Genomic DNA, 57272 nt, shown 5'->3' with positions numbered 1-57272 from the left:
ATTCTAAAATTCAATCAACCGTGGGCTTGCAGGGCTTTTTTGTCAACAGGCAACAGATGATTTTTATGCAATCTACTTTTTACGTATATTCACTATGAAACCTACAAAAGAAATTCGTGTTGGCAACATTATTATGATTGATGGCAAGCCTATGATCGTTTTGCGCTCTGACGTCAACGGTTCCAGCCGCACGGGCTTCACCTACAAGTGGAAGATGAAAAATCTTTTGACTAACAGCCCGCAAGAAAACGTCTTCCGTGGCGACGACAAGTTTGAAGTTGTTGTACTCGACAAAAAACCGGTTACTTATTCTTATTTCGCTGATCCTTTGTTTGTATTCATGGATGCTGACTACGAACAGTATGAAATTGAAGAAGAAAACCTGGGCGATGCCCTCCATTACCTGAAAGACGGTATGGAATGCGAAGCAGTTTTCTATGATGGCAAAGCGATCTCCGTTGAATTGCCAACGACCATCGTTCGTCAGGTTGTGTACTCTGAGCCAGCGGTCAAGGGCAATACTTCAGGCAACGTCCTGAAAGAAGCCAAGATCGAAAATGCGATCGAAGCACATAGCCATATCGTTCAGGTACCACTGTTCGTGAGCCAGGACGACAAGATTGAAATTGATACCCGTACCAACGAGTACAAACGCGTTATCCGTAACTAAAAACGCGGGCGATATATAAAAACGCTGCATATAGAAATATATGCAGCGTTTTTTTTATCTGTATTGCTGGAATGCGGCCAGATCAGAATGCAGGAACAACAGCCCCCTTATATTTGTCTTCAATAAATTTTTTCACTTCAGGTGAATTCAGTGCAATCACCAGCTTTTTGAATGCCGGGCTGTTCTTGTTATCTTCACGTGCCACCAGCAAATTGGCATAGGGTGAATTGGCATCTTCAATGAACAGGGAATCTTTTACCGGATTCAGTTTCGCTTCTATCGCGTAGTTGGTATTGATCAGTGCCAGATCGACCTGGTTCAGCACGCGTGGCAAGGTAGCAGCTTCCAGCTCCTTGAATTTCAGTTTTTTAGGATTTTCAATAATATCTTTTTGCGTGGCAGAGATATTTTTTGGGTCTTTCAATTTCAGCAAACCCTGTTTTGCCAGCAGCAATAAAGCACGGCCTGAATTGGATGGGTCATTCGGAATGGCGACTGTCGCCCCATCTGGCAAATCGGCCAGTTTCTTGTATTTGCTGGAGTAAGCAGCAAATGGCTCTACATGCACCTTGGCGATAGGCACTTCAATATCGTTCTTGTGACTTTTCTTGAATTCATTCAGGTAAGGCTGGTGCAAGAAGAAGTTACCGTCGAGGTGTTTTTCGTTAACCTGTACTGCCGGTTGTATGTAATCGGTAAATACCTTGATTTTCAAATCAACACCTTCTTTTGCCAGTTGCGGTTTGATGAATTCCAGGATTTCTGCATGTGGCACCGGGCTGGCTGCAATATTCAGGGTTTCCACAGCTTGCGCAGCACCGCTGGCAAGTATGCTGGCTGCACTGACTGACGCAAGCACGAGTTGATTGAATTGACGTTTGAAATTGACTAGCATGATGAGACCTTTATGAAAAATAAAAACAAAAACAAATATTAAAAATTACTTGCGTGTAAAACGTAAAACCAGCTTGTCGCCGAAAAACTGTATGAGCTGTACCAGCACAATCAGGATGGCTACCGTCACTACCATCACATCTGTCTGGAAGCGCTGGTAACCATAGCGCAGCGCCAGATCACCGAGACCTCCACCACCAATGACGCCCGACATGGCCGCATAAGATACCAGCGCGATGGTCGTTACCGTTCCTGCTGCCAGCAGGCCAGGCAAAGCCTCGGGCAACAAGGCGTGGATGATGATTTGATGGGTCTTCGCGCCCATGGCTTGGCAGGCTTCAATGACGCCACGGTCCACTTCACGCAAGACGTTTTCCACCAGCCGCGCAAAGAAAGGTGTCGTGCCTATCACCAAAGGCGGGATCGTGCCTGGCACGCCCAGTGAAGTGCCCACCATGAACAGCGTGAAAGGAATCAATACGATCAGTAAAATGATGAAAGGCACAGAGCGCAAAACATTCACTACCAGCGACAACACCGCATAGACCTTTGACTGTTCCAGCAATTGTTTTTTTGCAGTCAAGAACAGCAGCACACCCAATGGCAAACCCAGAATGATGGTGAAGAGCAGCGAGCAGCCAGTCATGGTCAGGGTATCGATCGTGGCTTCTGCAATGTCGCTCCAGTTGATTTGAGAAAAATCCATCAATGCAAATCCTCCAGAACATCAATCCTGACCTGTGCCTCATGCAATAAAGCCTGCACCGCCAGCACCTCATCAGGCGTACCGCTCAACTCCACAATCATTTGCCCGTAAGGCGTATTTTTGATACTGGCAATGACACCTTGCAAGATCGTGATTTCTGCCTTTGTTTTCACCGCGATACGACTCAGTATGGGTTCATGCGTAGTGCTGCCTACATAGGTCAGGCGCAGCAGGCGACTGCCGCCCTTGCGCCTGATTTGCGCAAGCATGCTCAAATCAAGTGACTGGTTCTCTGCCACCAGCTTTTGTGTGACCACATGCTGCGGATGCAGGAAGACATCGACCACCTCGCCCGTTTCCACAATCTCACCGGCATCGATGACGGCCACCTGATCGCAAATCGTGCGTATGACCTGCATTTCATGCGTGATCAATACGATGGTCAGCCCCAGCTTTTGGTTGATGTCGAGCAGCAGACGCAAAATCGCCTGCGTGGTTTCCGGGTCGAGTGCCGAAGTTGCCTCGTCGCATAACAGCAGATGCGGATAATTCGCCAGCGCACGTGCGATACCCACCCTTTGTTTTTGACCGCCAGACAGCTGCGCCGGATAGTGATGGCGCTGGGCATCCAGACCTACCAGTTGCAGCAATTCATCCACGCGCTGGCTGATTTGTTCAGGCGTATAGGCACCGGATAATTTGAGCGGGAATGCAATATTGGCCGCAACCGTTTTTGCATTGAGCAAATTAAAGTGCTGGAAAACCATGCCTACGCGCTGGCGCAGGCCATGCAACTGCCTGTGATCGTAGGTAGTGATGTCTTCACCTTCGATGAACAGTTTGCCGCTGGAAGGCCGCTCAAGCAGGTTCAATGCACGCAACAGGGTACTTTTACCTGCGCCAGAACGTCCTATGATGCCGAAAATCTGCCCTTTTCCAATAGTCAAATTGATGTTGTTTAGCGCCGTAATTGAACGACCATGAACGCTATAGTTTTTGCTTAATTGTTCAATACTTATCACTGAATTTCTGACCAGATAAAATAACCATAGTCAGGACTGTAGCGAAAGGAAAAATGCTTTTCCAATCATATAAATGAACTTGTATATACAAGCTCCCTGTATATGAATAGCTGAAAAAGTCATAAACTTGCCTAAAATCAAGTTTATTTAAGGCAATAAGTGTGAATTTATGTGTAAACCGCTTGTAAATTACGGGCGAGACCACTATGTTGAAAACAGGATTCTTTAGCCCGTATCGTCAGGTATTACCCAATATCAGGGTATGTTGCATTCACATAGCAAGAGCACAACGAGAGTTAATATTATGGTCACTTCAGTCACTTCTTCCAGTTCTGCACAGACACAGCAACTCCTTCAGCAGGCTGCTGACGCACGTGCGAAGCAGAATAGCGAAACAATAGGCGCGGCACCTGACCGCGATTCAGGTACTGCGGATGCGATTGCCGATGCGCGCAAAACCGGCGCATCGCAGACCACACAAAGCACACAGGCATCGTCGACGGTCAACAAACAAAATAGCGTGAACTTGCCAGAGCCACCGCAACCACCAGAACAACCGAAACCGGTAGTCAATACCAGTGGACAAGTCACAGGCACGACCATTAATACGACGGCATGATTTACAAAGATAAAAAGCCACCCTGCTCACAGATGCAGGGTGGCTTTTTAACGTTGACCTGCTTTAGAAGCAGGTCAGAGCCAGGTTAGAACCGAACCAAAATCAGGCCCGGTTCTGGAACAGGTTGAAATTTGCCCGCGCAAAAGTTTGCTCAGGAAAAACCTTGACCAGTTGATTGTCAGACAAACCCATATGGCGCTCACAAACCTGCGTCAGCACGGAGCGGAAATCGGTGGTCACTGCCACGTCACGCCCTTCATATAACTGATCATTACCCAGGCCGCGCCAGTCACCGTAGACCTTGCCGCCAGCGACTTTACCACCCAGCACCCACATGACATTGCCATGACCGTGATCGGTACCGCCATTGCCGTTTTGCTTGGCAGTGCGGCCAAACTCTGACATGACGACGATGGTGGTGTCATCAAACATGGGCCCCAGGCGGCGCGCCAGATTGGCCAGCCCCTGTCCCAGTGGTGCCAGACGGTTGGCAAGCTGACCCTTGCCAGCGCCCTGGTTGGCATGCGTATCCCAGCCGCCCAAAGCCATGAAGACCATCTGGATTTTTGGATCATTGCGCATCAGTGTCGCGATACGCGTGCTGTCATCAGGAAAGCCATTTGGCAGGGGTGCGCCACCATCGGCTGCCTGCTGCTCGTTTTCCATCGATGCTCCCATCATTTCCTGGTGTGCTTCTTTGGCATCGGTAAAAGCTTTCGCGTATTTGTCATTGCCTTTGTACATTTCTTCAAAGGCGGCCCCCACTTTGGGCCTGTCCAGCACATTGGCCTTGGTACCGGCAGCACCACTGGCGATATTGCTGGCTGCGATATTGCCTGACAAAATACGCGGCATGACCGCACCCACACTGACAGCGCGGGTAGGCGTCGTGGTACCTGGCAATGTGCCCAGCAGGCGGTTCATCCAGCCATCTGCGGTGCCCTTTCTGCCTGGCGTTGCCGATTCGAGATAATCCTGGGCATCAAAATGCGAACGCGTAAAATCTGGCGAACCACTGGCATGGACAAAAGCCAGTTTCTTTTGTTGCCATAAATCACGCAGATCAGCGAGCGCGGGATGCAGGCCAAAATAGCCATCCAGATCAATCGCACCGTCGGTTTGTCCCGGGCGGGCAAGCGCAATGGTGGGCCGCAATCTTGCATAATTCGCGTCGCCATACGGCGCCACCACATTCAAACCATCTACCGCACCGCGAAGCATGATGACAATCAACTTGTTCTTTGTTGCTGCGTCGTTGGCACCACTACCAGCACTTGCAGCCCAGGCGTTTTGTCCTAGCGGGATCAGCAAACTTGCACCTGCCGCCATTGAATATAAAAAATTTCTGCGTTTCATTTTTGTTCTCTTCGCTGTGAATCATGAGTATGAATCATGACTGTGAATCGTGACTGTGAATCGTGACTGTGAATCGTGAATGAAGATATCTGTGTTCCCATGTTCAATGCTGCATGAAATCCGGGCTACCCAATACCAGGGAAGCACGCAAGGCTTCCTGGTTGCCATTGATAATGTCTCTGGTGCGCGCTGATAAACCTGTGCCCATGGTTTGCATCAGGCTGCTGGCACTGACAGCGGCCATCACTGCGGGCTTGTCGGGTTTATCTTCCGCTTGTTTGGCTAATTGTTTCTTGCCCATTTTTTCGCCGTCATCCACTACGGTATTAAATGGCAGGCGGCCAGTTGCCAGTGCCGTGGCAAAGTTGATGCGACGAGTCAACGCATCAGGGTTCATCCACGCTTCTTCCGTGTTTTTGTAACCATCAGGTGTCTGGCTGCCATACAGCGGCATGCCAAGCTGGGCCAGCGCTCCCAGTATCGGCCTGACGTTTTGTACAGGTATGTCACTGGCACGCACGGCAGAAACGACGAATTGATACGGTGTCTTGTACTTTGCAGCCATATTCTTGGGATCGCGGAATTCAGCGCTGGCAAACAGGGTTTGCAATACAGAACGGATATCACCACGGGTATCGAGATAGCGTTTGGCCAACCTGTCGACCAATGCAGCAGATGGCTTGTCTTCGACAAAATATTGCGCCAGCTGATAGCTCAGGTGATGTGCAGTTGCGGGATGCAAGGCCAATATGTCAAGTGCAAATTCGGCTTCGGCCTGGCCGCGTGGCCCGACAGTTTTACCCAGCCATTGCTTGGTACCCCTGTCGTGGCGATCAGCATCGAAATAGAAATTCTGGTTATTCCTGACCATGGCGCGTGGATCAAACGTCCAGCCCGTCAGCATGCGCGCCAGTTCGGTCACATCTCTCTGCGTATAGCCGCCATCAACACCCAGGGTGTGCAGCTCCATGATTTCCCTGGCATAATTTTCATTCAGACCACTGGATTTTGCCTTTTGCCCTCCTGCCCTGACCTGCCGCCCATTCGCCTGGAAATCTGCTGAAGTGGACAGCCAGTTATCCAGATAAAACAGCATCGCCGGATGCTTGGCCGTTGCGCCCAGCAGATCACGGAAATTACCAAATACATAGGGGCGGATGGCATCACGTTCATAGCTGGCAATCAGCGCCCTGTCCAACCCCTTGCCATTAAACACATTGAAATGATTGAACCAGAAATCCACCATCACTTCTTCGAGCTGGCGCGGGCTTTCTATGGCGCGGTACAACCTCGCCTGTGCAGTTTCTTCACTGATATGGCCGATCACTTCGCGCCGTTTTTTTTGTGCAGCGTCACTGCCGTCATTATTGTCTTTCAGCGCTTTTTGATAATCGAACAACACTGAACCTGCGCTCTGGGTGCTGACATCCAGTGCCTTCAGCTTTCTTTGCAGGCTGTCTGGCAAAGGCAGGGATTGCGGATTCAGTTGCTGTTCAATATAAGCATCAACGCCTATTTTTTTGACACGCTCCAGGTCACCAGGGCGCGGGCCGTAAGCCAGGCGGTTCAGCACATGCAAAGCCTCGGCATCTGTGGACAGATCGGCAGCATACGAGGGGAAATTAAAGGCGCTTGCCGCCATGACCAGCACTGCAAAGCTTGATATTTTCGTCAGGGTTTTCATGTTTTATCGATTTTCTTTTTGGTGAAACCATTGAGAACGTTTTTTGAGTCGGGAGGAAGATTTTTTAGCACATGCATTTCACCCGCCCGATGTCATCAATATAGATTCAGGCAACGGGCTTTCACAAGTAACGATGTGTAAATCAACTTAAGTAAAACTGGTAATTGTTACAGTGCAGACAGCATTGCCCTGTTGTACCTGGAATCGCGCAAAATAGTTTCATGTCCTTATTGCAGAATATGCTTCAAGTTGTAAGTTGGTCTTATCAATTCAACCAGTGCCGATTGCGATACTTGCGACTGGCGGCAGCCCCCCTGATGATTTTTTGCAGTAATGGTAAGCTTGCAATATTCAAGTTTGAAGGCTGCCCATGGTTTCTATTTTCAAAAAACTGTTTTTTCCCACCGTCATCGCACTTTCCGCATTTTCTTTAAGTGCATCCCTGCCCGCTATCAGCCAGGCCGCTGATCTGAAAATAGGCCTGGCTGCTGATGTCAATTCCCTCGACCCGCATTACTTCAATAGCGGACCTAACAATGCGATGGCTTCGCACCTGTTTGATGCACTCGTCAGTATTGATGCGGATGGCCGCGTGGCACCTGGCCTGGCGCTGTCGTGGAAAGCGATCAACCCCACAACCTGGGAATTCAAATTACGTCGTGGCGTCAAGTTTCATGATGGCAGTGAAATGACGGCAGAGGATGTGGTGTTTTCGCTTGAGCGTCCGGCCAGGCTTGTCAACAGCCCGGGGCCATATACCAGCTTTACCAAGCAAATCACCGGCAAGCAGGTCATTGATCCCTATACCCTGCACCTGAAAACGGCGACACCCTATGGCCCCTTGCCTTTGGACATGAGCTCGATTTTCATCGTCTCCAAAAAAGCAGCCGCACAGGCCAGTACAGATGATTTCAATAGCGGCAAGGCGGCGATAGGTACCGGCCCCTATAAATTTAGCCGCTTCAAACGGAGTGAACTGGTCGAACTGGTAAAAAACGATGCCTATTGGGGTGACAAATCAGTCTGGGATAAAGTGACTTTTCGCATCATCACCAGCGGTGCGCCCCGCATGGCCGCCCTGTTGTCTGGGGATGTTGATGCAATAGAAAGCATACCGCCAGCTGACCTGGCAAAGCTGAAAAGCAATCCCAAATTCAGGCTGGAACAAAAAATCTCCTGGCGCACACTGTTCTGGCAACTCGATCACCAGGCCAGGGTATCCCCCTATATTACCGACAAGGCAGGCAAGTCCCTGACGGTCAATCCGCTGAAAGACATACGCGTACGCAAGGCCATTTCCAAAGCCATCAATCGCAAGGCATTGACTGAACGTGTGCTTGAAGGGCTGGCTGTGCCGGCATCGAACCTGATCGCACCAGGTGTGTTTGGCCATAACGATGCGGTAAAAGTGGAAGCCTATGACCCTGAAGGGGCAAAAAAACTGCTGGCCGAAGCCGGTTATCCGAATGGCTTTGCCATCACCCTGCATGGGCCGAATAACCGCTATATCAATGATGAACAGGTGGTGCAAACCGTTGCCCAGTTCCTAAGCCGCATAGGCATACAGGCCAAGGTGGAGACGCAACCGCTGGCAGTCTATTTCCCCAAAGCAGCAAAGGGAGAATACAGCATGGCTTTGCTGGGCTGGGGTTCACTGGCCGGTGATTTCGCCCTGCGTACGGTATTGGGCACGGTTAACGCCGACACGGGCTGGGGTAGCTGGAACTGGGGCAAATACAGCAACCATGCCCTTGACGAACTGCTTGCCTCGTCATTAGGTGCTGTCGAGGCAGACAAGCGCGAAGACTTTGCCAGAAAAGCAGCAGCGGCAGCCTTGCAGGATTATGCCGTCATCCCCCTGCATCATCAATATGCAAGCTGGGCTTTGCGCAAGGGTTTGCGCTACAGGGCCAGGACGGATGAATTCACGTTTGCCCATCAATTCAAACCTGAATAATTCTAAGGCATCAACAAATCAAGAAGCCCGTACCAGCAATAACTGGTACGGGCTTCTTGTTATCTTGTCAGCCAGCCTGTTTTTGTCTTGCCAGATCAGGACTTGGCAAGCACGCCCTGGCACACCGCTTTTTGCGGGTCATTGGCTGGCAGCTTGGCGCAAATGCCATCAAGCTGTCCACGCGCTTTTGTGAAGGCTACCTGGTGTTTGCCATCCTTGTTCCAGCTGACGAGTTTCTTGCCCATTTTTTCCAGATAAGCACGATTACGTTCATAGAAAACATTATCGACCTTGGCAACTTCGGTCAACACGCTTTGCACGGCTTTTTCTATACGCGCATCTGCCTCCGGTGCCAGGTCTACCAGGTTACTGATGTAGCTGGAACCCCATTGCAGGCGCGTAGCCGGGCCTTTGGCAGCATTGTAGGCTTGCTCATACCAGTTTGCCGCGGCGACCTTGTCGCCACGCTTCTTGGCATTGGAGCCCAGGGTAGACATGAAATAATAAGGTGAATGTGAACGTTTCAATTCTGCCTTCAGCAAAGTGTCAGAATCATCCAACAAGCCTACGTCACCCAGAGCATGCGCCGCCGCATTGACCACCGACTGACGCTCGTACGCATCGGTCGTTGCCTGATCAATTTGCGCGACGCGTTTTTGCACATCTTTTTGCAAACCGGCTTCTGGTTTGGCATTGTCCAGTGTCGCCAGGGCGACCTGGGCACCGACTGCACCCAGGCGGTCGGTTTTGGAAATGCTGGCATCATCCGCCAGGGTGACCAGCGCGGCGTTCCAGGTGCGCACCAGTTTGCTGCGCGCGTCAGATTTGGCCGTCGTCAGAAACTCCGTCAGTTCAGCCGCTGCACCTGCCACCAGGTCCATATTGTCACGCGTGGTTTTCGGGTCAGACAAAGCCTTGACGATCTTGTCTGTGGCCTGCGGCTTGTCTATGGCTGGCACGGTTTGTCCTGGCCTGGCCGTTGCCGCCGCAAACAGAGCGCGCATGTACAGACGTGTGGCATTCAAGCCTGGCGGGCTGATGTCAGACAATTTCAGCAGCGTCACGATGACTTCTTTATCGGCAACCAGTTTTTGCTCAGGGTCATCCCATGAGTAATCGGCCAGCAAGCTCCAGTCTTCGTTTTTCAGTGTCTTGCCACCGGCCAGGGCCAGTTTCAAGGTATCTTGCGCCGACATGGTGGTATTCAATGCCAGCGTCAGCACCTGCAAGTAACGCTCAGAATCGACTTCACCGGGCAAACGTGTAATTTCCGTGCCGTCCGGCTTGAACAAAATCATGGTCGGATAACCACGCACCTTGAACTGCGCCGCAAATTTTTGCGCCCCCGGGGTATCACCATCCAGGTAGACGGGGATGAAATGACGTGACTTGTCGATGAATTCCTGACGATTGAAGATGGTGGCCTTCACCTGGTTACAAGGTGGGCACCAGATCGCACCCCAATACAGGAATAAGGGTTTATTGCTGGCCTTGGCCTGGGCAAAAGCAGCATCGACATTATTGTCTTTGCGCCAGTCTATGCCACCCTGCGCGCCCGCATGGGCTGACGCTGCCTGTGCCTTGTCAGCGGCCAGTGCAGGCAAAGTTGCAAAGCTGCCTGCCAGCAAGCCAGCCAATAAAGTAGAAATCATTTTCATAGAAATACACCATGGATAAATATATCAGGCGCTCAGTGTAGCAAAATTAAGCGCCACGTTGTGCCGCTTGCATAAGCTGTGTTTAGACTCATTTCGCACTTGCTTATTTATTATTTTAATTTCCCGCGAGCATTTGATATGTACTCTTTAGCATCTCTTATGCGATTTTCGTCTATGAAAGACTAAATATCATCGTTCCCAACTACCAGGTTTTTCGGGAAGATGCCACTATCGAAAAGACTGACATCAAACCGGAGCAAGGCATGACGAAAAACGAACACATACAGCAAATGATTAAAACCACGGTGCGCCAGCGTCGCTTCAGCTTCAGTGCGGCAGGCGTGACGATACTGGCTGCCGGCATCGCCCTGTTTGCCATCAACTCTTCAGCGATGGCTGCGCCGACAACACCTGCCAGCAGCATCCTGAATGCGTCTTATGATGTCACGCGCGAACTGTTCAAGGATATCAACCCGGCCTTTGTCGCCGACTGGAAAAAGAAAACTGGTGAAACGGTCAGCGTCAACCAGTCTCATGGTGGTTCCAGCAAGCAGGCGCGCTCTGTCATCGACGGGCTGGAAGCATCCGTCGTGACCATGAACCAGGCAAATGATATTGATATCCTGGCCGACAAAGGTTTGTTGCCACAGGACTGGGCCAAGCTGCTCCCTAATAACGCCGCGCCCTTTTATTCAACCATGGTGTTCTTGACGCGCAAAGGCAACCCCAAGCACATCGCCAACTGGGAAGACCTGGGCAAACTCGGCCTGAAAGTGATTATCCCCAACCCGAAAACCTCAGGCAATGGCCGCTATAGTTACCTGGCCGCCTGGGGCTCTGTCATCAAGGCCGGTGGCACTGAGGCGCAGGCACGTCAACTGGTAGAACAGTTATTTAAAAACGTGCCTGTGCTTGATGCTGGCGGTCGTGGTGCAACGACCACGTTCACACAAAGGGAAATTGGCGACGTACTCGTCACCTTTGAAAATGAAGTGCAACTGGTGCGCCAGGAGTTTGGTGATAACTTTGAAGTGGTTTATCCGAAGGTATCCATACTCGCAGAATCGCCAGTCGCCGTAGTTGAAAAAGTGGCCGACAAACTGGGCACACGCAAAATCGCCACGGCTTACCTGCAATTTCTCTACACCGAAGCAGGCCAGGAACTGATCGCCAAACACTTCCTGCGTCCCCGCTCTGAAATCGCAGCAAAAAAATATGCCGCGTCTTTCAAGCCCATCAGTTTATTCACTGTCGATGAAGTGTTCGGTGGCTGGAAACAGGCACAGAAAAAACATTTTGATGATGGCGCAGAATTTGACAGGATTTATCAGGCGAAGAAATAAGCTGAACTAAAAATAGGGCAATCAAAGATTGTAGATCGCGATTGCCCATTCTATAGATGTGTAGATTAAATTAATCAATACTTCGATCAGTACATTGATCAATGCGTCGTTAAGTTAAAGCAATCATTTAAATCATTCAGCGAAAAACAAAAAAGCCTTGATTTCTCAAGGCTTTTTTCATCTCTTAACGAGAACTTACTGGCGTCCCCAAGGGGATTCGAACCCCTGTACTCACCGTGAAAGGGTGATGTCCTAGGCCTCTAGACGATGGGGACAGAATCTGTCCGTACTGCTGGCCTAAACTTGTTGTCCACAATGAACTTGATAAAGTTGATTGGCGTCCCCAAGGGGATTCGAACCCCTGTACTCACCGTGAAAGGGTGATGTCCTAGGCCTCTAGACGATGGGGACAACAAGTTTGTACTTTTCACTGTTTCTACGCTGCCACTTTTTGGTGGAGGTAAGCGGGATCGAACCGCTGACCTCTTGCATGCCATGCAAGCGCTCTCCCAGCTGAGCTATACCCCCAGCGCAGAACAGAAACGAGATTATAGGGGATGCTTACCCAGATGTAAAGCCCCCCCAGCCTTTCTAAGCTGCAATAACTGCCAGACGCTGCAAAACAACTTCACGGCCAAACAGTTCTATCACTGCATCAATCGATGGCGTCTGCAACTGACCTGTCAGCAGCAAACGCAAAGGCATGGCCAGTTGCGGCATCTTCAGCGAAAAATCTGCCAGGGTTTGTTTCATTGCAGCCGACAAGGCGGCCTTGTTCCATTCCACCGTCTTGCAGACTTCGACATAGTGCCGCAAGGCCGGCAATACGGCTTCTGTGACGTGTTGCGTGAGCAATGCAGCTTCAGCCGCAGGCTGGCGATAAAACAGCATGGCGGCCTGTGCCAGTTCCAGCGTGGTATTGGTGCGTTCCTTGAGCAAGGCGATAACGGCTGACAGTTCAGGCGCATTGTCAAACTGCGCATTATCTTTCAGCATTTGCGGCCTGATCAGGTCTGCCAGACGCGTATTGTCTGCGGCCTTGATGTAATGGTTATTGATCCAGGCGAGTTTTTCAGGATTGAATTGCGCTGCCGAACCAGACAAGTGGCTCAGATCAAACCATGAGCACATTTGTTCCATCGAGAATATTTCGTCATCACCGTGGCTCCAGCCCAGACGCGCCAGGTAGTTCAGCATGGCTTCTGGCAGGTAACCTTTGTCCAGATAATCCATGACACTGACTGCATCGCGGCGCTTGGAGAGTTTTTGTCCATCCGTACCCAGGATCATAGGCACATGGCCATAATGCGGCAAGGTGGCACCCAGCGCATTGAGGATATTGATCTGGCGCGGCGTGTTGTTGACATGGTCATCACCACGGATAACGTGAGTGATCTGCATGTCCCAGTCATCGACTGCGACGCAGAAATTGTAGGTCGGCGTACCATCCGGGCGGGCGATCACCAAATCATCCAGCTCACGGTTACCTATGGTGATATGGCCTTTGACCACGTCATTCCAGCTGACATCGCCATCCAGCGGGTTCTTGAAGCGGATGACGGGTTTGCGGTCAGCCGGTATCGCCGGCAGGGTCTTGCCTGCTTCTGGTCGCCAGGTACCGTCATAGCGCGGCTTGTCGCCGGCAGCACGCTGGCGTTCACGCATGGCTTCGACTTCTTCCGGAGAAGAATAGCAGTGGTAGGCCGTGCCTTTTTTCAGCATGTCGGCCAGTACTTCGCTATAGCGCTCCATGCGCTTCATTTGATAGAAAGGGCCTTCATCATGCTGCAAACCCAGCCAGTTCATGCCATCAAGAATTGCCTGGACAGCTTCTGGCGTCGAACGTTCGAGATCGGTATCTTCGATGCGCAAAACAAAAGTACCGCCAAAATGGCGGGCAAAGGCCCAACTGAACAAGGCAGTGCGTGCGCCACCTACGTGGAGATAGCCGGTCGGGCTGGGAGCAAATCGGGTACGTACAGTCATGAGATCACAAGCATGCGCCACATCGCCAGCGCAGGGTCTGGCAAGAGATGACGCTCAAAGAGTTAAAACCAACATTTTACCGTTTAAGCGTGGGGGAAGATACATTCATGGGATTGCCACCTGCCGGTGCTTTTTTTGCAGCGCTTTGCAGCATGTTAATATGGCGCATTGTGAAAGGCCATTGTGCCGCACACAATTCACACAAAAGTTCCTGTAAAGATCCCCCGCATTATCGCCTTATGTCCTATCCCCTGCCCGTTCGAGATGGTGTCGCCCCCAGTTATATCTGGTTGCCTGAAGGGCAATGGGATAATGCCCTGAGTTTTCTGCTCGAACAATTTCCTGATGTGGCGGCCAGTACCTGGCAGGCGCGGCTGAATAAAAACGAAGTAGTGGATGCCCAGGGCAAGACATTGCAAGCCAGCAGCCCTGTCAGGCGCGGCATGTGCATTTACTATTATCGTGAACTGGAAAACGAAACCCCTATTCCTTTTACAGAACAGATATTGTTCCAGGACGAACATCTGCTGGTGGTTGATAAACCGCATTTTTTACCCGTCATCCCGTCTGGCCGTTTCTTGCATGAGACTTTACTGGTCAGGCTCAAAAAAAAGACAGGCTTGCTGGATCTGACACCCATGCACAGGCTGGACAGGGAAACGGCTGGCGTCATCCTGTTTTCGCACAACCCGGAAACACGCGGGCAATATCAATCGCTGTTTCAGGGCAAACAGATGCACAAGACGTATCATGCACTGGCCCCGCATCTCGCTGATTTGCAATTTCCCATGCTGTACCGCAGCCGTATGGAAGAAGCGAAAAAGTTTTTTGTCATGCAGGAAGTCACTGGCGCAGCCAATTCTGAAACCCATATCGACATACTGGAAAGACGTGGCGATCACAGCCTGTATCAATTGCAGCCTGTCACTGGCAGGAAGCATCAACTGCGCCTGCATATGGCCAGCCTGGGCGCAGCGATCGTCAATGATGCTTTTTATCCGGTGGCCCTGGCATGTAAAGGTGATGATTTTGAGCATCCCTTGCAATTACTGGCAAAATCGATTTCTTTTGATGATCCTGTCACCGGAAGCAAGCGCTATTTTGCAAGCCAGCAATCACTGTAATACTGACGTCGTCAGGCGCACATAAGCCATTAAATGCAAAGAGGTTGACAGCAGCCAGGCAAAACAGTAAGATATTGGTCTTCGGAGTGTGGCGCAGTCCGGTAGCGCACCTGGTTTGGGACCAGGGGGTCCAAGGTTCGAATCCTTGTACTCCGACCAGATTTTAAGGGATCGTCATTGACGATCCCTTTTATTTCAAATCAACCAGAAATGCTTGTTGTATTGAAGTAGTCTGATGCAAATGAAATAAATAAAATAAATGCAAGCAAGAAGTAAAAGTTTAGTTTTTTCGGAGTGTGGCGCAGTCCGGTAGCGCACCTGGTTTGGGACCAGGGGGTCCAAGGTTCGAATCCTTGTACTCCGACCAGTTTAAAAGGATCGTTGATTATTCAACGATCCTTTTTTCTTTTCTGCATTCGTTTCACTATGCTGGCTTTGGCCGAGCTGATGGTCAGTCATCAGCAAGCGTTTCTTATCTCAGGCAAGGCGTGCAAGGATGCGCAAATCATCCCCTACCTGGCTGACATCATGAAAAATCAATTTTTGCGCCTGGTCAACATGGCTGAGCTGTGGCAAGGCAAACAAGCCTGCACCGCTACCCAATAATTTGGGCGCCAGATAGATGAGCAGTTCATCAACGCAAGCCTGACTGATCAACGCACCATTCAAGATAGCACCTGCTTCCACATGCAATTCATTGACTTGGCGGCGGCCCAGTTCTTGCAACAACGCAGGCAGATTGACCCGCCCGCTTTGCGCGCCCTCGCCTGGCAGGCAAACCACTTCTACACCAGCGTGCTCAAGTTGTTTTTGCTTTTCATTATCAGCAACAGCACAGATCACGATAGCCCCACCCTGCAAGACTTTGGCGTTTATGGCAATACGCAACGTGGAATCAATAATGATTTTTTGCGGCTGGCGTGGCGTGGCAATGCCACGCACATTCAACGCAGGATCATCTGCCAGCACTGTGCCTATTCCTGTCAATATGGCATCAGCACGGGCGCGCCAGGTATGGCCGTCTTGCCGAGCAGTGGGTGCTGTAATCCATTGACTTTGTCCATTGGCAAGCGCGGTAACACCGTCGACGCTGGCAGCGACTTTCATCCTGACCCAGGGGCGACCGGTTTCCATGCGCTTGAAAAAACCGATATTCAATTCACGCGCCTGCGCGGCCAGTTCGGGGAAATTACCGCACTCTACCCTGACACCTGCATCATGCAAGATGGCCAGCCCACGTCCCGCGACCTGCGGATTGGCATCCTGCATGGCGGCCACGACACGCGCAATGCCTGCTTCACGCAAAGCATTCGCGCAAGGTGGCGTGCGGCCAAAATGACTGCATGGTTCCAGCGTGACATAGGCTGTTGCACCGCGCACGTCATGTCCATTTGACTGCGCGTCACGCAGCGCCTGCACTTCTGCATGCGCCTGACCAACCGGCTGCGTCCAGCCCTGTCCTATGACCTGAGCATTACGCACAATGACACAGCCGACCTTGGGATTAGGGGAAGTTTCTATGGTGGCGCGGGAAGCAAGTTCCAGCGCCATTTGCATAAAGCGGTAATCAGTCTGCTGATCCATGATGTGCAGTTTCTTCGCTGTTACTATTTACTATCAGGTGTTCTGGATAGTAATGCTGGGGAACTTGCTGCTCATGTCTTTGGCTTTTTCTGCCACCCTGATCGCCAGCTTGCGGGCGATGTCTTTATACAGGCCGGCGATTTTGCCGTCTGGCTCTGCCACCACGGTTGGCTTGCCAGAGTCCGCCTGCTCACGGATGGACATCGTCAGCGGCAAGCCACCGAGGAAATCCACGCCAAAATCTGCACACATTTTCTGACCGCCGCCCTCACCGAAAATAGGTTCGGCATGACCGCAACTGGAGCAAACATGAATACTCATATTCTCGACGACACCCAAAATAGGTATGCCAACTTTTTCAAACATTTTCAGGCCCTTGCGCGCATCAAGCAAGGCAATGTCTTGCGGGGTGGTGACGATGACGGCACCGGTTACCGGCACTTTTTGCGACAGGGTCAGTTGTACATCACCCGTGCCGGGTGGCATATCAACGATCAGATAATCAAGGTCACGCCAGTTGGTCTGCTCCAATAGCTGATGCAGAGCCTGTGTCACCATGGGGCCACGCCAGACCATGGGGCTATCTGGATCTATCATGAAACCGATGGACGAGACTTGCAGGCCATGGTTTTCCAGCGGCTCCATACTCTTGCCATCAATAGTTTCAGGCTGACCTGAAATACCCATCATCATCGGCAGTGAGGGGCCATAAATATCGGCATCCAGTATGCCCACTGCCGCACCTTCGGCAGCCAGCGCCAGTGCCAGGTTGACGGCAGTCGTTGATTTACCGACGCCACCCTTGCCTGAAGCAACGGCGATAATGTTTTTGACATTCGGCATCAATTTGATGCCGCGTTGCACTGCATGGGCGACGATTTTGGAAGACATATTGACCGTAACCTTGCCAACACCAGGCAAGGCGGCGATAGCAGTGACTACACTATTTTTTATCAGATCAAACTGGCTTTTGGCCGGATAGCCCAGCTCAACATCAAGGCTGACATCAGCACCCTCAACTTTGATGTTTTTGACTGATTTTGTGCTTATCAAGTCTTTTTCAGTGTTGGGGTCTGTTACTTTTGCCAACGCGGCTTTTACATCATCAACAGTCATACTCATGCAATTCTCCAAAGATATATTGCAAGTCTAGCGCAAAAACGCGATTTACCTGATGATAGCCTTGTTGCCTGTGTGCATATCGAACATATCGGCCATCCTGTACAAAGTCAAACTTCCCCGGTCAGCCAAGTTCAAGCATAATGTTTTTCAATACTTGCTGGTACTACTCAAAAAACGGAGACATTCATGCAAAAAATGGCATTCAATAAAGCCAGAGCCAAAGCAAAAACCATTGCCGCACTTGTTTCAACGCTTGGCCTGGTCAGTTTGTCCAATCATGCCACTGCAGGTTTGCTGGTCGGCCACCTGACCGATAAAAATGCGCAATCAGTCAGCAATGCCGTTTTGTTTGCGACGCCGCTTGATACCCCGACGCCACCCAAAAAAGCCGGTGACACCAGCATTGTCGCCCAGGAAAACTATGCCTTCAGCCCTTACCTGACGGTAGTGCGTAGCGGTAGCCTGGTGCGTTTTCCCAATAAGGATAATCACGAGCATCACCTGAAATCATTTTCCCCGGCAAAAACCTTCGAATTGCGGGTGAATAGCAAAAAAGAAGAGCCTGCGCCTATCCTGTTCGATAAAACCGGCGAAGTCGCCCTGGTCTGTCACTTCCATGACTGGATGCGTGGCTTTATCTATGTCGTGGATACTCCCTATTTCACCAAGACAGATGCCTCTGGCAACGCGGTCATCAATAACCTGCCTGCCGGCAAATACGAAGTCAAGGCCTGGGCGCCGAATATGCTGGGCGAACCTCTGGCGCAGACCGTGCAGGTGCTGGCCGATGGTTCCAGCAATGTCAAATTCCAGTTTAATTTTGTTCCCAAGGCGCCACCGGCACCGCGCAATTTAAGCAAAGGCCCGGCAACATTTGGGTATGACTGATTTGTGAGGGCCTGCTGCACACCCGCATGGCGCCGGGCGCGAGCAGGCGCAAAATCTTGTCAGCTGGCTTGCATTTCCTGCTGGAAGCTCATTATGATAAATTCTGCCGGACGCACCAGCGCGACTGAAACGCTCACATTCATCAGCCCATTGTATATGTCCTGTTCAGTCATGGTGCTGCCCGACCCGACGCTGACACTATATGCTTCAGATGGCTTGCTACCAATCAGGGCACCTGCCTTCCATTGTGAATTCAAAAAATTGCTGATTGAGGCATTGACGCTGTTCCAGGTCAGGCTGATGTTAGGCTGGAATACATAAGCCTGCAAAGCAAATTTAATGGATTGCTCAAGCATCATGACGGTGCGCCTGACGCTGATATAGCGCCAGTCATCGCTATTACCCGCCAGGGTGCGCGCACCCCAGACCAGCAAACCGGCGCCGGGGAAACTGCGTATGGCATTGACGGCCAGACCATTCAAGGGCATGTTGAGGTCAGCTTGCTGCTCATCATTGATATTCACCGCAGGGGAAACGGCATTGATGATGGTTGTATTGGCCGGTGCCTGGAACACACCAAAAGTATGATCGGTACGCGCATAAACGCCAGCCATCGCAGCGGCAGGTGGCAATAGATTGACGCTGGCTGCAATATGATTCATGCAGGACTGGTAAACCGGCGATACGGCCATCAGGCTTTGATGACGCTGGCGTATTGCGACTGGGTCGGCTGCCTGCGTCAATGAGGCAACGATAGCAAGATAAGCCTGCAATTTATTCGTGTCAGTTGCAGAATCAACAGGGAACAAAGCTGGTGCTTCCGCATTTAAATCGGCGACCAGCAAAGGCAAGCTGCTGGCTGAAACCCAGCTATAGTCTATGCTGCTGACACTGACGATATTGGTGTTGAGCCAGGGATAATAGCTGACACCATATTTATTGAATTCTTCGCCCAGCCCGGCGATACTGTAGAAACCATGACCGCTCACGCCGCCAGTGACGGGGTCTTGTACACTGCCATCTGCACGCAGATAGCCATTGTGCACGTCGAGTATGCACATGATGTGTCCGGATTGCTCACAGCTTTGCAATGCCATTTGCGACACGCTTGTCCAGTCATCCAGACTCAGATGAACTGCATCGGGCATGACCAGCAAATCTGCTTCATCACAGTGCCTTGCAGTGACAAGAGCATTGGTATAGACATCCTTGCTAAAAGCACCTGCTGCGATGACGGAGTCGTAAGTGCCAAGAGAAATGACGTAACAGGTGCCCCCACCGTTATTGAAGAACAATTGCAAACCCAAATACAGCATGAAGGCTGGCGCGGCTTTGCTGGCCTGGCTGCTCTTACTATTACTGATGTAATCATATTCATTATGCGGTGCCGCGCCAAACAGGCTTATATATTCATTGATTGATGAAATAAGCACAGGCTTGCCCTGGCTGCTATCGACAGCTGTATAGCCCAAAAAAACGGGGATGCCAGTAGGCACAGGCACTACAGAACTCGAGAAGCCGTCCACTTCAGTGACATAGACACCTGGCGTTAACAATTGCGTAGACATGGTTTAAGACTCCAGAAAAGTTGCGGGCCAGCATTGCAGGTGATATCTAGATAAAATAGCATTTTAATTTAATCACAATTTACTGACTTGCGCGCCTTTTCTTCCTTATTACCAGAACGCATCTCGGCAACAGGGGGCCGAACGGGGTGATATAAGAGGTAGTGCAAGGCGGGCTAACTGATGCAGACATTCAGGGCAGGATCATGCAACGAGCCTTGTTGACAGCGCATTTTTGTCTACTTTTTTCAAAATGACGAACCTGGTTCAGACAAGAACTGCAACTCTTCAGGTGTTGAAATACGGCCAAGAATCGCATTACGGTGCGGAAAGCGGCCAAAGCGTGCGATGACATCATGATGGCGTATCGCATACCGATAATATCCACCAAAAGTTTCGTTCTGAGCCTGGGCTTGCGTCTCTTTGACATCCCGGCACAAGGCATCGTACAACGCGACTGCCCTTTGCTGATCAGCCAGGCTCTCTGAATGCTCCAGCGGCAAATAAAAGAATACCCTTTCCACTGGCCGCAACTGGCGATCTGCCTGCGCGGCCAGACCAGCTTCGCAAAATTGCCTGGCTCTCGCATCATAAGCAAAAGATGCGGGGGTATTGCGATACATATTCCTGGGAAACTGATCGCACAAGATGATCAGCGCAAGCCGACCCTGAGCGCTGTCTTGCCAGTCGTCCAGATCACCTTGAAGGGCTTGCTCACTAAGGCTGGCAAACCGGCTCCTGATGGCAGCATCAAGGGCTTCATCTTTAGACCACCACAATTTAGCCTGGTTTTTAGCGGTCAGTGCATCATCCTGCTCATGACCAAACCAGAAGTCCAATACCGTGTTTTTGTTTTCCATCACTATCCCCGCTGATGACAAAGAGAGTTTAGTGTAGCGTTAATCCGGTTTTCTTGATTATTCAGTTAATTCCTTTATTTCTGTCTTGACTGAAATAAAGGAATTAACTACACTGTGCTTATGGAACTTACACCTGTCAAACAAAAATTTATCCTGCACTGGGGCGAAATGGGCACCCTGTGGGGTGTTAACCGCACTGTCAGCCAGATTCATGCGCTGCTTTATATAGTGGGTTGCCCCATGCAGGCAGAAGAGATTGCTGACACTTTGGGTGTGGCACGTTCGAATGTATCGAATTCATTAAAAGAGCTGCAAAACTGGAAACTGGTCAAGCTGGCCCATGTCATGGGAGACCGTCGTGCGCATTTTGAAACCTCGCTGGATGTCTGGGAATTATTCCGCGCGGTAGTACGTGAGCGTAAGGAAAGGGAATTCAATCCCACGATTGCGACCTTGCAGCAATGCCTGGACAGCCCGGACCTGGATCAGGAAGACAAGGCCACCCAATTGCGCATAGCAGAAACCCTGGCATTGATGAAAACCCTGACCACCTGGACCGATGAAATGCTGAGGCTGGAACCGAGTACCTTGATGAAGTTGTTGAAGATGGGCGCAACCGTGCAAAAATTTGTACGGGGCGAATAAGCCATAAAAAAGATGCTCAGGCATTTTTTTTGATAATTTATTTCTGTTTTGACAGAAATTTCAGAAATAAAAATTAGAGTATGAAAATTGAATATCAAAAATCAGGAGTAGCACAATGACAAACTATCCGCTGACCTTGTTGTACGACGAATCCTGCCCTGTCTGCAAGCTGGAAATGGACAATTTGAAAGCCCGCAATACGCGGGGTTTATTAAAATTCATTGACGCATCGGCAAGTGATTTTGATGCCAGCCCCTATGGCATATCTCAAAAAGAAATGATGCGTGTCATCTACGCTGTAAAACCTGATGGCAGTCTGGTACACAGCACGGAAGCAATACGGCTGGCGTATGCCGCCGTGGGTCTGGGCTGGTTGACATCTGCTAGTGGGTGGCCAGTGCTGAAACCGGTATTTGACTGGGCTTATCTGCGCCTGGCAAATAACCGCCATCTGTTGTCAGACAAATTGTCTGGTCTGATCCTGCTTATTGCGGCAAAACGGGCCGAACGCCGCAGCCGCGCCTGCAAAGATGGTGCCTGCCCGATCAAAAAGTAAATTTGCCTCCATCATGAAAATATTAATTTGCGGTGCAAATGGCTTCCTGGGTCGCCACATCAGTCTCGCGCTGCAACAGGCAAGGCACGAGGTTTGTCATGGTGTGCGGCAACGTAGTATGGGGGCTGATTGCAACAAATTTTCTGAACTTGAAATCAACTATGCGCAAGATACGGATCCCGCAGTCTGGATCGCACGCCTGCAAAAACTGGGGCAGATTGATGTCATCATCAATGCCATTGGCATATTGAACGAATCAGAAACACAGCGCTTCACAGATATACACCGCGATGCACCTATCGCCTTGTTCCAGGCGGCCAGCTATTGCGGTGTGAAAGCCGTGGTGCAATTATCTGCGCTGGGTGGTAAACAAGACGGTAATGTCGATGTCGTGACCAGCGCGTATATGAAAACCAAACGCGCAGCCGATGCCCACCTCATGCAAACCGGTCTGACTTATCTGATCTTGCGCCCTTCCCTGGTCGTTGGCATTGATGGTATCAGCAGCAGTCTTTTTCGTTGCCTGGCCAGCCTGCCTGCGCTGGGTTTGCCAGGACATGGCGAGCAACAATTACAGCCTGTGCATATTGATGACATCTGTACTGCCATCGTCATCTGGCTGGCAAATACAGCAAGAAACAAAATGGTCTTGCATGCGGTAGGCCCGCAAGCCATGACTTATCGCGCCATGCTGGAAAACTATCGTCTGGCGATGGGCATGTCACCCCAATTACTATTTGGCATTCCCATGCCGCTGATGCGTACGATCGCCAAAATGGCAATGCACCTGCCGCAAAAAATATTGACACCAGACAGTTTGAGCATGCTGGAACTAGGCAATACGGCTGATGCCGGCCCCTTTGAAGCGCATTTGCAAAAACCGCCAACATCCGCCAAGCACTGGTTTGATGGCATACCGGCAGACATGCTGGCCAGTGCCGCCATTGCCAAATGGTGTCTGCCTTTATTTCGCCTGACCCTGGCCATCTTGTGGCTGGTCACTGCTGCTTTGTCGTTTGGTATTTACCCCGTTGAAAGCAGCCTGCAACTTCTGGCACCGCTGGGTCTTAATGGCATGCCTGCCTTCATGGTACTGATGTCGGCATCGATGCTGGACCTGGGGCTGGGTGTTGCGACGCTGTTATGGCCTGGTCGCATATTGTGGCTGGCACAAATCATACTAATCATTTCTTACAGCCTCATCATCGCGATTTTTTCACCTGAATTTTATCTGCACCCCTTTGGGCCTGTGCTGAAAAATCTGCCCATCCTGGCCTTACTGCTTTATCTGTATGCGCATGCATCGGGTCAAAAAATGACAACACAAAGAGTATCAAAATGAACACCTACCTCTTGCTTAAAACCTTGCATATCCTGTCTTCTGTCCTGATGGTCGGCACGGGGTTTGGCTCGGCGTTTTATCTGTTTTTTACCAATCGCAGCAAGCAATTGCAAGCGCAGGTCGTGGTTGCAAGACTGGTGGTCATCGCCGATTGGTGTTTCACAACACCTGCCGTGATCTTCCAGCCGCTGAGCGGGTTTGCGCTGGTTCATATGGCTGGCTGGCCTTTGCGCACACCCTGGATCATGTGGTCACTTGCCATGTATGTGCTGGCCGGCCTGTGCTGGTTACCCGTGGTATGGCTGCAAATCCGCATGAAGGCCATGGCTGAGACTGCACTGGTCAACAACAGCGCATTACCTGCACTGTACTGGCACTATTCAAAACTGTGGGAATGTCTTGGCTACCCGGCCTTCATCGCCATGCTGGTCGTGTATTTTTTGATGGTGAACAAACCTGAACTCTAGTCAGGCCTCCTTACCTAAATCCCGCGCACCACTCTCGAGGCCTGCACCATCTCATGCACGTCATAAGTCATCACGGCGAGAAAGCCGAGCAGGATAAGATAATAGACCGCATAGGTAAACCGTGTCTCGCCGGGGATATCGTAGTAAGCCTTGTTCTCTTCTGCTTCGGGGTCATATTTCCAGGCACGCCATAATTGCGGCCATGCCAGAAAGCCAACCAGTATCAGGATAGGACTAGGGCGAAAATAGAACAAGGCCAGCAAAACCGGCACGCCGGCAAACCAGATACGGGGTGTTAACACCGCCGTAATACGCCCGCCATCAAAGGGGGACAGCGGTATCATATTGAACAGGTTTAAAAAGAAGCCTGAATACGACACCGCCAGCAGTACATCACTATCGTAATTGCGCGCCAGGAAATAACAGAGCAATGCAGCCACCGTACCTGCCAGCGGGCCACCAAGACCGACATAGGCCTCGGTTTCGGCATTATGTGGCATGTCCTTTAATTCCACCCATGCGCCAACGAAAGGGATAAACGTAGGCAAACCCACATCCAGGCCGCGTTGGCGGGCCGCAATGTAGTGCCCCATTTCATGAACGAACAGCAGCAATACAAATCCCACCGCATACCACCAGCCAAAGATCCACGCGTAGACAGCCACAGAAATGATCATGGTGCCGCCAGTCGTCAATAACTTGCCCAGTTTGACACCTGATAGCAGAAGCAAAAGAATTTTGATCATCGGTACGCTTGCTCTATCTATTTTGTTTATCTTGATGTATTAATGAATGATCTGGCATGAGCAGATTATTCGGCTTTTTTCCGACCAAACAGTTTGGCGATCATCGCGCCGCCACCAACTATCGCCACCAAGGCCAATTTGGCGAATTTGGCAAGGAAAGCGAACAGCAGCGCAAACAGACCCAGCTTCTTGGCAGCGACACCTGCGACCAATGCTGCCAGTCCATATTCGGCGACTTTGTCAGTGCTGATATTGAAGTCGGTATAGCGCTTGCCATCGGCAAATTCCAGTTGGCCTAATAAATTTTTGGCGATAGATTTTTGTTGCGGTACATCTTTCAATGATGTCACCAGATTCAGGCTGATGTAGCCTTCGCGCCCCAGTGCATAGGTATTGTAATTGACACCGGGGTCATTATCCTGCCCCTGCTTGTTCTTTGTAATGGCAGACCAGATCAGGCGATGTGTCGGCGCTTCATAATTCGGTTTTTCTGCCCAGCCTTCTACCTGCATCTCTGGTATGCCGCGCTGACGGCGGTCGGCATTGGAGGCCTCTGTCCCTTCTTTCAGGCTGGTCAGCAATTCATCGGCATTCCAGTCTTTTGCATCGTTGTCCTTGATATAGCCAGATTTTTCATAACGGGCAACAATCATCCAGCCCCCTTCTTCCGGGAAAATCACACCCATCAGACCGGGAGAATTGGAATTGCCCAGGGCATGCATCAACTGCCCGGCCTGAGGCATGGGCACATATACCTGACCGGCAGGCAACTTCAACACCGCCTGGTCTATCATTTTTATTTCTGCCGGGCCACGCTGGCTGACTTTTTTTGCTGCATCAAAGGCAGCATCCAATTCGGCCTGCTGCGCTGCATTTTGTGCGTGGACAAGATTACTGAAAACAGCAAACATGATGAACGCTACCCACTTCAAGAACTGCTTAGGCATAACGAAGATTCCCTGGTTGATTTATAGTTGGTTCAGACATGGCGTCTGCGCGCCTGTTTTTGCCTTACTTATTGCTCGTTTGCTTACTTAATCTATTGCTCATTTAATCGATTCAGCACTGTTTAAAGCACTAACTTTCAATTATAACAAGCGAATTCAGGCAAACCTTTGCCTAAATCAAGTTCGGCCCTGTCAGTTGCTTTAAAATGATGCCTTAGATCCCTTTTAAGCAACAGCTTTCACTTTACTTTGATGCAATTGCGCGTAACCATGCAATTTGCAAACTGAAACATGACAAGTCACGACAGCAGCGCAGCTGCACCTGTTAGCGGCATGACTACCCTGCCCGTCTTTACACCTTTGCCGGAAGCGGCAGTTATTAGCGCTACTCAGCATTTGCGTGATATTTTGCGCGATGCCTTTGAACACGGGCCAGGGCATGCGGCTGTTGTCGTATTTGATTGTGGCTGTGAATTGGCCGTGGCATTGACGGCGGCTTACCGTGCCTGCCTGCCAGAAGCCCAGTTCATCAACTTTGATACGCAGACACCTGAATTTATTCTGGCCACATTGAATGCCCTTTCTGCGCATGACCTGGTAGTGTTGATTCAATCAACCAATTTCCGTCTGGAAGCCTATCGCCTGCGTGTGGAGTTGTTCAAGCGTGACCTGAAGGTGATAGAGCATCCTCATCTTGCACGCATGCCAGGGCAGGAAGCCCTGCATTACATAGAATCACTGGCCTACGATGCCAACTATTACCGCGGCACAGGCAAGGCATTGAAGCAAAAAATCGACAATGCCAGCCAGGCCGTTGTCGATAGCGGTGGTGCAGAGCTGGTATTTGCAGGCAAGCTGGAATCAGCCAAACTGAATGTCGGCGATTATCGCGAAATGAAAAATATAGGCGGTCAGTTCCCCATCGGTGAAGTGTTTACCGAATCAGTCGACCTGGCTCACGTCAACGGAAAAGTGAATATTTTCGCCTTTGGCGATACCACATTTACCGTCAACCGGCCAGAACAGCCTATCACACTGATAGTGGAACAGGGCCAGGTAGTCGATACCATCAATTCCACATCTGAATTTGATCAGGTGCTGGCAAATATACGTGCAGATGACACGGTCGTCTGGGTACGCGAACTGGGCTTTGGCATGAACCGCGCTTTTTCCAAAGAGCGTAGCGTGCGAGATATAGGTACGTATGAGCGCATGTGTGGCGTACATTTGTCACTGGGTGCCAAACATGGCAGCTATGCCAAACCACATATCAAGCGCGGCGAAGGCAGGCATCATGTTGATGTATTTGCTGTTACCGAGTCAGTCAGGCTGGATGATGAAGTGGTTTATCGTGATGGCCGCTGGATCGTTTGATTTTTATTATCTGAATAACATTAAATACATCCTGCAGGCAAGCGTTTTTCTGGCTGGCCTGCCAGCAAAATAGCCTGATCCGGCCAAAGCCGCTTCAATAACAGCATTCGCTGTTAAAATAATGACCCTGTCCGTTCATAAAAGTGCATCAACCATGACCCGCAAGCTGTTTGTTACCACTGCCCTGCCCTACGCTAACGCCCCTTTCCACCTTGGTCACATCATGGAATATATCCAGGCTGACATCTGGGTAAGGCATCAGCGAATGTCGGGTCATGAGGTACATTTTGTCGGTGCGGATGATGCGCATGGCGCGCCTATCATGATTGCGGCTGAAAAGGCAGGCATTACGCCACAAGAATTTGTGGCGCAGATCGCTGCCGGGCGCAAGCAATACCTCGATGGCTTCCATATCCAGTTCGATAACTGGCATTCCACAGATGGTGAAGAAAACCATCTGTTGTCGCAAGACATTTATCGTAAACTGAAATCTGCCGGATTTATTACCAGCAAGACCATAGAACAGTTTTTTGATCCGGTTAAAAATATGTTCCTGCCTGATCGCTACATCAAGGGCGAATGTCCTAAATGTGGTGCCAAGGATCAATATGGCGATTCCTGCGAAGTCTGTAGTGCGGTGTATGCCCCTACTGACCTGAAAAATCCCTACTCTGTATTGACGGGCGCAACGCCGGTCATGAAATCGTCCGAGCATTTTTTCTTTAAATTGTCGGATGAGAAATGTGTAGAATTCTTGCGTGGCTGGGCATTGAAAGACAATCGCCTGCAATCGGAAGTGGCCAACAAGTGCAAGGAATGGCTGGAAGGTGAAGGCGGTCTGGGTGACTGGGATATCAGCCGTGATGCGCCTTATTTTGGCATAGAAATTCCTGATCAGCCAGGCAAGTATTTTTACGTCTGGCTGGATGCGCCTGTCGGCTACCTGGCCTCGCTGAAAAATTACTTTGGCAAGACGGGCCGCGATTTTGATGCCTTCATGGCTGACCCGACGACTGAACAAATCCACTTTATCGGCAAGGACATTACCTATTTCCATACACTGTTCTGGCCTGCGATGCTTAAATTCTCTGGCTACAAGACACCAGACAATGTGTATGCACACGGCTTTGTGACCGTCTCTGGCGAGAAAATGTCGAAGTCACGTGGCACTGGCATTTCGCCACTGCGCTATCTGGAAATCGGCATGAACCCGGAATGGTTGCGTTATTATTTCGCCGCCAAGCTCAATGCCAAGGTCGAAGACCTGGATATGAATTCGGATGATTTTGTAGCCCGTGTCAATTCTGACCTGATCGGCAAATACATCAATATCGCCAGTCGTGCAGCCGGCTTCATCAGCAAGCGCTTCGATGGCGTGGTGACATCAGATTGGGCAACGGCAGATGACGCCTTCATCAACAACCTGCGCAAGGTTGCGCCAGAAATCCAGGCACTGTTTGAAGCCCGCGAATATGGCAAAGCCCTGCGCGCAACGATGGAACAAGCCGATATCGTCAACGCCTATGTGGATGCCAACAAACCATGGGAACTGGCCAAAAAACCGGAGAATGATGCCAAATTGCAGGAAGTATGCAGCCGTTTGCTGGAAGCTTTCCGTATTCTGACAGTATTCCTGAAGCCGGTATTGCCACAACTGGCGACGCAGGTCGAAGCACAGCTGAACATCAGCCCGCTGCAATGGGCCGATGTGAATACAGCTATCCCGCATCAGCATAAGATAAATCCTTATACGCACTTGATGCAAAGGGTGGAACTGAAGATTTTTGATCAACTGTTTGATGCACCAGCGCCGGCGGCAAGCGTTGTTGCTGACACTGGCGTCAGTGCTGAAGCCAAAACGGAAGCAAAAACTGACAGTACAGCAGCTGGCTCTGATATTGAAGCACTGGCAGAAGAAATCAAGATTGATGATTTTGCCAAGATCGATCTGCGCATAGCAAAAATCGTCAATTGTGAGCATGTCGAGGGTTCAGACAAACTCTTGCGCCTGACACTGGATGTCGGCGAAGGCCGCACGCGCAATGTGTTTTCCGGCATCAAGTCGGCTTACCAGCCAGAACAGCTGATAGGCAAATTCACTGTCATGGTCGCCAACCTGGCACCACGCAAGATGAAGTTCGGCATGTCAGAAGGCATGGTACTGGCAGCTTCAGCCGCTGATGAAAAAACCAACCCGGGCTTGTATATCCTGGAAGCGTGGCCAGGTGCGCAACCGGGTATGCGTGTCCGTTAAACCTCTTCGTCATGAATATTGTCGTTCGCGAAGCCAGCCATGAAGATGCGCAACTGATCGCGCATCTGACCCGCAACTGCTGGTCAGAAAAAGTGGCTGTCACTTCGTCCGGCCATCAGGAATCAGCAGAACGCGTCAGCAATGACCTCATGCAGGGCGGCGGCTTTGTCTTGCTGGTCAATGAAGAGCCTGCCGGCTCTGTACGCTGGTTGCCGCTGGATGCAGAACCCGATTGCTGGGAAATGTTACGCATGGGCGTCTTGCCCGCCTTTCGCGGGGACGCCTTGTCACAACACTTGCTGGAAGCCGTCATCCACGCCGCCCAGACCGCCGGTGTAGAAGAATTACGCCTGGGCGTGCGCAGTGACCAACCACGCCTGCTTGATCTGTACGCTGCGTTCGAATTTGAACTGGCACCAGAACTGGAATACTCGCACGCCAACCCCAGCGAACCTGCACCTCATGTGATGCGGCGTTTTCTAAAAAATTAAAGAAATCGGCACAGTGGGCTGTTTTGCAGTGCTGAATTAATATATCTTAGGTATACTTCTTTGCAGGCTGGCGCTGCCATGAAAGTCGAGGCGGAACTTTGCGGCTGGTTTTCCGGTCTGCCCTTCGCCATGCAACAAAGATGGGCATATCCCGCTACGCCCGCCTATTATATTGATACCGATTTCTGATTTGGAAAGCTTCCATGAACAGCCCGATTAGCCCCTCAGCCATTACATCCCCCATACCTGCCCGCCTCGTGCAATTGCGTGCTGCCATGCAGGCGCAGGGGATTGATGCCTACATCATTCCTTCTGCCGACCCGCATCTGTCTGAGTACCTGCCTGACCGCTGGCAAGGCCGCAGTTATTTTTCGGGTTTCACAGGCTCAGTCGGCACTCTGGTAGTCACAGCAGATTTTGCCGGTTTGTGGGTAGACAGCCGTTATTGGAGTGCGGCTGAAGCCGAACTGGCACCGACGGGCATACAGATGATGAAAATCGCCTCGGCAGCGGCGACCCTGTATATAGACTGGCTGGCAAGCAATGTAAAGGCTGGACAGACGGTAGGCGTCGATGGCATGGTGCTGGGGCTGGCCACTGCCCGTGCGCTGGAACATGCCCTGAAGGCAAAAGATATCAGGCTCGACACAAGCAAGGACCTCTTGCTGGATATCTGGACTGATCGCCCGGCTTTGCCGCAATCCCCCATTTACGAACATCTGCCACCATTTGCCGTCATTTCACGTGCGGACAAACTGGCTGCAGTCAGGGAACAGATGCACAGCAAAGGGGCCGACTGGCATTTTGTTTCGACGGTCGATGACCTTGCATGGATTTTCAATCTGCGCGGCTCCGATGTCAGCTATAACCCGGTCTTTGTCGGCCATGCGCTGATCGGCCTGGACAGCATCAGCCTGTTTGTGTCCGAGGGCAAGATTTCAGCCGACCTGGCAGCAAGGCTGGCACTTGATGGTGTACAAGTGCAGGCCTATGCGCAAGCGGCAACGGCTCTGGCCGGATTACCCGCAGGCTCAACATTATTACTTGACCCACGCCGTATTACCTATGGTTTCCGTCAGGCGATACCGGCCACCGTCACCGTTACTGAAGCCATCAACCCTTCCGTATTTGCCAAATCACGCAAGACAGCAGAAGAAGCGCAGTTTGTACGTGAAGCGATGGAACAGGATGGCGCAGCCCTGTGTGAATTTTTTAGCTGGTTGGAAACAGCACTTGGTAAGCCAGGTTTGACAGAACTGACCATTGATGAAGAAATTTGTGCTGCCCGTGCACGCCAGCCCAATTTCGTATCGCCAAGCTTCAATACCATTGCCGGCTTCAATGCCAACGGTGCCATGCCACATTATCGCGCCACGGCAGCATCGCATGCTGTCATTGAAGGCGATGGTCTCCTGCTCATCGATTCAGGCGGACAATACCTGAATGGCACGACCGATATTACCCGTGTCGTACCCGTTGGCCTGGTGTCTGACGCGCAAAAGCGCGATTTCACGCTGGTGTTAAAAGGCATGATCAATTTGTCGCAAATGCGCTTCCCCAAGGGCACGCTGTCACCCATGCTCGACACGGTCGCGCGTGCGCCTATCTGGGCTGAAGGGGTCAATTATGGCCATGGCACCGGGCACGGCGTCGGCTACTTCCTCAATGTGCATGAAGGCCCGCAAAACATATCCACTACCATTGCCGACGCGCATATGGCGATGGAAGTGGGAATGATTACGTCGAATGAACCAGGCATTTACCGCCCAGGAAAATGGGGGGTGCGGATAGAAAATTTGCTGTTAAATGTACCCGCATTACAAACAGAATTTGGTGAGTACCTGGAATTTGAGACTTTGACTTTGTGCCCGATTGATACGCGCTGTATCCAGATCGACCTCCTGCGCGAAGATGAAATCAAATGGCTCAACGATTACCATGTCACAGTCTTGCAATGCTTGTCTGCACGCGTATCTGGTGCTGCGCTGGCCTGGCTGCAAGAACGTACTGTAGCAATCAATAAATAGATCTGACTCAGATTGCGCCATCTGTTAAACAGATGGTGTTCAGTTTCTGGTGATATCTTGACTGGAACTCATCCTGTCAACAGGGTATAAGTTCCAGACATTCGGCTAGGCATCCACGACACTGGCCGGAAACTGCACACAAAACTTGCTGCCCACCTCTGGTGTGGATTCGATGATCAAGTTGGCTTTGTGCCGCAATAACACATGCTTGACGATAGCCAAGCCCAGCCCCGTACCTTGTGTTTCGCGTGAGCGGCTTTTATCGACGCGGTAAAAGCGCTCAGTCAGGCGTGAAATATGTTCTGTACTGATACCGATACCACTATCCTGCACGATGAATTTCGGCCCCTGCGCGGTATCCATCCAGGTAATTTTTATATTGCCGTGTTCAGGCGTATAACGAATGGCATTGGTGATCAGATTGGTCAGCGCACTACGGATTTCATCATTACTGCCACGAATATCAGGGCCGGAGCAATCGAGGCTGATCTGATGCTTACCTGCGGACAGCGCATGCGCCTCCTGCAGTATCTGTTCAAGCAGAGCCAGCATGTTGATATGTTCCGGACGCGGCGGATAATCAACAGATTCCAGTCTGGTAAGGGTCAGCATGTCTTCTACCAGGCGCTGCATGCGTTCACCCTGTTCGGTCATCAGTTTCAAATGCATATTACGCGTCTGGTTATCGAGATCGCTCTGCATGGACGCGATTTCCAGAAAACCATTGATGACAGTCAGCGGCGTACGTAACTCATGCGACGCATTGGCGATAAAATCGCGACGCATCATGTCTATGCGCTCGGACTCAGTCACATCATGGGTCACCAGGATTTGCCTGCGGTTTTCAAACGGGATGATGTGGGCGATCAGTTTACGCTCACGGAATGATAGTGTCAGCGGTGTTTCATAACGACCGAGGATAATGTAGTCCATGAATTCAGGACTGCGTACCAGATTGGTCACGCGCATGCCCTTGTCTTGCGCCAGGCTCAGGCCAAGATGGCTCTCCGCCGCTGGGTTACACCATTCCAGAAACAATACGTCGTCCATGATGACAACGCCATCCGGCAACAAGGTCATGGCCTGACGGAAACGTGCAAGCCATTCGGCCAGTTCGGCCTGGTTTTTTTCATCACCACGGCGTATCTTGTATAACCTGGAAAATATATCGGTCCAGGCACCCCAGCCATCTGGCAGGCGCGCACTGCTGGGATGATCCAACCATTCAGCCAGGCGCTGCAAATAAAACAGTTGTACGCAAAACAGAGCGACCAGGCCGCACATACCCAAAACCAGACCTGGTATCGCTCCCCATAAATAAGCTGCACAGGTGGTAGCAATCAGCACCAGCGAAATACGCAAAAGTGCTGAAATCCAGAAAATGAGACGAGCAGACATGAATGATCCTGAGTATCCTGAATGGTGCTTGGAATAATGAAGAATAGTAATAATAAAGCTTTTGCGCCGGCAATTCAGATTTGCCTGAGTTTGCAACAGGGCCTTTGCAGAATTGCTGAAGATAGCCCTGCTAACAATGAAGTCCTGACCACCGACAGACAGCAGCGCCAGAATGCGGAGTCCTTTGCGCCACTCGCCATCAGCTTAACTTATGTAACCTATGTAAATTAGGGCAGTTTATTTTTCAGACAGCATATAACCGACACTGCGCACTGTCTTGATCAGGGACTCGGCGTTTTTCAGCACCTTGCGCAGGCGCAGCACATGCACGTCGACGGTTCTCTCTTCAATGACGACATGATCACCCCAGACTTTGTCGAGCAACTGGCTGCGGGAAAATACACGCTCTGGGTGTGCCATGAAAAACTTCAGCAACTTGTATTCTGCGTGGCCAATATCAACCTTGCTGTCTTCTATCTTGACGGTACAACTGACAGGGTCAAGCACCACAGCGCCAGCAGTCAGCGCCGTTTGCGCATGCTCCGGGCTCTTGCGGCGTAACAGGGCTTTGATCCTGGCAGTCAGTTCACGCGGTGAAAACGGTTTGGTAACATAGTCATCGGCGCCATGATCAAGACCGGCGATCTTGTCTTCTTCCATGCTTTTTGCGGTCAGCATGATGACGGGTATTTCATTGAACTGACGGTCAGAGCGGATTTTCGCCAGCAAGCGCAAGCCACTCTGATCTGGCAACATCCAGTCAAGCAAGATCAGTTGCGGTGTGCGGCGTTGCAGGTATTCCCAGGCTTCTGCAGTCGAGTTGACGGCAAAAGTGTTCCAGCCAGCAGCGCGTAAAGAAAAACTTACCAGTTCTACGATTGCTGGCTCATCTTCCACAATGAGTATTGTCGTGTCGTTAGCCATTATCAATAATTAATTCTGTTGTTCCTGCTTGCTTGTCACGTAGTCGGAGTGACGGATATCCTTGCCTTCAACGATATAAATCGTATGCTCGGCGATGTTTTTCGCATGGTCGCCGATACGTTCTATCGCCTTGGCAACCCACAACGCATTGAGCGAAGATGATATGGTACTCGGGTCTTCCATCATGAAGGTAATCAAATTACGCATGATAGAGCGGAAATCATTGTCAATGATGGCATCATGGGCAATCAATTGTATGGCTTTGGCCTGATCCAGGCGGGCAAATGCATCCAGAGACTGATGCAGCATGTCAGCCACACTGCTGGCCAATACACGCACGGTTTCATAGCCGCTGAACATTTGCACACCACGGCGGTTGGCTGCGGCGTCTTTGGAAATGCGGGCGATCTTGGTAGATTCATCACCGATACGTTCCAGATCCGTAATAACTTTACCTGTCGCCATGACGGTACGCAAATCATTTGCTGCGGGCTGACGTTTGACGATCAGGTGGCTGCACATATCATCAAGCGACACTTCCAGGCGATTGACTTCCAGATCTGACTGGATCACGCTTTCAGCCTGTTCGGCATTACCGGTGCGAAAGCACGACATCGCATCATGGAAATGACTTTCCACCAGGCCGCCCATTAACAAGACCTTGGAACGTATCGTCTCCAGATCCATATCATATTGTTTTGAAGAGTGTTCGCCTGTCACAGGTTTCTCCTGAATTCTTGATTGCAGAAATTAAACAGCAGACTCAAGCCGCACACTGCTTGCCGATACTGGCAACTGGTGGCACTTACCTGAGCCCAAGGTTTATTAGCCAAAACGGCCAGTTATATAGTCTTGTGTTTCTTTCTTCACCGGGTTCATGAAGATGTGATCAGTTTCGCCAAATTCGACCAATTCACCCAGATACATATACGCCGTGTAGTCAGAACAACGGGCAGCCTGCTGCATGTTGTGAGTGACGATGGCGATCGTATATTCTTCTTTGAGTTCATTGATCAGCTCTTCGATTTTTACCGTAGAGATAGGATCAAGTGCCGATGTTGGCTCATCCAGCAACAACACTTCTGGTTTTACTGAAACACCACGGGCGATACACAGGCGCTGTTGCTGGCCGCCGGACAAACTCAGACCGCTCTTGTTGAGCTTGTCTTTCACTTCTGTCCAGATGGCTGCTTTTTTCAAAGCCCATTCAACGCGTTCATCCATTTCACCCTTGGACAGATTTTCGTATAAACGTACGCCAAAAGCGATATTGTCATACACCGACATAGGGAAAGGTGTCGGCTTCTGGAACACCATGCCGACCCTGGCGCGCAGCAGGTTGATATCCTGATCAGCATCCAGAATATTTTTGCCGTTATAAATGATATTACCTTCTGCACGCTGACCTGGGTAAAGATCATACATGCGGTTCAGCGTACGCAGCAAAGTGGATTTACCACAGCCTGACGGGCCGATAAAGGCGGTTACTTTCTTGTCATAGATATTCAGATTGATATCGCGCAGGCTACGGGTTGCGCCGTAGTAGAAATTCAGCCCGCCGATTTCGATTGCTTTTTTCTGTGTAGAGTCTTGTGTAGTAGTCATATCGAGGCCAGTATTAATGCTGTGTTTTTTGGTTAAACAAAGTGCGCGATAAAATATTCAAACCCAGTACGCTGAACGTGATCAGCAAGGCACCACCCCATGCCAGGTCACGCCAGTTATCATAAGGACTCATGGCGAACTGGTAGATGACGACAGGCAGGTTGGCCATAGGCTTATTCATATTACCGCTGAAGAACTGGTTGTTCAGCGCAGTGAACAGCAAAGGTGCGGTTTCACCGGAGATACGGGCAACTGCCAGCAAGATACCGGTAACGACACCAGCTTTGACTGCACGCAAGCGTATGAGCAAGGCGACTTTCCAGCGTGGTGCACCCAGCGCAAATGCAGCTTCACGCAAACTCGCAGGCACCAGACCCAGCATATTGTCAGTAGTGCGTACAACCACAGGAATGGCGATGAGAGAAATCGCGATACTGCCTGCCCAGCCAGAGAAATGCTTGACGTTGGCAACATAGATCGCATACACAAACAGGCCGACTACGATGGATGGTGCAGACAACATGATGTCTGTCACAAAACGGGTAACGCCGCCAAACCAGCTCTTGTCACCATATTCCGCGAGGTAGATGCCGGCCAAAATACCGATCGGGGTTGAGATCAGTGTGGCACTGCCTACCATCATGAAACTGCCGACGATGGCGTTCATCAGACCGCCACCATCGCTGCCAGGTGCAGGCGTCGATTCGGTGAACATGGCGAAACTGATGGCCGATGCGCCCTTGATGATCAGTGTGAACAAAATCCACATCAGGAAAATGACACCCATCGCCATCGCCGCTGAAGACAGAGCAATACCCAATTTATGCATGCGCAGACGCTGGCGATAAACGGGATTGCTGGCGGCCTGCATAGTCGAATTTTCCATTATTTGGTTCCTTCTTTACGGGTCAGGCCCAGCAGCAGCAATTTAGCAGCTGACAGCACGATGAAAGTGATGACAAACAAAATCAGGCCAAGCAAGAACAGGGACGAGGTATGCAAGACTGACTCTGCTTCAGCAAATTCATTGGCCAGCGTCGAGGCGATACTATTTCCAGCCGCGAACAGGGACCACGATAAATGGTGGGAGTTACCAATCACGAAGGTAATCGCCATGGTTTCACCCAGGGCGCGGCCCAGACCCAGCATGACGCCACCAACTACGCCGATTTTTGTGTAAGGCAACACGATCTTGCGTACCACTTCCCACTTCGTGCAACCAAGGCCGTAAGCAGATTCTTTCAATACTGGTGGCACGACTTCAAACACGTCACGCATGACAGAAGAGATGAAAGGGATAATCATGATCGCCAGAATGATGCCGGCAGCCAGAATGCCCATACCTATCATAGGGCCGGAAAACAAGATACCGATTACCGGCAATTTACCCAGCGTAGCAGCCAGCGCAGGTTGTACGTATTGCGAAAACAAAGGCGCAAACACGAACAGGCCCCACATGCCGTAGATAATGCTGGGCACGCCGGCCAGCAATTCAATTGCGGTACCGAGTGGGCGTTTGAGCCACGGCGGGCAGATTTCGGTGAGGAACAAGGCGATCCCGAAACTGACAGGGAAAGCAATCAGCAAGGCGATGACAGAGGTCACCAGCGTACCGACAATCGCGATCATGCCGCCGAACTTGTCGTTAACCGGATCCCACTCTATCGTCGTAACAAAACCTGGTCCAAATTCCTGCATTGCCGGTATGGCACGCAAGAACAGGGAAATGATGATACCGACCAGCACCACCAGTACAAAGGCAGCGAAACTAAAGGTCAGTTTATGAAAGAAAAAATCTTGCCAGCGCTGGCGGCGCATTACCGCAGCCATACGCACAACATCAGCCTGGCTGATCTGTGAGGAAGGCGCATTATTGGAAGATGAAATGGCAGTTGGTGCAGTCATGGTGACGGAGGACATTTGAGTAGTCATAGGTGTCTTTTCCACCGGAAGCTACCCGGTAAAAACCGGGTAGCTTGATTTTGTGTAGTTCAATGTCTGAACAGGCTTAACAGCGAAATAATGACAATGTCTTACCAGATTGCCTTACCGGAAGTGTCTTTTACTTTTGCTTTCCAGTTGTCTTCGATCAGCTTGACGACTGGTGCTGGCAAGGACACATATTCCAGTTCAGCAGCCATGGCGCCGCCATTTTTGAAGGCCCAGTCAAAGAATTTCAATACTTCTTTGCCTTTTTCAGCTTCAGCCTGTGCTTTATGCATCAGAATGAAAGAAGCACCAGTAATAGGCCATGTGAGCTTGCCTGGCTGGTTAGTCAATACCAGGTACATGCCAGGTGCTTTGCTCCAGTCACCACCAGCAGCAGCTGCTTTGAAGTTTTCATCATCTGGTTCAGCGAACTGGCCATCAGCATTTTTCAACAAGGTGTAAGTCATCTTGTTTTTCTTTACATAGGCGTACTCGACATAGCCAATGGAATTTCTGATTTGCTTGACGCTGGAAGCAACGCCTTCGTTACCCTTACCGCCTACACCAACTGGCCATTTAACAGCTGTGGAAGAGCCAACTGCTGTCTTGAATTCAGCATTGACTTTGCTCAGGTAATCTGTCCACAGGAAAGTCGTGCCAGAACCGTCAGAGCGGTGAACTACAGTGATATCTTCTGCTGGCAATTTCAGACCAGGGTTGATGGCTGCGATTTCTGGTGCATTCCATTTGGTGATCTTGCCCATGTAAATGGCAGCCAGTACATCACCTGTCATTTTCATTTTGCCTGCTGCGATACCATCCAGATTAACGACAGGGACCACACCGCCAATGATGGCCGGGAACTGTATCAAACCTTCTGCATCCAACTCTTCAGCCTTCAAAGGCATGTCGGAAGCACCGAAATCAACAGTTTTTGCCTTGATTTGCTTGATACCGCCACCGGAACCGATGGATTGATAATTCAGGCCATTGCCGCTGGCTTTTTTGTAGGCTTCAGCCCATTTTGCATAAATTGGGTATGGGAAAGTCGCGCCGGCACCAGTAATATCGGCTGCTTGGGCAGCTGAGAAAGTTACGGCAACACCGATTGCAGCGATGAGAGTTTTGACAACACGTTTGATTTGCATGTTCACCTCAGAGTTAAATAACAGGTATTCAGTACTACGAGGCGCACTGTACAAGCCAAATATGACAAGATTATGACGTAGTGCAAAGCTAATGAAATAATTGCTCCTCTAACTACTTTTATGTCATAAACTTGTCACTTAAACCCTCTAGAATGTTTGCGTATATATATGACGGGTTTTATGACATGCGAAATACTATGCAAAACCAGGAAGCAAACCCAGCAAGCACCGCGGCTGAAGAAATAAAGCCTGACAACGCCACTGAAACCAAGGCGGCCAAGCCAGCGAAAGCAAATGTGACAGAATTATCGCGTGCAGTGATCTTTCTTGACCGTGAAATGTCACAAATCGCCTTTAACTGGCGTGTGCTGGCGCAGGCTGAAGACAAGACAATTCCTTTGCTGGAGCGTCTGAAATATTTATGCATCGTTGGCAGTAACCTTGATGAGTTCTTTGAAGTCAGGGTTGCCAGCCTGCTGGCTCAAAATACCGTAGATGGCGAACTGATACAGCATCCCACCTTTTTGGCTATGCTAAAACGGATCAGCAATGAATGCCATCAGTTAGCACAAAGACAATACGAACTGCTGAATCAGGAAATCCTGCCGCAGCTATCCAAAAAGGGCATCCATCTGTTGCGTCACTCTGAACGCAATGAGGCTCAGCGTGCCTGGGTGAAAGCTTATTTTGAACGTGAAGTAAGACCTTTGCTGACGCCGATCGGCCTGGACCCGGCCCACCCTTTCCCGCAAGTGGTGAACAAGAGTCTGAATTTCATCGTCTCACTCGCAGGCAAGGATGCCTTTGGCCGCGGTACGGCCATTGCCATCGTCAAAGCACCACGGGTTTTGCCACGCATTATCAAGCTGCCAGATGAAGTATCAAACAACGGTATGGCGTTTTGCCTGTTGTCATCTGTCATTCACTCCCATATCGAAGACCTGTTCAATGGTCGTGAAGTATTGAATTATTCACAATTCCGCGTAACCCGCGATAGTGACTTGTGGGTCGATGAAGAAGAAGTCAAAAACCTGCGCCAGGCTTTGCAGGGTGAATTGCAAACCCGTCAGTTTGGTGCTGCCGTCAGGCTGGAAGTGGCCAAGAACTGCCCGGAAAACCTGTCGCGCTTCTTGCTTGAACAATTTTCACTCGATACCGACCGTTTATATCCAGTCGACGGGCCTGTCAATATGGTCAGACTGAGTGAGCTGGTGGATCATGTCAAGCAGGCCAATTTGCGTTTCCCGCCATTCGCTGCCAAATCCATTGTCAAATATGCGCATGCTGATATTTTTACTTTGCTGCGCAAGCAAGATATCCTGCTGCACCATCCTTTCCAGCCTTTCCAGACCGTCATCGACTTCATCCGCTCGGCATCGCAAGACCCCAGCGTGGTCGCGATCAAGCAGACCATCTATCGCACGGGCATGAATTCCGATTTGATGGAATCACTGATCACGGCAGCAAGACTGGGCAAGGAAGTGACCGTCATCGTGGAACTGATGGCGCGCTTTGATGAAGAAGCCAATATCAACTGGGCCGACAAGTTGCAACGTGCCGGCGCACAAGTCGTCTACGGCGTAGTCGGCATGAAGACACATGCGAAACTGGCACTGGTCATACGCCGCGAAGAAGGCGGCTTGCTACGTCATTATGCCCATCTGGGTACCGGTAATTATCACCCGTCAACGACCCGCTTTTATACCGACTTTGGCTTGCTGACTGCCCATCCTGGCATGGCTGCAGAAGTCAATGAGGTGTTCATACACCTGACCGGCCTGACCAAGCCCAAGAAACTGGACTATCTGTGGCTGGCACCGTTTGCCTTGCAGCCTGCCATCATCAAGGCCATACGCAATGAAGCCAGCATCGCCCGCGAGGGCCGTCCAGCCCGCATTATTGCGAAAATGAATGCGCTGCTGGATGAATCGGTCATACGTGCGCTGTATGCTGCATCGGCTGATGGGGTCAAAATCGACCTGATCATACGCGGTGCCTGCGCCTTGCGCCCCGGTGTGCCTGGCCTATCAGAAAATATCAGGGTACGCTCGATTATTGGCCGCTTCCTCGAGCATAGCCGTATTTATTACTTCCGTAACGACCTGGCGCATGATGTCTATCTGGCCAGTGCTGACTGGATGAACCGCAATCTGTTCCGCCGTATCGAAGTGGCCTTCCCTGTCCTGGAAAAATCGTTGAAGAAACGGGTCATTGCAGAAGGCCTGGAACCTTACCTGAAAGACAATGTCAACGCCTGGGTGCTGGATTCTGATGGCCGTTATGAGCGCAAGAAGGCCCGCGCCAAGCAAGTTCGTTTTTGCGCACAACAATATTTAATGCAAAGCCTGGGTTCATTATCTGAGACGGACGATTAGTCATGGATTTAATTCAATGGATTTAATTCTCTGGCGTCATGCCGAAGCCGAACCGGCAACTGCCGAAATCACTGACGAATTCAGGAAACTGACAGGCAAAGGTCTCAAGCAGGCTGGCAAGATTGCCTACTGGCTTGACAGCACCTTGCCGGAGACTTGCAAGATCCTGGTCAGCCCGACTATCCGCACCCGGGATACGGCAGAATCATTGATCGCCTGCGGCAGAAAATACAAGGTTGTACCTGAACTGGGCCCGCTGGCAACGGTGGCCGATATCTTGACTGTGACCAACTGGCCCAATGGTCGCGAACCTGTGTTGATCATCGGTCACCAGCCTTACCTGGGCCAGGTGGCAGCAGAGCTGTTGGGCCACCCTTTGCAGGAATATAGTGTGCGCAAAGGAAATGTCTGGTGGATCACGCAAAAGCAGCGCGAAAATGAAATCATGCAAACCTATCTGAAGGCCATCATGTCGCCCGATCTGGTCGTGAAATAAGGCCAGTCGCATCTATCGCCATTTGCAAATAATTGCGTCGCCAGCAACAAATTGAACTAGCTGTTAGTATGGCTGCCCGACTCAGGCAACCCTTCTCCCGCCGATGAAACCTACGCATATATTAGCAGCCCTGCTTACCGTCATCATCTGGGGCATCAATTTTGTTGTCATCAAAATAGGTTTGCAGGGTTTGCCGCCGGTCTTGTTCACTGCGTTGCGATTTGTCTTTGCTGCAGTGCCACTGATCTTTTTTATTCCGCGCCCCCAGACAGCCTGGAAATGGATAGCTGCCTATGGCATGTTCCAGTTCGCCTTCCAGTTCACCTTGCTGTTTTGCGGTATCAAACTGGGTTTTCCGGCTGGCCTGGCATCGCTGGTCATACAGTTGCAAGCGTTCTTTACCATGGGTCTGGCCGTACTGGTGCTGGGTGAAAAGCCGCAAGTCATGCAAATTGTCGGGGCACTGATCGCCTTTTCAGGAATGGCACTGGTTGGCATGCACATTGAAGCCCAGGCCACCATGATAGGTTTCCTGATGGTGGTGACTGGTGGTATTTGCTGGAGTATCGCCAATATTGTGACCAAGAAAATTGGCGTGGTTAATCCATTGGCGATGGTGATCTGGGGATCGGCGATTGCCAGCCCGCCGCTGCTGATCGCATCATGGATCATGGAAGGCCCAGCAGCCTGGCAGCTCGCTTATGCGCAATTAAACTGGACTTCGATAGGCGCTATTGCCTTTCAGTCCTACCCGAATACCTTGCTTGGTTTTGGTATCTGGTCATGGCTGATGCGTAAATATCCGGCAGCAACCGTTGCCCCATTTACCCTGCTGGTACCAGTGGCGGGCATGTTGAGTGCCGCCATCATTTTGCACGAACCCCTGCTGTGGTGGAAAATTACCGCTGGCATGCTGGTGCTCGGCGGGCTGCTGTGTAACCAGTTTGGACAGAGATTCTGGACCTGGTTAAAACCAGTCCCCCTCAAGCCTTGACCCATCTCATCCGGTTTTACACCACGCTTTGCAGCGAAGCCTGAACCAGTTCAGGTTCTTCCAGATGTAATTCTGCTTCTTCCAGGTGGTTTAAACCGGCAAGTGGCTCAGGGTGAATGATGTCATGCCAGGTCACCAGTTTGAGCACACCCTGCGCATCTTCTACCAGGGCAGACAGGCTTTCCACCCAGTCACCGTCATTGCAATACAAAATGCCATTGATGTCGCGGATTTCAGGCTTATGGATATGACCGCAGATAATACCGTCAACACCTTTGCGCCTGGCTTCTTCTGCCAGCGCGTCTTCAAACTGGGTGATATAGCTGACTGCATTTTTCACCTTCAATTTAAGGTATTGTGATAGCGACCAGTAAGGCAAGCCAGCCCTGGCCCGCCATTTATTAAATATCTGATTGAACTTCAAAATCACCGTATACAAACTGTCACCCACATAGGCCAGCCACTTGGCACAGGCGATGACACCATCGAAACGATCACCATGCAGCACCAGCATGCGCTTGCCGGCAGCCGTGGTATGCACCAGTTCATCACGGATCTTGATACCGCCAAAATCGAGGTCAATAAACTGGCGTATTGATTCATCATGATTGCCAGGTACGAAAATGACGTTCGTGCCCTTCTTGGCTTTTTTCAATACCGTCTGCACCACGTTATTGTGCGTCTGATCCCAGTACCAGCGACGTTTCAGTTGCCAGCCATCAATAATGTCACCCACGAGGTACAGGGTTTCAGAATCAGTGGCCCTTAAAAATTCCAGCAACTTGGCAGCCTGGCAGCCGCTCGTTCCCAAATGCAAATCCGAAATCCAGATTGTGCGGAAACGTTGGGTTTCTTTTTTACCGGATTTAAACAATTTGCTATTGAGGAACTGATCGGCTGGTTTCATGATTATTGCTCTCCTGTTCCGTAATGACGCGCATAACGATTATCAAGATTTGCCAGAGGCAACATGACGAACAAATCTGCACTGTGAAAATCAGGGTCCCAGGCCGGATCACCACATACCCAGGCACCGGCGCGCAGGTAACCTTTCAGCAAGGGTGGAATGCGTGCTTCCACCGTGCTGCTATCGATTTCATCGAGAGGGAAAGGCAGATGTGGCGTTACCCTGTATTCCAGCGGTGAAAAATCACCTGCGGACAAACCGCGATAGATCGCAGCTGCATTCTGGCCGCCATCTGTGAGGCTGATACTGGCGCAACCAATCAGGTGAGAACAACGCTCACGGCGCATGAAGGCTGCCAGGCCAGCCCACAGCAGCATGATAACGGCGCCGCTACGGTAATCAGGATGTATGCAGGCACGACCGGCCTCGGCAAGGCTGTGACGGATATTGTGCAGACGGGACAGGTCAAATTCTGTTTCAGAGTAATAACGCCCGAGGTGACGCGCTGCATTGGGGCCCAGGATGCGGTATGTACCGACGACCTTCAGGCTTTTGGTATCGCGTACGATAAGGTGATCGCAATGATCGTCAAACTCGTCCTTGTCCAGCCCATCGGGGTTGGATAAGGCGGACAAACCCATAGTCTCGATAAAGACCTTGTAACGCAGGCGCTGTACTTCCTTGACTTCTTTTGCTGTTGTTGCCAGGCTCAGCGTGAGCTTGGAAAAACTTGGATTAGCATCCGCGGGTATGGTGAGTAATCGCATTCATCGTCCTTGTCAGTTATTCGTTGATTCGACGAACGAAGGATAAAGAAGGATTACTTCAGCAAGATGACAGGCAGATGTCGGTTTTATGACAGATCAAAAAAACAACAATCCCCGGGCAGCACAAGTCTGGCGGGGATTTCCATGCAATACAAAGGCTGAAGGGATTTATTTCTCTTTCTTAGGGCGGCCAGCTTTCAGCGGCGCCAGTTCAGCGATCATTTTTTTCAGGCTGGGGACATCGGTTTTGCCCAGTAAAGCCACACCTATGCGCAGCAACTGGCTTTTTTTAACTTCTATACCCGCTTTCAGACAGGCTTTCTTTACAGCACCCAGCGCAGCATATTCGATTTCCGGCATGGTGAAGCTGTCACGTACCAGTTTTGCTTTCTTCACTTTTTCAACTGGTTCAATAATAATTTTTGTCGTCGAAATAGCCAGTTTGGTATCGACAGGTTTGGTAACTGGCTTCGCTGCAGCCTTGCCGGCAGGCTTGGCCACTGCTTTCGCCCGCACTGCGGTCTTGATTGCTGGAGCAGCCTTAGCTGCTGGCGCCACCTTGGCGACCACTGCTTTTTTAACTGCGGCGACCGGCTTCTTCACTGCCACTGCTTTTTTGACGGTACTTGCTACTACGGGACTTACTTTTTTGTTTGTTGCGCTAGCCATATCAACCTCCAGGAGAATAAACACGTAAACAATATAAACAATTTATTGTCGATCTGCAAGGAAGAAGCATAGCCAGCAGAAATGACATACGCATTACCAAGCGAGCAAAAGCAAGGAATAGTCGCAGGAAATTGTCTGCGGCATGGCATTTTCTTGTGACCGGACGAACATCCAAAGGTAAATGCCGTGGACTACAGGCTTGAACCTGCATCACGTGCCCGCCCTATCAGGTAGGCGGCGATCGTCATCAACAACACAAACATGGTGGTAGCACTCAAGGCCAGACGAAAGAGAAAACTCTGCATCGCAAAAAAACCATTGGCAGTAAAGGACAGACGATAGACGAAGGGCGTCACCGTAACCAAGGACGACATCGCTGTGCTGACAAACAATAGATAACGCCAGCCATCATTTTCACGGCGCTCGACGACTACCACGTGGGGCAAGGTCTTTAACCATTTCAAATACGAGACAGCAAGAGCGAGAATGCCCAAAAGCGTACTCAGATGTTGCAACAAGCTGTACACAGGAACACCTGTTTCACGACAATATGCATATTCCGTGCGGAGTCTGAATATGTGCGATCAATTGCGGTCTAATATGTTTGCTTATGGGTTTGACAGTGATCCTGTCTTGCAGTTCCAGCGCATTGAGCAAACGCAAAACTCTGCCCGCATCAGCGTGGAGCAATTCCAGTTTTACCAAGCTCAGCCCCATATCCGGCATCTTGCTGGCGGGATGCTGATCGGTATGCCATTCGATCAACGCAGGTGCGAGGCCTTCCATGGGCAAGGAACCGTCTTCGGGAATGGTGATCAGCCAGTGATTGCTGCCACGGCTCATGGGTTCAATGTTACCCAGGTCTTCCTTGGCAGCGTGTAGCGCAGCATGGATATCGGTGCTGCGTACCACCCAGTTTGACAGGCGTGGTGGCGAATCCGCATCCAGTCTGTCGAGCTCAAACCAGCGTGGCCGGTCTGGATTGGGTGCCAGCGGGTTGGGCGCAATAATTTCCAGAAACAAGGCTTCACCCAGCCGCAACAGCATATTGTGCGTAGCCATGCGCGGGTGTTCGCCGCCTGGCAGGGGTGCCACACCTAATATTTGATGCACATAAGCGGCACCTGAGACAAGCGTGGGTGCCGTCACCGTAATGTGGTCAATAACGCAGCGAGAGGAAACAGTATTCATTTGACAGAAATATTTTCGACATATTGTTTGAAGTCTCGCTTAGTCTACTTCCAGATTAACTTTCCTGTGTCAGCTTTTTTGCGATTGAAGCTTTATATCAGGCAAGGCACTTTTCCAGTTCGCGGGCGTACATTGTTCCCATTTCACATTGGGTACATAAAACAGGGCCGCCTGCTTGCGCGACAAAAACTGGAAAGAAGGCTGCTGGATGACTTTGACGATACCATCACCGACAAAGTATTCGACAGAGAATTTGGGATAGGCCATGACCAGGCCACCAACGACAAAGGATACGTCTTCAGGCTTGACGATTTCTGCTACTTTTTCTTCATTAATGCCGGTAGTGACATCCATCAGGCGACGCCTGGTTTTTTCAAACAATTCACGCTCGGCAAAGCTCTCGCGGGCGGTATTGAGTTTGCGGATGATACCGAGGGGATTAGTACCAATATCAACCAGTGACCCCACCTGTGCCAAAGCAGGATTATTGACGACTTCAACAATACTGCGCATGGTTGATTTGCCAGAAAACTGCAAATTGATACTGCTGGTTGCCTGGCTGTTGGCCAGCAAGCTCTGTGTCCAGGCCGTGGCATCTTTGGCCCAATGGTATTGCGTGGCGCTGGCATAGCCACGGCAACTGTAAAATGCCAGGGCATCCTGTTTTGAGACTGTGCCAAACAATTTATTGTCCACAAAGACCAGACCACCGGTATCACCGTCAGTCATCGCAACGTAGGCAACGTTGCGGCCCTGTGCGTCCACCATCTCGAATCGCTCCATTGCTGATTCAGCAGGAACCGAACTGATGATGAGGTGTGCATCTGAACTTTGATCTACCACCAGCCCCTTGATCGGAGCCGGAGTTTTGGTTTGTTCTGGTGTAATGGCAAAAACCAGAGGGCTACATGACAACAGCAAAAGTGCGGATGAAACTGAACTTAAATGACGACGCATAATAAGAAAAATAATTTATAAAGTAGCAATTTTAACTTATCTTGCGACTTAAACTAACTTCCCTAATGATTGTTACATCTTATACTTTCGCTGATTATCGATAGAAATGCGAGTGCAGAAAATCAATCCAGAGGCGCAGTGCGGTAACGGTTGACCTCAGCCGAAGTGACAACGTCAGCCTGATTGCCCCAGGCATTACGAATATAGCTCAACACCAGTGCGACCTCACTGTCCGACAAGGTCTGGCCAAATGGCGGCATGCTGTAAGGCCGTGGGTTGCCTTTTGTAACAGGTGCAAAACCGCCAGACAGAATCAGCCGTACCGGATTTGCGATGATATGAGCCTGCAACGACTGGTTTGCCTTCAGGGCTGGATAAATTGACTTCAGACCTTCGCCGCCGCTCCCATGACAATCCATGCAATGGGTTTTATATAAGGCCCCGCCTTGCCGCATGATGGCTTCCATGGCGTCCTTACATGGCGGCGGTGCTGCCATTGCTTTATCGAGCATATCTGCATCAACTGCCTTTGCAGGCGGTATCGCTTGCAGGTAGGTGACCATCGCTGTCAGGTCCGCATCAGACACATGCTGCAAACTGAGCGCCACGACCTCGGCCATGGGGCCGGATACGGCAGTGTGATCGGTGACACCGGTCTTCAGCAACGCAAACAATTGCGGCGCCTGCCATTGCGTCAGATTCATTTCCTTGCTGTGCGTCAGGGAAGGTGCATACCAACTGGTTAAAGCGAGTTCACCGCCAGACAAATCTGTGGTGCCGCCGTTTGCACCAAGCGCATTGCGGCTGCTATGACAGGCACTGCAATGACCAAGGCCGTTGACCAGATAGGCGCCACGATTCCAGTCTGCACTCTGTTTGCTATCGTCCTGATAAACGCCAGGTCGAAAATATAATGCGCGCCAGAATGTCAGCAGTGCACGTTTGTCGTAAGGAGAGCGAAGCTCATGCGCCTGATTGCTGCGTACAACCTGGGGGATGGATTTGAGATAGGCAAACATGGCATCAGAATCTGCCCGCGTCACCCGCGTGTAATTGGTATAGGGAAAAGCTGGATACAACAGACGGCCGCCCCGCCCCTTGCCATTGTGCAGCGCCTGCCAAAAATCGTCGGCAGTCCATTCACCAATCCCGGTTTTCTGGTCGGGTGTGATATTCGGAGAAATAAAATTGCCAAATTCTGTCTGCAAGACACGGCCGCCTGCAAATGCAGCTTCACCCCGTGCAGTATGACAACCCATGCAATTACCCGCCCGAACCAGATATTCCCCCTTGAGAACCTGCTCAGATGGGGACAACACCGTTTTTGAGGATGCAGATTGACTGTTGTCGTCAATCACGTAATAGCCATATGCAGCTACCACGGAAACAATGGCGATCACGCCCAGCAATAAAGACAATAATATTTTTTTCATGTTCATATCTGATTCAGCGAGGCACGCTGCCACAGGATAAAGGCAGGTGCAGGTCACCGTTGACGCTGCCCGCAATGGCATTATTACCGGTCGGCACATTTTGTATGGCCAGCCATGCTGCTAGCGAAGCGATATCTTGAGGCGTCAATTTTTTCGCTACCTGCTGCATGCAATCCGGTGCATGAGCACGACGGCTACCAGTTTGCCAGGCACCCAGTTGAGCGACCAGATAATCGCGTGGCACACCCAGCAAACCAGGAATAAATGGGGCAATTCCCGTCATTTTTTCTCCGTGACAGGCAACACAGGCAGGCAGGTTACGGGATTTGTCACCCTGCATCACTAAAGTTCGCCCATGCTCCAGGTCTTGCGCGCTCGCTTCAGTTGCCTGGGGAGCACCATATGGTGGATGTTGAAGAGCGAAATATTCCGCGATTTCTTTCAGGTATGCATCCGACATATGGCCGACCATGTAGCGCATGGCTGGATAACTGCGCTTGCCATCACGAAAATTCACTAACTGGTTATACAGATAACCAGCTGGCTTGCCAGCGATCCTCGGATAAAACCCGTCAGTAGCTGCCCTGCCCTCAGCGCCATGGCAGGTGGTACATGCTTTGAGGCGTTGCGCCAGATTATCAGGAATACTTTGCGCAAGGCTCGCCGCAGGCGAAATCACTGCCATCAAGGCCATTACGTACATACACGAAAGGATTTTCTGCAAGTTAAAAGAAAGACAGCGAACAAGGGTGCTCATCATTAGGCCAACAAAGGAGATGCTTAAGGCCCGTAGCTTAACAGTTTGTCCAAAATCCTTCCGGTACAAGAGTTTGATGTAAATCAAATATCCCTAAAATAAAACCTGACACATCAAAAAAATATCGCTGTCAATCGATGCAGATCAAAACATCAAATTCTGTAACGATAATTTGCTTTGTTAGCAATACCCGCCAGTGAATGGACAAAATAGCCTAGCGATGCGAAAACTTTCTGCATGCCAAAGTGAAGTCTTGCTTGTCAAGAAGCGCGAAGCCGAGGATAATTCTGCCCTTTCGTCTCTAAAGAGACTCAGATTCAGCAAGATGCTTCAAGCCCGCTTTTACCAGCGGGCTTTTTCATCCGCGCCGTGCCTGCCGTAGATCTGTCTTTGATGATCGTCAGCAGCTTTTCGCCCTTGCTATTGCCAAACACCATTGACAAGCATTTGTTGTCGTACTCGAATTTGTTACATGAAAAACAGCTTAACTGACTCAAACACTTCTCCCGCAACAAAAACAGGCTCTACGCTCACTTTAGGTAAAAAACCATCCCTGCAATTAAACCGTCCGGCGCTGACCATTTCGCGCACAACGACGGTGCAGGTGGTCGTGCCTGTCAGCGATTCTGTAGAAGAAGCGCCAACACTGGTGGCAACACCCGTTACCGTCATCACCAAACGTCGCTCACGCTTGCAACTGGTGGCGTCGGAAGACGGCAATGCTGATGCCGATGATACGGCTACTGAAGATAGTGCAGCACTAGCGGTTGATACGCATGAAACAGCTGCATTGGCCGTAGCAAGCGCTGAAAACGATATGCCGGCGCCAGAAAAAACTGGCGTCGATGAGATGGCAGCGCCTGGTGCCAGCGTCAATGATGCGGCGGGAAATGATATAGCGAAAAAAGAAGCTATTGCCGCAGAAAACGAAGTCACCAAGCCGCGTGTCGTAGTCATACGCAAGACCGCACCCAAGCTGGCGAAGAAGCTTTTACTGGCAGACCAGGCAACACCTGCGCCGGTCATGGTGAAGCGTGAAGCGCGCATAGGCTCGGGCAAACTGGCACCGCCAGCACCGGTGGTCACACTTAAACCAGTAGCATCGTCCGCTGGCGTATTGACAGCAAACCTGGCCACCAGCATGCCTGCATTGGCGGCAACAGCAGCTCCATTTGGCATCAAGGACATAGACACATCCGCTTATGTATTGCCAGCGATGAAAGAGCCGGCGAAGCGTGGTCGCAAGTCTTCTGAATTTCATTTTGAAAATGATGAAATTCAGGCATTGAATGCCGCAGAATCTGCCGAGATCAAGCGTGCAGCCCGTGCCAAGGCCAAAAAATCTGGCCCGGCCATCACGGCCAATACCGAAGAACAACTAGAGCAATACCGCCGTCAGTTGACCAAGTTGATCAACCTGGGTAAAGACCGCAGTTATCTGACCCATGCCGAAATCAATGACCATCTGCCGGATGATGTAGCTGACGCCGAAATGATACAGGGCGTGATCAGTACATTGAACGATATGGGTATCGCGGTCTATGACAGTGCGCCTGATGCTGCCATGATGCTGCTGACTGACAATGTCGCTACCAACGTCAGCGAAGACGAGGCTGAAGCCGCTGCCGCTGCCGCGCTGGCAACCGTGGATTCTGACTTTGGCCGCACCACCGACCCGGTACGCATGTATATGCGCGAGATGGGTGGTGTCGAGTTATTGACACGCTCTGGCGAAATTGAAATTGCCAAGCGCATAGAAGATGGCTTGAAAGACATGGTTCAAGCCATTTCTGCCTGCCCCGGCACGATACAGGAAATACTGGTCATTGCCGACAAGATAGCCAAGGATGAAATCCGTGTGGATGACATTATCGACGGCATGCTTGATCCCGATGCGGCAGACGCGCCCGCAGTAGAACTTGCCGATGCTGACGACCTCGATGACCTGGATGACGACGACGATGCCGTGGCTGAAAACGCCAGCGGCATCAGTGATGAACAGTTACAACAACTGAAGGCCACGGTTTTACAAAAATTTGCCGTCGTTGCCATGCGCTTTGAACAAATGCAGGTCGCCCGCGCCACGGATGGTTATCAGTCCCCCGCTTACCAGCAGGCACAGATGGCCATTACGCGTGAACTGCAAGGCATGCGCTTCAGTGTCAAGACAGCAGAAAAACTGTGTGACACACTACGCAAGCAAATGAAAGCGCTGCGTCAGACTGAAAAACAGATGCTGGAATTGCTGGTTAATAAGTGCGGCATGCCGCGCCCATATTTTGTTGAACATTTCCGCAAAAATGCCACCAAACCTGAATGGATTAACCAGGAAGCCAGTGGCACCTACCCTTATTGCGCACTGGTGGGCAGGCATATTCATGCTGCGCGTGAATTGCAGCAAAAACTGATAGACCTGGAACAAAATGTAGCGTTGCCGCTCAATGATCTGCGCGAAATCAACAAGCAAATGGTGGCAGGAGAAAAACGTTCCAGCGAAGCCAAGGCCGCCATGACAGAAGCCAATTTGCGCCTGGTCATTTCCATCGCCAAAAAATATGTGAATCGTGGCCTGCAATTCCTGGACCTGATCCAGGAAGGTAATATCGGTTTGCTGAAAGCAGTCGATAAGTTTGAATACCGTCGTGGCTACAAATTTTCTACCTATGCAACCTGGTGGATCAGGCAGGCGATTGCACGCGCGATTGCCGATCAGGCGCGCACTATCCGCGTGCCGGTACACATGATAGAAACCATCAACAAGATGAACCGCGTGCGCCGCCAGTTGCTGCAATCAACCGGGCTGGAACCAGAGCCAGCAGCTATCGCTGAAAAAATGGGTTTACCAGAAAACAAGGTACGCGAGATTTTGAAAATCGCCAAAGAGCCGGTTTCGCTGGACGTGCCTATCGGTGACGATGGCGATTCACAACTCGGTGATTTCATTGAAGACAGCATGACCCTGTCACCTATGGCTGCCGCCATGCAGGCATCGGTACAGGAAAAACTGAAAGAAGCACTGGATTCACTGAGCCCGCGCGAAGCCAAAGTCTTGCGCATGCGCTTCGGCCTGGAAACCAGTACCGAGTTCACACTGGAAGAAGTGGGCAAACAGTTTGAAGTGACACGTGAGCGCATACGCCAGATTGAATCCAAGGCCATGAAAAAACTGCGCCACCCGGCACGCGCGGATCACTTGAAGAGCCTGATGGAAAACAATTAAATTTCTTTGTCACGCGCTACGGCCAGCCACTAAAAAAGCACTGCTTCCCTTTAAAAGATGCAGTGCTTTTTATTTATGTGTGCGCTGGCATTTACCTGCTTGAGGGTTTCACGACAACAGGAAAGAGAGTGCAAACTGTACCTGCTCCAGCCTCTTCTGCATACTCCCTTCTACCAGCAGAAACGGAATTTCACGCTCATCCAATATCTGCAAGACCTCTTCATGTATCTTGTCACGCACGGCGGCTGATTCGCGCTGCAAACCGTCGGCAGTCCACGGAAAATCTGGGGCAGTGACTATCGTAAAATCATATTGATGACTCTGTTCCAGTGCGTCCAGTTCAGCATCCGGGCCGGGGAAGTAATGACGGCTGTATATGGCCGTCATCAGCGGGCCAGTATCACAAAATAACCACTCGCTGGCCTGCTTTTCAAGTTCCGCCTCACGTTGCACTTGGGTACGGGCGATCACTATCTGTTCTTCCTGCCTCGGTACGCGCTGATGCTGCTCAACAAATTCGCGCAAATATTCCGGCACCCATACAGTCTTGTAATGGGCGGCCAATGCCTCGGCCAGGGCAGATTTACCTGATGATTCAGCACCAAGTATAACGATGCGGTTTATTGTGGACATGCTTTACTCCAGGTGCGCAGGCCCATGATGGCCATCACGACAAAAATTCCATATAACAATGCTGTCAGCATCAGGCCCTTATAGACATACAGGGCAACGTACAGAATATCGACCAGTATCCATACATGCCAGTTCTCAATCTTTTTACGGCTCAGCAAAACCTGGCCCAGCAAACTGCCTGCAGTTAAAAAACCGTCTGCGTAAGGGACATCCGTATCGGTATACGCCTTTAAAAACCAGGCAAGCAGGCCAAATGCCAGCAGGCAGGCAGCCAGGGCAATCAGCCTGCCTTTGGATGTGAGCCTAGATACCGGCAAGGCATCTTGCCCACCATGACCGCGCAACCAGACCCACCATCCCCATATCGACACGACAATAAAGACAAACTGTAAACCCATGTCGCCATACAGTCTGGCGTCAAAAAAAACTGCTGCATACAAGCCTGAGGCAAGTATCGAAAACAGCCAGGCCCAATGCAACTGTCGTATATTCAAGGCCACGGTAATCACAGACAGCACGAAGGAAATCAGCTCAAGCAAAGTGGTGCTGTAAGTAAACAGGGGAATAGGATCATTCATCAGGCATCAGGCTTTAATCAGGTTGATATTGCTCAAGTGCCCGCATTATCAACGAAAGCAGCTTTTGTGTCATATCCTGATTAGAATAAGCCTTTGATACAAGCTTTTGATACAAGCACTAAGCAACTGCCAACAAGCCGTACGTTTCAGGAAAATATGAGACAAATATATGCTGTCACTTTGGCTAAAATGTTGTAATGATAAGACTTATTGCCAAAAGCCATATTTCGATTGTGAGTTAGGGTGCTTATCCGCTATATTTCTGAAAACACTTTAAAGCTTGTCTATGAAAAAACAGTCTGGATTTTCACTTTTGGAAGTAGTGGTGGTGGTGGCCGTGCTCGCCATCCTCGCGGCTCTGGCAATTCCCTCATATCTTTACAAGATTGTCAGGGAACAGATTGAGGCGGCAATACCACTGGCAGAGATCGCTAAAAAACCGGTAGCGGCAGCATGGCTGGTCGATCAGAAATTTCCGGCTGATAACCTGGCTGCAGGTTTGCCAACCGCCGACAAGATAGTCAGCAACCTCGTCAGCTCAGTCGCCATCAAGGATGGGGCGATCAATATTACCTTTGGCAATAATGCGCATTCTGCATTGAGAGGCAAAATACTGACCTTGCGTCCTGCTGTGGTTGAAGATGCGGCCATCGTCCCAGTGGCCTGGGTTTGTGCATCTGCACCAGTGCCTGCAAAAATGACCGTCAAGGGAATGGATATGACCACGATACCTACTGCCAATCTACCCTTGTCTTGTCGTACGATAGCAAAAAACTGATTCTTCTTTTCTTCATCTCAGTCCTGCAAACTTCTTCTGAGGCAGGTCAGACCTGCCCCAGATTCAGGCTTTGGTTTCAGAACTTATGTTCAAACATGACGCGGGCAGTCACTGTGGTTGGTGTCGTGGTGGTTTGCACTAAAGAACCATTGCTGTCTGCATAGGTACTGGCACCGATATTATCCTGATGCAAGGCATTGCCTATCGATACCCGCAGATTGGTTTTGGGATCAAACTTCCACAAGGCGTACAAATCCAGCACGCGCTTGGGTGTTGAATAAGTGCTTTGAACAGCAGAGATACGGATAGGCCCACCATCCTGGAAGCTGGCATTGCCACCTATGGTCAACGGCAACTTGTCGAGTTTGTAATCTACCCCCAGATTGGCACTAATAGGTGTTTGCGAATCGAGGCGGTTATTAGGGCCAGGTACGGTACTGAGGTCAGACCAGTTGAATGACACGTTGGCACGGAAATCAATTGCCGGTGCGCCGCTCATCATCGCACGCAGAGGCAATTTGGCTTCTAGCTCTATACCACGCGTCGTTGCCTGCCCATCATTGACCGGCATGCTAACCCAGATACCATTAATATTCGACAACTGGGTACGGGTGATATCGTCAATCTTGCGCATGAAAACACTGGCGCTGAGCATGCCGCCACCTGGCAGGTAGTGCTCATATGCAGCATCGAGGCCCCAGGCCAGTTCAGGCTTCAGATTCGGATTACCGATGCTGTCCGGGCTGGTGGCGCTATTATTGTTAGAGATATAACGACGTGGAATCAGGCGGCTGGTATCTGGTGCCTTGTAAGTACGGGTAATGCCGAACCGCACCTGGTCATTTTTACTGTCAGGCAGTTTATACAGGGTTTGCAGTATGGGGCTCCAGACGCTGGACTTGTTATGCACTTCGCTATAAGTATTGCCACGGCTGCTGGTATCAAGCCCTTCCCAGCGCAAGCCAGCATAGACGGACAATTGCTTGCTGACATTCCATTCATCTTGCGCAAACACGGCCAGACGTGTCACATCAGCATCAAAGGTTTCATTCAGATTGATGGGGTGCAATAAGCTGATTGCGGTATTGACTACATCATTTTGTACACGGGTTTCACTGCGCTTGCTGTAGGCACCATCCCAGCCAAAAACGAAGGAATGGTCTTGCACAAAGGGCGCGCTGTATTTGCCACTCATGGTCAGACCTTTATCGGTCGCTCCGGAGGTGGTTTTACGGTCAAGTATCTGGCCACTGTTGATATCAAAGCCCAATAATTCCACATCGGAATTACGCTTGTTGTAGTTCACACCCAGCTTCATATCCAGTTTGGCGCTGTCTTCCAGCTTGTGTATCCAGTTCAGGTTGGTACGGAACATTGTAAAGTCCGACTGGATCTCCTGTGAATCGCTGACATAGGTTGGCAGGATACCCAAGGTGGTATTCGATGATTCGCGGTTATGCCCGGTAAAGCGATTGGCATTGACGAAGCTTTGGGTAGTTAAAGTATCGCCGTTTTCAAAATTCCAGTTAACCCTGGGTGAAAAACCCAGGCTGTTGAACGTGCCCCAGCCCAGAGTATCGGTACGGCGTATCAGATTTGTTTTACCATTGGCGTCAGTGCCAATTTCATCATAATAGGATGGACGCTCATACTGCCCATGAGTGACGTTGCCGGACAGAGAATAAGACATGCGCCCAGCCTTGTCTGATACCTGGTAATTGAGGTTTTCACCAAACTTGCCGCCATCTTCAAACAAGCCTATTTTCAATTCTTTCTGTGCAGTCTGTACAGATTTTTTCAAGACAATGTTAATCGCACCGGCAATCGACTGGGTACTTAAGTCAGCTGTAGCAGCGCGTATGACTTCAATACGCTCTATCAGGTCAGGCGACAAAGAGTCCAGCGAAAAGCCCGGTGGGCTGGGTTCACCATTCAATAATATCTGGGTATAACCGGCACCCAGGCCGCGCATGCGTATATCGCCACCACGCCCTTGCACTCCACCGATGGTGACTCCCGGCAAACGTTTCAATACTTCGCTGATGGTGGTATCACCATAACGCACGATATCTTCTTGCGTTACAACAATCTTGGTCGCGGTATCCTGGCGGCGCTCATCATAATTGCGCGCCCCCTGCACTTCCACCTTTTGTATTTTTGGATCAACCGCAACTTTGCTTTCAGGCTTGGCTGCCTTTGCATCTGTTTTTTCGGCAGATTCGTTCTTGGGTGGCGTCGTTTGTGCGCTGGCAGACTGGCTGAAGGCGGCCATGATGGCCAAAGACAAAATTGTCGGTCGTAAGGAAGCGTGCATATAAATATTATTTTTGCAATGGTTGTAGGGAACGAGGCTTTGACCATACCACATGAAGCAAAGTTCCGCGTCGCAACAATACCTTACATGCGCTTGCCTGTTGGCAAATCGTCTTCGCAACACCATTGTTTTTTGAAAACAAAAGGAAACAAAGGCTTACATTTTTGCTGTCAACGATAAATTTCGCCACGCATTATAGGAGTACAGACTTAACAGGAGGTTGTCATGCGAATTAAATTTATTGCCGTTCTTACACTAATAGCTGCTGCAAGTGGCTTATCTGGCTGCGTTGTCGTGCCAGCCCACGGCTAT

The 57272-nt window shown here is 50.6% G+C and carries 51 protein-coding genes and 5 tRNA genes (1 of these 56 only partly in view); 22 read left to right on the top strand and 34 right to left on the bottom strand.

All coding sequences use genetic code 11. The features are described from left to right. Positions 1-94 precede the first annotated feature (94 nt). Positions 95-670 (top strand): elongation factor P, encoded by a 576-nt coding sequence (locus tag ACO0LH_RS20560; RefSeq protein ID WP_422943004.1) that lies wholly within the window; start codon positions 95-97, stop codon positions 668-670. 82 nt (positions 671-752) lie between these two features. On the opposite strand, the gene ACO0LH_RS20555 is transcribed toward ACO0LH_RS20560, so the two are convergent. Genes ACO0LH_RS20555 through ACO0LH_RS20545 form a run of 3 tightly spaced genes read right to left on the bottom strand, consistent with a single transcriptional unit; the run spans position 753 to position 3292 of the window. Continuing rightward, positions 753-1565, bottom strand: a complete 813-nt coding sequence (locus ACO0LH_RS20555) for a MetQ/NlpA family ABC transporter substrate-binding protein (protein WP_422943003.1) — start codon at positions 1563-1565, stop codon at positions 753-755. Positions 1566-1610: 45 nt separating this feature from the next. Beyond that, the gene (locus ACO0LH_RS20550; RefSeq protein ID WP_422943002.1) at positions 1611-2270 is read right to left on the bottom strand and encodes a methionine ABC transporter permease; all 660 of its coding nucleotides are present in this window, start codon (positions 2268-2270) and stop codon (positions 1611-1613) included. Then, on the bottom strand, positions 2270-3292 hold the full coding sequence (locus ACO0LH_RS20545; protein ID WP_422943001.1) for a methionine ABC transporter ATP-binding protein: 1023 nt from the start codon (positions 3290-3292) through the stop codon (positions 2270-2272). Before ACO0LH_RS20545 ends, ACO0LH_RS20550 begins: the two co-directional genes overlap by 1 nt. A 304-nt stretch (positions 3293-3596) precedes the next feature. On the opposite strand from ACO0LH_RS20545, the gene ACO0LH_RS20540 reads away from it, so the two are divergent. After that, positions 3597-3911, top strand: a complete 315-nt coding sequence (locus ACO0LH_RS20540; protein ID WP_422943000.1) for a hypothetical protein — start codon at positions 3597-3599, stop codon at positions 3909-3911. A 102-nt stretch (positions 3912-4013) separates the two neighbouring features. Here the strand turns inward: ACO0LH_RS20540 and ACO0LH_RS20535 are convergent, their stop codons facing one another. Both ACO0LH_RS20535 and ACO0LH_RS20530 read right to left on the bottom strand, forming a co-directional pair. Then, positions 4014-5267 carry a DUF1501 domain-containing protein gene (locus ACO0LH_RS20535; RefSeq protein ID WP_422942999.1) on the bottom strand — a complete coding sequence of 418 codons (1254 nt, stop codon included), beginning with the start codon at positions 5265-5267 and terminating at the stop codon, positions 4014-4016. A 103-nt stretch (positions 5268-5370) separates the two neighbouring features. Then, complete coding sequence (locus ACO0LH_RS20530; RefSeq protein ID WP_422942998.1) at positions 5371-6951, bottom strand: DUF1800 domain-containing protein; 1581 nt, start codon at positions 6949-6951, stop codon at positions 5371-5373. 370 nt (positions 6952-7321) lie between these two features. Here ACO0LH_RS20530 and ACO0LH_RS20525 point away from each other — a divergent pair, with 370 nt between their 5' ends. After that, a complete protein-coding gene (locus ACO0LH_RS20525) occupies positions 7322-8908 on the top strand; it encodes an ABC transporter substrate-binding protein (protein WP_422942997.1) in 1587 nt (528 codons plus the stop codon). A 95-nt stretch (positions 8909-9003) separates the two neighbouring features. Here the strand turns inward: ACO0LH_RS20525 and ACO0LH_RS20520 are convergent, their stop codons facing one another. Continuing rightward, a complete protein-coding gene (locus ACO0LH_RS20520; protein ID WP_422942996.1) occupies positions 9004-10566 on the bottom strand; it encodes a thioredoxin family protein in 1563 nt (520 codons plus the stop codon). Between the two features lie 290 nt (positions 10567-10856). Here ACO0LH_RS20520 and ACO0LH_RS20515 point away from each other — a divergent pair, with 290 nt between their 5' ends. Beyond that, positions 10857-11909 carry a sulfate ABC transporter substrate-binding protein gene (locus ACO0LH_RS20515; RefSeq protein ID WP_422943112.1) on the top strand — a complete coding sequence of 351 codons (1053 nt, stop codon included), beginning with the start codon at positions 10857-10859 and terminating at the stop codon, positions 11907-11909. Between the two features lie 199 nt (positions 11910-12108). On the opposite strand, the gene ACO0LH_RS20510 is transcribed toward ACO0LH_RS20515, so the two are convergent. The 4 genes from ACO0LH_RS20510 to gltX form a co-directional block, all read right to left on the bottom strand. After that, a tRNA-Glu gene (locus ACO0LH_RS20510) sits at positions 12109-12184 on the bottom strand. Between the two features lie 60 nt (positions 12185-12244). Next, positions 12245-12320 (bottom strand) — tRNA-Glu (locus ACO0LH_RS20505). 41 nt (positions 12321-12361) lie between these two features. Continuing rightward, positions 12362-12437, bottom strand: a tRNA-Ala gene (locus ACO0LH_RS20500). Between the two features lie 63 nt (positions 12438-12500). Next, the gene (gene gltX / locus ACO0LH_RS20495; RefSeq protein ID WP_422942995.1) at positions 12501-13895 is read right to left on the bottom strand and encodes a glutamate--tRNA ligase; all 1395 of its coding nucleotides are present in this window, start codon (positions 13893-13895) and stop codon (positions 12501-12503) included. Between the two features lie 239 nt (positions 13896-14134). Here gltX and ACO0LH_RS20490 point away from each other — a divergent pair, with 239 nt between their 5' ends. The 3 genes from ACO0LH_RS20490 (at position 14135) to ACO0LH_RS20480 (ending at position 15386) form a co-directional block, all read left to right on the top strand. Continuing rightward, on the top strand, positions 14135-15019 hold the full coding sequence (locus ACO0LH_RS20490) for an RluA family pseudouridine synthase (protein ID WP_422942994.1): 885 nt from the start codon (positions 14135-14137) through the stop codon (positions 15017-15019). Between the two features lie 82 nt (positions 15020-15101). Beyond that, positions 15102-15178, top strand: a tRNA-Pro gene (locus ACO0LH_RS20485). Between the two features lie 131 nt (positions 15179-15309). After that, positions 15310-15386 (top strand) — tRNA-Pro (locus ACO0LH_RS20480). 110 nt (positions 15387-15496) lie between these two features. On the opposite strand, the gene ribD is transcribed toward ACO0LH_RS20480, so the two are convergent. Both ribD and apbC read right to left on the bottom strand, forming a co-directional pair. Next, positions 15497-16603 carry a bifunctional diaminohydroxyphosphoribosylaminopyrimidine deaminase/5-amino-6-(5-phosphoribosylamino)uracil reductase RibD gene (ribD, locus tag ACO0LH_RS20475; RefSeq protein WP_422942993.1) on the bottom strand — a complete coding sequence of 369 codons (1107 nt, stop codon included), beginning with the start codon at positions 16601-16603 and terminating at the stop codon, positions 15497-15499. Positions 16604-16636: 33 nt separating this feature from the next. Further along, positions 16637-17725 (bottom strand): iron-sulfur cluster carrier protein ApbC, encoded by a 1089-nt coding sequence (gene apbC, locus ACO0LH_RS20470; RefSeq protein ID WP_422942992.1) that lies wholly within the window; start codon positions 17723-17725, stop codon positions 16637-16639. Between the two features lie 186 nt (positions 17726-17911). Here apbC and ACO0LH_RS20465 point away from each other — a divergent pair, with 186 nt between their 5' ends. After that, complete coding sequence (locus tag ACO0LH_RS20465; protein ID WP_422942991.1) at positions 17912-18613, top strand: methylamine utilization protein; 702 nt, start codon at positions 17912-17914, stop codon at positions 18611-18613. A gap of 59 nt (positions 18614-18672) precedes the next feature. Here the strand turns inward: ACO0LH_RS20465 and ACO0LH_RS20460 are convergent, their stop codons facing one another. Together ACO0LH_RS20460 and ACO0LH_RS20455 are read right to left on the bottom strand one after the other, a co-directional pair. Then, positions 18673-20181 (bottom strand): phage tail sheath family protein, encoded by a 1509-nt coding sequence (locus tag ACO0LH_RS20460; RefSeq protein ID WP_422942990.1) that lies wholly within the window; start codon positions 20179-20181, stop codon positions 18673-18675. A gap of 245 nt (positions 20182-20426) precedes the next feature. Beyond that, the gene (locus tag ACO0LH_RS20455) at positions 20427-21038 is read right to left on the bottom strand and encodes a DUF924 family protein (protein WP_422942989.1); all 612 of its coding nucleotides are present in this window, start codon (positions 21036-21038) and stop codon (positions 20427-20429) included. A 120-nt stretch (positions 21039-21158) separates the two neighbouring features. Here ACO0LH_RS20455 and ACO0LH_RS20450 point away from each other — a divergent pair, with 120 nt between their 5' ends. The 4 genes from ACO0LH_RS20450 to ACO0LH_RS20435 all read left to right on the top strand — a co-directional run bounded on the left by ACO0LH_RS20450 (position 21159) and on the right by ACO0LH_RS20435 (position 24048). Continuing rightward, positions 21159-21683, top strand: a complete 525-nt coding sequence (locus ACO0LH_RS20450) for a GbsR/MarR family transcriptional regulator (RefSeq protein ID WP_422942988.1) — start codon at positions 21159-21161, stop codon at positions 21681-21683. A gap of 115 nt (positions 21684-21798) precedes the next feature. Next, a complete protein-coding gene (locus tag ACO0LH_RS20445; RefSeq protein WP_422942987.1) occupies positions 21799-22239 on the top strand; it encodes a thiol-disulfide oxidoreductase DCC family protein in 441 nt (146 codons plus the stop codon). Positions 22240-22252: 13 nt separating this feature from the next. Next, complete coding sequence (locus ACO0LH_RS20440; protein WP_422942986.1) at positions 22253-23581, top strand: SDR family oxidoreductase; 1329 nt, start codon at positions 22253-22255, stop codon at positions 23579-23581. Next, on the top strand, positions 23578-24048 hold the full coding sequence (locus ACO0LH_RS20435; protein WP_422942985.1) for a DUF2269 family protein: 471 nt from the start codon (positions 23578-23580) through the stop codon (positions 24046-24048). Before ACO0LH_RS20440 ends, ACO0LH_RS20435 begins: the two co-directional genes overlap by 4 nt. Before the next feature lie 14 nt (positions 24049-24062). Here ACO0LH_RS20435 and ACO0LH_RS20430 read toward each other — a convergent pair whose 3' ends face one another. Both ACO0LH_RS20430 and ACO0LH_RS20425 read right to left on the bottom strand, forming a co-directional pair. Then, positions 24063-24794, bottom strand: coding sequence for a site-2 protease family protein (locus ACO0LH_RS20430; protein ID WP_422942984.1), 732 nt, complete (start codon positions 24792-24794; stop codon positions 24063-24065). 65 nt (positions 24795-24859) lie between these two features. Continuing rightward, positions 24860-25741 (bottom strand): DUF2167 domain-containing protein, encoded by an 882-nt coding sequence (locus ACO0LH_RS20425; RefSeq protein ID WP_422942983.1) that lies wholly within the window; start codon positions 25739-25741, stop codon positions 24860-24862. Between the two features lie 333 nt (positions 25742-26074). Here ACO0LH_RS20425 and ACO0LH_RS20420 point away from each other — a divergent pair, with 333 nt between their 5' ends. The 4 genes from ACO0LH_RS20420 (at position 26075) to ACO0LH_RS20405 (ending at position 31887) form a co-directional block, all read left to right on the top strand. Then, positions 26075-27115, top strand: coding sequence for a hypothetical protein (locus ACO0LH_RS20420; RefSeq protein ID WP_422943111.1), 1041 nt, complete (start codon positions 26075-26077; stop codon positions 27113-27115). Positions 27116-27269: 154 nt separating this feature from the next. Continuing rightward, positions 27270-29369: a methionine--tRNA ligase gene (gene metG / locus ACO0LH_RS20415; RefSeq protein WP_422942982.1), complete on the top strand. Its 2100-nt coding sequence runs from the start codon at positions 27270-27272 to the stop codon at positions 29367-29369. Between the two features lie 11 nt (positions 29370-29380). Beyond that, positions 29381-29860 carry a GNAT family N-acetyltransferase gene (locus ACO0LH_RS20410; protein WP_422942981.1) on the top strand — a complete coding sequence of 160 codons (480 nt, stop codon included), beginning with the start codon at positions 29381-29383 and terminating at the stop codon, positions 29858-29860. Positions 29861-30063: 203 nt separating this feature from the next. After that, positions 30064-31887: an aminopeptidase P family protein gene (locus ACO0LH_RS20405; protein WP_422942980.1), complete on the top strand. Its 1824-nt coding sequence runs from the start codon at positions 30064-30066 to the stop codon at positions 31885-31887. Between the two features lie 105 nt (positions 31888-31992). Here ACO0LH_RS20405 and phoR read toward each other — a convergent pair whose 3' ends face one another. From phoR to pstS, 7 genes are all read right to left on the bottom strand, one after another. Continuing rightward, positions 31993-33285: a phosphate regulon sensor histidine kinase PhoR gene (gene phoR, locus ACO0LH_RS20400; protein WP_422942979.1), complete on the bottom strand. Its 1293-nt coding sequence runs from the start codon at positions 33283-33285 to the stop codon at positions 31993-31995. A 237-nt stretch (positions 33286-33522) separates the two neighbouring features. Next, complete coding sequence (gene phoB, locus ACO0LH_RS20395) at positions 33523-34209, bottom strand: phosphate regulon transcriptional regulator PhoB (protein WP_422942978.1); 687 nt, start codon at positions 34207-34209, stop codon at positions 33523-33525. 9 nt (positions 34210-34218) lie between these two features. Further along, a complete protein-coding gene (phoU, locus tag ACO0LH_RS20390; protein ID WP_422942977.1) occupies positions 34219-34929 on the bottom strand; it encodes a phosphate signaling complex protein PhoU in 711 nt (236 codons plus the stop codon). A 105-nt stretch (positions 34930-35034) separates the two neighbouring features. Beyond that, positions 35035-35814 carry a phosphate ABC transporter ATP-binding protein PstB gene (pstB, locus tag ACO0LH_RS20385; RefSeq protein WP_422942976.1) on the bottom strand — a complete coding sequence of 260 codons (780 nt, stop codon included), beginning with the start codon at positions 35812-35814 and terminating at the stop codon, positions 35035-35037. Positions 35815-35827: 13 nt separating this feature from the next. Beyond that, the gene (gene pstA / locus ACO0LH_RS20380; protein WP_422942975.1) at positions 35828-36700 is read right to left on the bottom strand and encodes a phosphate ABC transporter permease PstA; all 873 of its coding nucleotides are present in this window, start codon (positions 36698-36700) and stop codon (positions 35828-35830) included. Then, the gene (gene pstC / locus ACO0LH_RS20375; RefSeq protein ID WP_422943110.1) at positions 36700-37644 is read right to left on the bottom strand and encodes a phosphate ABC transporter permease subunit PstC; all 945 of its coding nucleotides are present in this window, start codon (positions 37642-37644) and stop codon (positions 36700-36702) included. Before pstC ends, pstA begins: the two co-directional genes overlap by 1 nt. 203 nt (positions 37645-37847) lie before the next feature. Then, a complete protein-coding gene (pstS, locus tag ACO0LH_RS20370) occupies positions 37848-38891 on the bottom strand; it encodes a phosphate ABC transporter substrate-binding protein PstS (protein ID WP_422942974.1) in 1044 nt (347 codons plus the stop codon). 185 nt (positions 38892-39076) lie between these two features. Between pstS and ppk1 the strand changes: the two genes are divergently transcribed. The 3 genes from ppk1 to ACO0LH_RS20355 all read left to right on the top strand — a co-directional run bounded on the left by ppk1 (position 39077) and on the right by ACO0LH_RS20355 (position 42756). Continuing rightward, positions 39077-41266: a polyphosphate kinase 1 gene (gene ppk1, locus ACO0LH_RS20365; RefSeq protein WP_422942973.1), complete on the top strand. Its 2190-nt coding sequence runs from the start codon at positions 39077-39079 to the stop codon at positions 41264-41266. Positions 41267-41282: 16 nt separating this feature from the next. Continuing rightward, positions 41283-41762, top strand: coding sequence for a phosphohistidine phosphatase SixA (gene sixA / locus ACO0LH_RS20360; protein WP_422942972.1), 480 nt, complete (start codon positions 41283-41285; stop codon positions 41760-41762). Positions 41763-41865: 103 nt separating this feature from the next. Then, the gene (locus tag ACO0LH_RS20355) at positions 41866-42756 is read left to right on the top strand and encodes an EamA family transporter (RefSeq protein ID WP_422942971.1); all 891 of its coding nucleotides are present in this window, start codon (positions 41866-41868) and stop codon (positions 42754-42756) included. A gap of 16 nt (positions 42757-42772) precedes the next feature. Here ACO0LH_RS20355 and ACO0LH_RS20350 read toward each other — a convergent pair whose 3' ends face one another. The 8 genes from ACO0LH_RS20350 to ACO0LH_RS20315 form a co-directional block, all read right to left on the bottom strand. After that, a complete protein-coding gene (locus tag ACO0LH_RS20350) occupies positions 42773-43663 on the bottom strand; it encodes a UDP-2,3-diacylglucosamine diphosphatase (protein WP_422942970.1) in 891 nt (296 codons plus the stop codon). A 2-nt stretch (positions 43664-43665) separates the two neighbouring features. Further along, positions 43666-44430, bottom strand: a complete 765-nt coding sequence (locus ACO0LH_RS20345; protein WP_422942969.1) for a GNAT family N-acetyltransferase — start codon at positions 44428-44430, stop codon at positions 43666-43668. Positions 44431-44598: 168 nt separating this feature from the next. After that, complete coding sequence (locus ACO0LH_RS20340) at positions 44599-45099, bottom strand: hypothetical protein (protein WP_422942968.1); 501 nt, start codon at positions 45097-45099, stop codon at positions 44599-44601. 191 nt (positions 45100-45290) lie between these two features. Continuing rightward, the gene (locus ACO0LH_RS20335; protein ID WP_422943109.1) at positions 45291-45677 is read right to left on the bottom strand and encodes a DUF4184 family protein; all 387 of its coding nucleotides are present in this window, start codon (positions 45675-45677) and stop codon (positions 45291-45293) included. After that, a complete protein-coding gene (locus tag ACO0LH_RS20330) occupies positions 45640-46290 on the bottom strand; it encodes a VOC family protein (protein WP_422942967.1) in 651 nt (216 codons plus the stop codon). The genes ACO0LH_RS20335 and ACO0LH_RS20330 overlap by 38 nt, the downstream gene beginning before the upstream one ends. A 69-nt stretch (positions 46291-46359) precedes the next feature. After that, complete coding sequence (locus tag ACO0LH_RS20325; protein WP_422942966.1) at positions 46360-47247, bottom strand: hypothetical protein; 888 nt, start codon at positions 47245-47247, stop codon at positions 46360-46362. 122 nt (positions 47248-47369) lie between these two features. After that, complete coding sequence (locus ACO0LH_RS20320; RefSeq protein ID WP_422942965.1) at positions 47370-48680, bottom strand: c-type cytochrome; 1311 nt, start codon at positions 48678-48680, stop codon at positions 47370-47372. A gap of 13 nt (positions 48681-48693) precedes the next feature. Then, positions 48694-49383, bottom strand: a complete 690-nt coding sequence (locus ACO0LH_RS20315; RefSeq protein WP_422942964.1) for a c-type cytochrome — start codon at positions 49381-49383, stop codon at positions 48694-48696. 526 nt (positions 49384-49909) lie between these two features. On the opposite strand from ACO0LH_RS20315, the gene rpoD reads away from it, so the two are divergent. Continuing rightward, positions 49910-52657 carry an RNA polymerase sigma factor RpoD gene (gene rpoD / locus ACO0LH_RS20310; protein WP_422942963.1) on the top strand — a complete coding sequence of 916 codons (2748 nt, stop codon included), beginning with the start codon at positions 49910-49912 and terminating at the stop codon, positions 52655-52657. Between the two features lie 108 nt (positions 52658-52765). Here rpoD and ACO0LH_RS20305 read toward each other — a convergent pair whose 3' ends face one another. Further along, positions 52766-53290 (bottom strand): AAA family ATPase, encoded by a 525-nt coding sequence (locus ACO0LH_RS20305; protein WP_422942962.1) that lies wholly within the window; start codon positions 53288-53290, stop codon positions 52766-52768. Continuing rightward, complete coding sequence (gene pnuC, locus ACO0LH_RS20300) at positions 53278-53868, bottom strand: nicotinamide riboside transporter PnuC (RefSeq protein WP_422942961.1); 591 nt, start codon at positions 53866-53868, stop codon at positions 53278-53280. The genes ACO0LH_RS20305 and pnuC overlap by 13 nt, the downstream gene beginning before the upstream one ends. A gap of 286 nt (positions 53869-54154) precedes the next feature. On the opposite strand from pnuC, the gene ACO0LH_RS20295 reads away from it, so the two are divergent. After that, complete coding sequence (locus ACO0LH_RS20295; protein WP_422942960.1) at positions 54155-54646, top strand: pilin; 492 nt, start codon at positions 54155-54157, stop codon at positions 54644-54646. 76 nt (positions 54647-54722) lie between these two features. On the opposite strand, the gene ACO0LH_RS20290 is transcribed toward ACO0LH_RS20295, so the two are convergent. Continuing rightward, positions 54723-56933: a TonB-dependent receptor plug domain-containing protein gene (locus ACO0LH_RS20290; protein ID WP_422942959.1), complete on the bottom strand. Its 2211-nt coding sequence runs from the start codon at positions 56931-56933 to the stop codon at positions 54723-54725. Positions 56934-57185: 252 nt separating this feature from the next. On the opposite strand from ACO0LH_RS20290, the gene ACO0LH_RS20285 reads away from it, so the two are divergent. Next, a protein-coding gene (locus tag ACO0LH_RS20285) for a hypothetical protein (protein ID WP_422942958.1) crosses the window boundary here: on the top strand, positions 57186-57272 show its start. Its footprint extends 114 nt past the window's final position; the window shows 87 of its 201 coding nt (coding positions 1-87); the start codon lies at positions 57186-57188; its stop codon lies beyond the right edge, outside the window.

The organism is Undibacterium sp. TJN19 (genome assembly GCF_049339485.1).
Lineage (GTDB): Bacteria > Pseudomonadota > Gammaproteobacteria > Burkholderiales > Burkholderiaceae_D > Undibacterium.
Note: the sequence above shows the minus strand (reverse complement) of the source record. Positions and strands in the feature narration are given on the sequence as shown.

Excerpts from the sequence above, each read along its gene's own strand:
- ACO0LH_RS20460 (WP_422942990.1), bottom strand. The coding sequence starts at position 20,181 with ATGTCTACGCAATTGTTAACGCCAGGTGTCTATGTCACTGAAGTGGAC.
- pstA (WP_422942975.1), bottom strand. The coding sequence starts at position 36,700 with ATGGAAAATTCGACTATGCAGGCCGCCAGCAATCCCGTTTATCGCCAG.
- ACO0LH_RS20555 (WP_422943003.1), bottom strand. The coding sequence starts at position 1,565 with ATGCTAGTCAATTTCAAACGTCAATTCAATCAACTCGTGCTTGCGTCA.
- ACO0LH_RS20445 (WP_422942987.1), top strand. The coding sequence starts at position 21,799 with ATGACAAACTATCCGCTGACCTTGTTGTACGACGAATCCTGCCCTGTC.
- ACO0LH_RS20515 (WP_422943112.1), top strand. The coding sequence starts at position 10,857 with ATGATTAAAACCACGGTGCGCCAGCGTCGCTTCAGCTTCAGTGCGGCA.
- ppk1 (WP_422942973.1), top strand. The coding sequence starts at position 39,077 with ATGCGAAATACTATGCAAAACCAGGAAGCAAACCCAGCAAGCACCGCG.
- ACO0LH_RS20295 (WP_422942960.1), top strand. The coding sequence starts at position 54,155 with ATGAAAAAACAGTCTGGATTTTCACTTTTGGAAGTAGTGGTGGTGGTG.
- ACO0LH_RS20560 (WP_422943004.1), top strand. The coding sequence starts at position 95 with ATGAAACCTACAAAAGAAATTCGTGTTGGCAACATTATTATGATTGAT.
- ACO0LH_RS20465 (WP_422942991.1), top strand. The coding sequence starts at position 17,912 with ATGCAAAAAATGGCATTCAATAAAGCCAGAGCCAAAGCAAAAACCATT.
- pstC (WP_422943110.1), bottom strand. The coding sequence starts at position 37,644 with ATGGCTGCGGTAATGCGCCGCCAGCGCTGGCAAGATTTTTTCTTTCAT.
- rpoD (WP_422942963.1), top strand. The coding sequence starts at position 49,910 with ATGAAAAACAGCTTAACTGACTCAAACACTTCTCCCGCAACAAAAACA.
- ACO0LH_RS20440 (WP_422942986.1), top strand. The coding sequence starts at position 22,253 with ATGAAAATATTAATTTGCGGTGCAAATGGCTTCCTGGGTCGCCACATC.
- ACO0LH_RS20330 (WP_422942967.1), bottom strand. The coding sequence starts at position 46,290 with ATGAATACTGTTTCCTCTCGCTGCGTTATTGACCACATTACGGTGACG.
- ACO0LH_RS20550 (WP_422943002.1), bottom strand. The coding sequence starts at position 2,270 with ATGGATTTTTCTCAAATCAACTGGAGCGACATTGCAGAAGCCACGATC.
- ACO0LH_RS20450 (WP_422942988.1), top strand. The coding sequence starts at position 21,159 with ATGGAACTTACACCTGTCAAACAAAAATTTATCCTGCACTGGGGCGAA.
- pnuC (WP_422942961.1), bottom strand. The coding sequence starts at position 53,868 with ATGAATGATCCTATTCCCCTGTTTACTTACAGCACCACTTTGCTTGAG.
- ACO0LH_RS20525 (WP_422942997.1), top strand. The coding sequence starts at position 7,322 with ATGGTTTCTATTTTCAAAAAACTGTTTTTTCCCACCGTCATCGCACTT.
- ACO0LH_RS20305 (WP_422942962.1), bottom strand. The coding sequence starts at position 53,290 with ATGTCCACAATAAACCGCATCGTTATACTTGGTGCTGAATCATCAGGT.
- phoB (WP_422942978.1), bottom strand. The coding sequence starts at position 34,209 with ATGGCTAACGACACGACAATACTCATTGTGGAAGATGAGCCAGCAATC.
- ACO0LH_RS20405 (WP_422942980.1), top strand. The coding sequence starts at position 30,064 with ATGAACAGCCCGATTAGCCCCTCAGCCATTACATCCCCCATACCTGCC.
- ACO0LH_RS20425 (WP_422942983.1), bottom strand. The coding sequence starts at position 25,741 with ATGCCTAAGCAGTTCTTGAAGTGGGTAGCGTTCATCATGTTTGCTGTT.
- ribD (WP_422942993.1), bottom strand. The coding sequence starts at position 16,603 with ATGGATCAGCAGACTGATTACCGCTTTATGCAAATGGCGCTGGAACTT.
- ACO0LH_RS20455 (WP_422942989.1), bottom strand. The coding sequence starts at position 21,038 with ATGGAAAACAAAAACACGGTATTGGACTTCTGGTTTGGTCATGAGCAG.
- ACO0LH_RS20315 (WP_422942964.1), bottom strand. The coding sequence starts at position 49,383 with ATGTACGTAATGGCCTTGATGGCAGTGATTTCGCCTGCGGCGAGCCTT.
- ACO0LH_RS20325 (WP_422942966.1), bottom strand. The coding sequence starts at position 47,247 with ATGCGTCGTCATTTAAGTTCAGTTTCATCCGCACTTTTGCTGTTGTCA.
- ACO0LH_RS20430 (WP_422942984.1), bottom strand. The coding sequence starts at position 24,794 with ATGATCAAAATTCTTTTGCTTCTGCTATCAGGTGTCAAACTGGGCAAG.
- apbC (WP_422942992.1), bottom strand. The coding sequence starts at position 17,725 with ATGAGTATGACTGTTGATGATGTAAAAGCCGCGTTGGCAAAAGTAACA.
- ACO0LH_RS20530 (WP_422942998.1), bottom strand. The coding sequence starts at position 6,951 with ATGAAAACCCTGACGAAAATATCAAGCTTTGCAGTGCTGGTCATGGCG.
- ACO0LH_RS20535 (WP_422942999.1), bottom strand. The coding sequence starts at position 5,267 with ATGAAACGCAGAAATTTTTTATATTCAATGGCGGCAGGTGCAAGTTTG.
- ACO0LH_RS20345 (WP_422942969.1), bottom strand. The coding sequence starts at position 44,430 with ATGCGATTACTCACCATACCCGCGGATGCTAATCCAAGTTTTTCCAAG.
- ACO0LH_RS20435 (WP_422942985.1), top strand. The coding sequence starts at position 23,578 with ATGAACACCTACCTCTTGCTTAAAACCTTGCATATCCTGTCTTCTGTC.
- ACO0LH_RS20355 (WP_422942971.1), top strand. The coding sequence starts at position 41,866 with ATGAAACCTACGCATATATTAGCAGCCCTGCTTACCGTCATCATCTGG.
- metG (WP_422942982.1), top strand. The coding sequence starts at position 27,270 with ATGACCCGCAAGCTGTTTGTTACCACTGCCCTGCCCTACGCTAACGCC.
- ACO0LH_RS20420 (WP_422943111.1), top strand. The coding sequence starts at position 26,075 with ATGACTACCCTGCCCGTCTTTACACCTTTGCCGGAAGCGGCAGTTATT.
- pstB (WP_422942976.1), bottom strand. The coding sequence starts at position 35,814 with ATGACTACTACACAAGACTCTACACAGAAAAAAGCAATCGAAATCGGC.
- sixA (WP_422942972.1), top strand. The coding sequence starts at position 41,283 with ATGGATTTAATTCTCTGGCGTCATGCCGAAGCCGAACCGGCAACTGCC.
- ACO0LH_RS20490 (WP_422942994.1), top strand. The coding sequence starts at position 14,135 with ATGTCCTATCCCCTGCCCGTTCGAGATGGTGTCGCCCCCAGTTATATC.
- ACO0LH_RS20320 (WP_422942965.1), bottom strand. The coding sequence starts at position 48,680 with ATGAAAAAAATATTATTGTCTTTATTGCTGGGCGTGATCGCCATTGTT.
- ACO0LH_RS20350 (WP_422942970.1), bottom strand. The coding sequence starts at position 43,663 with ATGAAACCAGCCGATCAGTTCCTCAATAGCAAATTGTTTAAATCCGGT.
- phoR (WP_422942979.1), bottom strand. The coding sequence starts at position 33,285 with ATGTCTGCTCGTCTCATTTTCTGGATTTCAGCACTTTTGCGTATTTCG.
- pstS (WP_422942974.1), bottom strand. The coding sequence starts at position 38,891 with ATGCAAATCAAACGTGTTGTCAAAACTCTCATCGCTGCAATCGGTGTT.
- gltX (WP_422942995.1), bottom strand. The coding sequence starts at position 13,895 with ATGACTGTACGTACCCGATTTGCTCCCAGCCCGACCGGCTATCTCCAC.
- ACO0LH_RS20410 (WP_422942981.1), top strand. The coding sequence starts at position 29,381 with ATGAATATTGTCGTTCGCGAAGCCAGCCATGAAGATGCGCAACTGATC.
- ACO0LH_RS20520 (WP_422942996.1), bottom strand. The coding sequence starts at position 10,566 with ATGAAAATGATTTCTACTTTATTGGCTGGCTTGCTGGCAGGCAGCTTT.
- ACO0LH_RS20540 (WP_422943000.1), top strand. The coding sequence starts at position 3,597 with ATGGTCACTTCAGTCACTTCTTCCAGTTCTGCACAGACACAGCAACTC.
- ACO0LH_RS20340 (WP_422942968.1), bottom strand. The coding sequence starts at position 45,099 with ATGGCTAGCGCAACAAACAAAAAAGTAAGTCCCGTAGTAGCAAGTACC.